The organism is Oceanospirillum sediminis (genome assembly GCF_014164585.1).
GTDB classification, from domain to species: Bacteria; Pseudomonadota; Gammaproteobacteria; order Pseudomonadales; family Halomonadaceae; genus Oceanospirillum; species Oceanospirillum sediminis.
This window is the reverse complement of sequence record NZ_JACJFM010000042.1, coordinates 1-41953: the sequence shown is the minus strand read 5'-3', so window position 1 is coordinate 41953 and position 41953 is coordinate 1. Positions and strand designations below refer to the sequence as shown.

Below are 41953 nucleotides of genomic sequence, written 5' to 3'. Positions count from 1 at the left end.
TGCTCTTCAATGTCTGTTGCTATGCATAAACTGACAGATCTCAACTATTCGTCAAGGTAGCAAATAGTTGAGAGCGGGCTGAATAGTTACCCGCCATCAAACTTTTTAAGATCCCAGCGGTTGCCGGATTTAGGCGAGGTAGAGAAGTCGATGCATTCCGCCACAGCGCGGGTGGCTTCCCCGGCCATAACCAGTTTTTCATCGTGCAGGGCTTTGCCGTCGCCAGCTTTGGCAAACAGCATCATGATAGGACAGGGTCGGTAACGGGCTTCGACCACACGCTTGAAGATGTAGCCGAGAATAAAAAAGGTCCAGCCGATTTGCGCTGCTTTCATCAGATCCACTTCATCAACGTCAGGATCGTCCAGTGCCAGCGCCACGCCCAGAAAGTAAGGCGCGTTGCGAAAATCGTACTCACCAAAGTCTGGCAGTACGTATTCCGCTTCCATAAATTCTTTAGTCGGGTAATGCTTCGCCGGTCGGAACAGCTCCGCTGCCATCTTCAGCAGATGCAATAAGTTTTCCGACAAAGTTTCTGATTCGCTCAGTTGCAGTTCCAGCATGTTTCTCCCTCAGTTCAGGCGAAATCTTAATGCCGTGCTGCTGCTCAATCTCTGTCACCATCTCTTCAACAGACTGAGTAAACTTCCGGTTGGCATAACTGGCCCAGTCGGTTAACAGAGACTGAGCTTCTTCAAGATTGACCAGACTGCCCAGCTTCTCGTGATACTGCAGCCGGTACAGCGCGGTTTTCGCCGTTTTCTCTTCAATGGTGGCTTGCGCCATGTTGTTCTGATGATCTGCGCCACGGCCTGCGGCGACTTCTGATAAATGACCATGCAGCTCTTTCAGCCAGCTATGGTAAGAACCGCCAGAGGTCAGCACGCCGGATTGCACATAACGACTGATGGACTGTTGTGAGCATCCCAGCAAACGGGCAAATCCGGTCTGGCTGGCCTGTGCTGTCAGATCATAATTTTTTGGATCAGTACCGCCTTTCAGCAACTGACCTTTCGCCAGCGCTTCTGATGCCCTGGCCACTTTGCTGTCTAAATCAGCAGGTTCGGACTCAGTCACTGAATCAGTCTTAGCAGACTCCGGTTTGATCTCCGATTGACTCATATTGTCTCTCCTGTTTATCAAAAGAATGGATCAGAGGATTACCACTACACTCCCCCCTACAGGTCGTATAAATAGAAAAAGTTCGCGGATCGTAGCCCCGTATAAAGCGGTAAGCTCTGAAAGGACCCGCGCTTTTCTGGAGAAAGAAAAACAGGGCAGGGACGGTGCCATCGTTCACATTCACCCCTCGGGTGATCATTCTTTGAGACGTTCCACCGTATGCCCAGTGCTGAGATTCCCGCTCAGCCCGGCCTGATCAAGGGTCTTTTCCGGTGAGCACGTTAGCGATCCGGCAGCGTCTGATCTGTTCTGACAGGGATCAGCTCATCAATAGCCTGCTCGACTTTCGTTCTCAGTGTGGATTCTGTTTCACGTATCAGCGCCCGGCCACCCGCTGTGCGGATATGCTCCAGAGCCTTTTTCATTTTTGCTTCACCTTTGAAGCCGGTGTCTTCAGCGATCATCACGCCTTCAAACACTGCTTCACGCAGCTGACGATCCATTGCGGTACGCAGCAGCAGTCGGGCGACAATCACACCCAGAGTTTTCAGCCAGCCCATTGCAGACCTCCCAGTAATTCCCAGAATTGACGACGCTCATCAGCCGAGCGCATCGGGTAGATGTAATCACCGTTGTTCCGCATCCAGACAGTGCGCTTGTCGCGGCAGTCCAGATGCAGCATCGGTTCCGGTTTGCCCGAAGGCCCTGTGATATCCAGATAGATGCCGATGCCACCCCAGAAGCGACAACCCATCGCCACCATAAAGGCATGACGAATATCACACTGAGGGAACACATCACCGCCATCACTCAGGCGGTTGAAGGCATAGTGGCGACTGGTGGGTGAGCCATCTTTACGGAACCAGCCACCGGGCAGAGGGGAAGGGATAACAGGGTACTTCAGAATATCGCGGAAGCCCTCCAGATTGAGGACCAGTTCCGCTTCAATGTGATCCAGCACACCGTCGGGGAATTCATCCGCATCAAAGTGTTCCAGATCATCAAAGTCCAGCAGACTGGCGGCATCCGGTGCGCCCGGTACCCGTGTTCGGATCAGCGTAATGCCGTGATCCTCAGCAGTGGATTCCATCACCATCAGCCGCTCCCCCGCTCTACACGATCCAGACGCTGCTCCACCCGTTGCAGGCGGAAGTTCAGGTTCTGTACCTCAGCCCCGACACCTTTCAGCTGATCCAGACTCTCTTTCATCACCCCCATCCGTTCATCCAGTCGGGTCAGCGTTTCCAGCCCTTCAGAGGCTTTACTGCCTCCCCAACTGAGAAGGGCCACCACTGCCATAACCAGTACGGTTTGCAGATGTCGTTCAAAGCCACTGACTTTGCCCGATTTCTCTTTCACTTCCATTGAGACCACCAAATTGCAGACATAAAAAAACCCGGCACGGGGGCCGGGTTGGAATCGTCATTTGCACAGCAAGTTTTGACTTAGCCAAATTACAGACATAAAAAAACCCGAAGGGTTCCTTCGGGTTTTGTCTCGACGCACGAAAACGACGATGCCTGAACTCTAATGCCTGAGTTTCATTTGTGTCAAACTCTTTTTTAGTGCACAGGGTAAAAAATACACCTGAATCACTCTGTAAGCCCCACGTTAAGCCGTTTGAAGAAAAAATAATATTTTTTCATGGGCTGACCACAAACGTCTGTAAAACGTCACAGCTCCACATCCACACTTGCTGGCCTTCTCCTGTTTTGTTGAAATCTGATCCATGTACTGAACCTCTACCGCCATACGCAGTTTGTCCGGCAGCTTAGATACCGCCTGATCCGTATCGAAGATCTCATCCGGCATACTGCCTGCTGACGGATTGGTGCTGCTGATCAGGTGCCCACCTGTAGACATCATTCTGGCAATCATGGTCGTACCCGCAACCTCAGTGCAGCCCTGTCCATCGTTCGCCATTCGCCACTGTCCCCAGGCATCCAGACGGCGGTCGATGGACGGGATTAACTTAGTTCGCTTGCCTGGTCCCTTTCGATCCTCACTGGCTGACCACGCCCGGCCCTTAATCATTTTTCGATCATCCAGATCACATGCTCCCATGCGTTCCTCCTGTTGATTCCGTTGGACTGGCCTGCTTCATACCCAGCATGGCCTTAAGCTCTGCAATACGTGTCAGAGCGGTTTGTTTCTCTTGTTCGGTGCGGGTTTTCTCACCGCCTTTGTGTTCCAGTGTCCGACTGTTGGGCTTAGGGATTTCCAGCTGAGCACCCGACACCACCTGCCGGAACAAGACCTCATAAGCCGAATCAAACCGGGTACGAACACCACTCAACGTCCGCTGCAGGTCATGCCAGCCTGCCTGCTTACCTGCGAAGTACACCGCCGGATGACTCCAGCGAAAGCCCTGGTTATTCGGATCATGGGATTTCTGGCAGGCTTCCAGATACGCCGCTTCCGGATCGGGCATACCCAGCTCAGCAAAGTCCGGGATGCAACACTCCAGAAACTCCGCCAGATTGGGCGGCATCTTGTACCGGGCTTTACTGCGTTCGACGGCAGCATCCAGCTCCTCATCCGAGTACTTAGCCAGGTCGTTATGCCACTCGTTTTTAGCCACCTGCAATGCCTCCGGCACCGGCCAGCGGCTAGTCCAGATATGGCCGTAAATCCCCTGCATCCGCATGAAGAACGCATCAATTCGCCTCGGGGCCTGCCGGGTAATACTGCTCGTATCCTGCTGAGGTGATGTCATGGCCTGGGGAAAATTCACCGTTCTGACCGTGTTGCACTGGCCCTGAGGTGAACTGGCCGGTAATGAGTTCGCCGCCTCCTGCTGAGGCATCATCCGGGCCAGACCATCCCTGACCGTCATACGGCCCGTGCGGTCCGCTGGTGGCCTGATCTGCGTAGTAGTCCCATGCTCCGGCGCAACTTTCGGCATGGAGCTGGGCCGCTGATTTAGGTTTCTCAGAATGTCCTGATTGTTTCGCATAACCAAACTCCGTGTTATCCGTGTTAAACACACCACGACGTATGCCGCGCTGCAGATGCTGAGCCAGTTTGTTTTCCCACAGGCTCTGGGTAAGAACCGTTTCCGGTCGGGCCATCCAGTAGCAGACAAAATCTCTGACTTCATCGCTCAGAATGTGAGGATCAAGACGGGCCAGAAGCAAACCTCGCTTCTCGCACTTTTCGACAAAAATGGCCTGCAGCTCCCACTCTGCAAACATCACAAAGCGCTGGCGGGTATCTCCTGTTGGGCTGGAAAAAACGTCACTCTGTCTGGACGCGCTGCTGGCTGCGAATGCAGCAGTACTCTCTGAAGTATTCTTTGCTGTAATCTCTGTATATAGATTGCAGGATTCTGCAAACTGGGATGCCGAATCCTGCAAACAAGATGCTGAATCCTGCAAACTGGCGTTTTTATTAGGTTTTTCCGGCAAATCAGGGGGTATTACCGGCTCAGGCTGCGCGATGATTGCTGAATCCTGCAAACTGTTGATTTCACTGGCTTTTTTATCAGGCTCAGCCATGATTGCAGAATCCTGCAAACTGCTGTTTTTACGGGCTTTTTTCTTAGCAGCAACAGGCAGAGAATTACCCTTTGCCAGCTCAAGAATCAGCTCAGACAGACGCTCCAGATTCAGCCGGAAGAACATCTTAGCCGGTCGTCCCTGTCGCTTTTCTTCCAGCAGACCCACGGCCTTTAAATCACGCCGGGCACGATCCTGTTCCGACCGTGACAGACGGGTCTCTTCCGTCCACTGCGCCCCGGTTTTATAGAACCAGCCCGCGCGCTCAGCCGCGATACGACCACCGGTAGACCAGTAGTACGCCTGACTCAGAAACACGCCTCCGACGGTAGAACCCGCCACATCGCGAAAGACCGGATGAAACGCAATAGTGCGCTCTAACAGCGTTGTAATTAATGCAGCACTCATAACCAGAACCCTCCTTTCGGGCACAAAAAAGCTCCCTGCAGCCCGAACGGCACAGTGAAAACAAAAGAAAATGTGAAAAGAAAAAAATGGCCCGTTATGGGCCGGAATGGATATTCATAAAAATCAGCCAGTCAGATTAATCGCCACCTCACCCCATAAACCGTTCAGCCAATGTATTCAGCATCCTCAACTGACGCTGCGCATCATGTACCGCTGCCTTAATCCGCCTGGCCTCCTGCGAATCCACCCGGCCATCCTCTAACGCCTTAACCAGCTCCTGAATCGACTGGTTAGCCGCATCCATCACACTGGCCCCGTGGCCCAGCACATCAATATCACCCGGAGCTTCCCGCACCTCATCCAACCAATGCCAGGTGGCTCCCATCTCGTGACACAGGGCAGACAGAATCCGGGGATCTCGCGTGACCTGCCCAATGGCTGCCGCCTCATCGGCATTTAACAAATGCGTCGTGACATTGGCATTCAGCTTATTGGCCAGCGTGCGGGGATTAATACCAATCGCCTCAGCCACTGCTGCGGCCTTACCTTCAAACTCATACACCGCGTGATAACACGCCTGCGACAGCGACAACGTACCGCCGTCATGCTCCCTGGCTCTGGAACCCATGTGCTCAGTCTCCTATTCTGTTACGTATCAGTGATTATCAGAGGCGCGCATACTCGGCCGATCTGCCATTAAACGACCATTGGTAATGTGCTCGATCTGAAAAGCCCTAAGCGGCGGGATACACTCATCCCATTGAGACACCGCAGACCGGGAGACGCCCAGCGCCTTTGCCAGCTTTGCGGCACTACCGAAGTAATCGATGGCTGTTTTTTTGTTCATGACGCCTCCAATCCATACTTGACTTTTAACGTTAAGTAAAATTGACAACGTTGTCAACATTACTAATCAAGACAATCGTTAAGATTGCTTAACTATGATTAATGAACGTATTAAGCAAAGGCGAAAGGAACTGGGCCTGACCCAGCAAGACATCGCTAACAAGCTGAAAATCACAAAAGCCAGTATCAGCCTTTGGGAAAATGGAAGTACTCAACCCAAGGGAGAGAATCTTTTTGCTCTCAGCAAAGTACTGAACTGCTCTCAGGAATGGTTGCTGTATGGCAAAGGTGATATTAAACCCGCCAGTGAAATTGAATCTAACGTAGCGCCCGGACCTGAGATCAAGAGACGATTACCTCTTGTGAACTGGGTGCAAGCAGGGACATGGACGCCTATTGTGGAAGCTGATCCAAGCGAGATAGAAAGCTACCCTTGCCCGGTAGCCTGTAGCGAACGATCCTATGTGCTAAGAGTACAGGGAGCCAGCATGGAACCTGAATTTCGTGATGGAGACCTGATCTTTGTTGACCCGGAAGCCCAATGGAAACACGGATCGTACATCGTCGTAAGAATGGATGACGACAACTCAGCCACCTTCAAGCAACTGATCATTGAATCCGGTAAGAAATACCTCAAACCTCTGAATCCAAACTGGCCAGAGCAAATCATCTCAATCAACGGCAACTGTACCATTGAGGGCGTAGTTATCTTCTCTGGCCGAACCTTCTGAATCTCTTCTCAAATCAGTCTGTTAAGTTTCAGGCTGATTTCTTAACAAAATAAAATCAAGTTTTCTAAATATTTTGCTTGACTCAAATAATAAAGATAACTTAACTTAATTAGCAGAACACGGCTGCACTGGCAGCTCGCTCTTTAACAATGCAGATTTCAGATGTAAAAACCCCGCCCGGAGTTGGCCGGGCGGGGTTAACTAATATAGCCAATCATAGAATTAGGAGCATCAAAACATAATACGTATCAAGCTACTTACTACGACAGTCCTTACTTTTACGTTCATCGTATAAAGCTGCAAGCTCTATTTTTTTTGTTTTCCACTTATTAAGAGATAAAGAAAAATAATGTATCTCGCCTATAAATTTTTGCTGAAGCCTCTTGTCTTCTTCTCCCTTAATTCTGTCCATATAGAAAGAGTCGCTCTTAGAGTGAATAATATAATAGTAGCAAACAAAATTACCAGTTATATCATACCTATAAATCATTGAAAAATAATCATAAGATTTTTTTATTCTATAAGAATCAAATTCTTCACTTATGATGTAAGACCTATTCCAACTTTCTTTTTTACTAGCTTCTCGAAATTTATTTTCTAAATCTTGGTGATCATTTTTTTTATGTCTTATACTATTACCTTTAACGTATTCTGCTATATTTAAAATATTAGAAGACTCTTTATTCGGCATATGGTATTCAATATAATCTATAAATATATCACCTTTGCTTTTATTTATTATTGTATATGAAAAGTCTTGTCTTAAGTTTTTTATTTCAAATGAGTCATAAGGCATTACATGATACCTTATTTCATCTATATTTGTAATAGCATATATTATGCCGCTTAGCAATAAACCAATACTTGCTCCATGTTTAGATAACATGGAAAAAGCACCAAAAATTCTATTTTGTCTTTTATGGCAAACTTTACATATTTTTGCTTGTTTCGCTATCAACTCACCACACGCTATACATCTCTTAACTTCCATATTTAAATACTCTTTAATCTATAATAAAAAAATTAAAGTAACTATTTAATAATATTAGTAAGCACTTTGAATGCAGAGATAGCTTCCTGCTAGACGGTACTTTTTGAGTATCGAGTGACCCTAAAGCTGGTGTGAGGCCCAGCCAGAGTGCTTACTAATTTTATATTTTAAAAAACTTATCTATTTCTGATAGTTCAAGAATTTTGGATTTACTCAATATACCAGAAAAATCAGAATCAGCTATTTTATCTCTTAGAAGCGCAACAATATATTGTCCATTCATTTCTGATGCATACTCAAAGATACTGAGAATCTGTTTTTTATCAACATCCTCTATACTATCGTGAAAAATGAAAGTTGGCCTTTTCAGCTGGCTTTCATTAATAAAGTCAATATACGCAAAATCAAAGGCGCTTATTTCTCCTTTCTTCTTACCGCCAGTAGAATTAGGTGATTTATTTGCAATATGTATTTTACTTTTTTTATCACTAGGATCAGCCATCTTAAGTTTATAGCTTTCTCCGTAAAAGATATGACTTATCCGTGAGAAATGTTTATTAAACATCTCTAAGTATTTATCAAAAAGAGATGATAAGTCAGTTATCTCCACTGCTATTCTTTTAAGACGTTTTTCAAGCAACTCTTTTTCACTTTTGGTATCTTCTATTTTAGATATTGAAGATTTTACTGATGCAAGTTCATCTTTAATTTTGGCAAGCTCATCCATAGCTGTAACAATCGAATCAAGTACTGCAGGTTCTTTTACTTTTTCAAAGACTTCTTGCTCGCGCTGATATGCAAGTTCTATCAAAGCATTTAAATTATTCAGCTCTTCTCTTTTCTTCACCAAGTCTCTTTCTATAAGATGATGTTTATTTTTAATAAGAGCATCATGAAATATAGTCAGCTCTAGATAGGATCGCTTTAGCTCTGAGCTTAAGGCCGCACCTGCATCAGAATATATTTCAGCCAGCTCTTTTCCTTGAAACTCAACAGAGCTTTTCATTAATCTCGAAATTGATCTTTCTGAGTATGATATTTTAGATTCAACATTCGATATTTTAATTACTAATTCTGATATTTCATCTCGAATACTTTTTAAAGCATTAACATTACCCGCCTCTGTTCCAGAGAAATCAAAGTTCATAATACGCTGCTTAGCCGCTTGTTCTCTTTCTTCTACAGGTCTTAATAGCCTATAAAGAACGTCCTCAGTATGAGGTGTCCTATAAGCGGTAAGATTATTTTTTTTCTGACTAATCTCTTTTTTTACCAAAGAACGCTCTAATAATAAATCAAGATTATTAAACCCATATAAAAAGCGATACATTTCATCATATTCATCTTTTTTAACATACCTGTTTAGCATGTTAACTGTATTCTGCATTTTCCTATTATTATTTCTTACGAATCTATTTGCTAAATGCCTTATTGAAGGCTTAGAGTGAAAGATACCAAATATTTCTGAAGATAGAATATCAGTATACTTTTCTAAAGTAACTTCAGTTTTATCCACATAATAGTTGCACTCTTTAACTTTTACCTCCAAGCTACGAGACAAAGTTCTTCTCTTTTTATTAAAACCCTGAAACTCCAACTCTACTATAATTTTATTAAGAACAATAAACTCGTAAACATCAGGTATAACATTGCCAAATTCCGGTTCAGAATATATATCTTCACCATCAGAAAGAAATATGTAATCGACTAATCTGGAAAGGGTTGACTTACCAACACTATTACCTGTTGAGCTATTACTGTCACCCAAGTCAACTATAATATTAAGCCCTTTTCTAAACTTAACCTGCCTGAGCTGACTACCATTTTTATATACGGTTAGGCTATTCAGTTGCATATTCTAAAAATCCCTCTTCATTCAACACGACAACTCCTGCAAGAAACAGCCAGTCTAATGAGTATACAAATACCTCATAAGATATTTTGAACTTCTTATTTGCTGAGTAAAAAAGCTCTTCAATATCAAAGAACAACTGATCGCCCTGCTTCATTTGTAAAATAATGAAGGCACCTATAGATATAAGGTTAGCCTTTGGATCAGAGTCAATTGTAATCATCTGGGATTTTCCAAAACGACGCATTCAATGATACAGTAACTCACTATTTCATAAACACCTTGCTCTAACTCTTCAATATAATAGCCATCCTGAAGGTTTCCAGACATTTTCACCATATTTAATGTTTGCTGAATTACACTAGTGACAATTTCATCAGAAAATTCTTTCAGTCTATCAATATCAAAAGGTCTTGTCTTAATATTAAATTCTGATAAAGCTTTCTGGTAAAATGTTTTCATTTGCTTTTTTAACTTTTCTCCGCCCTTGTTATAAGAACGATTGAACTCAGAGACAGTGTCATCAATTAGATTGTAGTGATCAACATATAAATCAAAAAGCCAGTCATGATTATTCAAATCATTAAACGTTATCTTTTCATCAATATCAAATGGAGACCGATTTAAATCGGCATCACTATCACCATCAAGAGCAATAATTTCGATGAGTCGCCCTAGCAAAGACCCTCTTTGTCTAGGAGCATTATTTATTTCAACCTTATTTCTGGCATTAGCGATATATACACCTTGAGTCATTGAATATTCCTGTTATCAATACTTATGGGCCCATTGGCATCTTGTATATATTGAGATCTTTCGCCAAGCTTTACTTCATTTGATACATTGCGCTCATCAAAATGTATTTTAATTCTTTTAAAGTCTTGATTGATTTGATTGAAATCCTGCTTAAAAAAAATCAACTCTTTTTTTATTTTATTAACTCTGATGCTTTGCCAAATAGCAATCACTCCAGCAATCAAAGATATTACATAGCCTAATAATTTAATGAACGTATTATCTAAAAAAGCATCAATAAACTGAAAATCCATTACCCCTCCTAAGCAGAATGCTGACAAAACAGCTCTCAGTAATCGCAAGGCTATGCCAAAGCAATATCAGCTTAATATCATAAGAAAGTCTTTAATTATTAACATGTAATAATTTTTAATCAATTTACAATTAATCTGAATAGAACTAAAAATACCTGATATAAAAACTCAGATTTCATATATCACAGAGGCTTCAGGCATTAATGAGACGCTTTTTGTCGCAAGATTTTTTTTTATTAAAAAGAGAGAACTACAGCGTATGGTGGATCACACCCCGAGTGGTCTTTCATGGCCCTGGCTAATCGCCGATCCTTTCGGTCTGATGTCCTTGTTTGCATGACACTGTCCTATCCGTGGTTAGTCATCCCTGCGTTCAGAGTTATGTTTTCTGTCATCTTCTATATCCCATTCCCGCATCAACAGAATGCAGGAGCCTACAAAGGCCGCTGGAATCAGGCTGTCTGTAAACGGCATGTCTATTAACAGATAGAAGAACAGAAACAGGCTTATCATCGTACTGATAATGAAGAGTCGAATTTTCATAACTATTCCTTGTACGTGGGCAAGAGAATCCCTTTTCTCTTGTACCGTTTCAGATTAGCAGGTTTTTCTGATCATCAGTGTAAGACTTTGTCTTGGTCTTTCTGCCGTTTTCCCACCAGCGTATTGCCCCGCCTGCCGTTCCATTTCTCCGGTGGGTTGGGGCCTTTTTAAGGAGCATGTTATGGAACCCAGTCTCGTTAATCTGATTCATCTGAGAGATAAGGAGCAGGCCTATCGGGATAAAGCCTATGCCTCAGACGATAGCTTTGTCCGGGATCACTTGCTGATGCAGGCCGACACCATTAAGGCAAGGCATACAGAGATGCAGCGGGTTATGAGCGATAAGCCAAACCCGGTACTACTGGAGCTAAAACACAGGGAGGAACAGTTGAGTTTGTTTTAACCCCTATCCCCGCCTTTTCTAGCTAACCATTTGTTTTTAAAGCCTCATTTTTATGAGTAAAACCGGAACCATCCATTTACTGTCGCTATTAAGGAGCCGTCTATGCGCCTGATCTGGCTGATCACCACCGCTGTACTCTTTACCGCCAGCAGCTATTTCAGCGTGCGTCTGTTGCTGCAACTAGCGGATGATACCGCTACCGGCATCGCTTATGGTGCCGTAGCCATCGCACTGGCTCTGGTTCAGTATGCCGCCCTGCCTTATGGCATCCGGGGCTGGAGTCAGGGCAGGCACTTCTCTGCAGGCATTTACTTTGTCACCTGGGCATTACTGACTCTGCTCAGCATCGCGGCCAGTGCCGGTGCCCTGATTGGTGATACCCAACAGCAACAACATCTACAGCATACCGGTAGCCTGGAATATCAGCTGCTCACCAGCCAGATTCAGCAACTGCAGGCGCAGGCCAGCAGCATTCAGACCACGGCTAAAACCGATAGCGAGAACGGCTATCGCAGCCGGGCTTTAAAAACACTGGATAAACTCCCGGCCATTCAGGATCAGATCTCAGCATTACGCCTGCAGTTGAGTACTTTACCGGCCAGTAGTAACACGGCGGCATCCGCCCTTTTTGAACGTATCGCCAGACAGCTGAATGCCGATCCGGATCAGGTGATGACCGGTGCTTATCTTCTGGTAGCGGTACTGATTGAGCTGGCGTTAACGGTGTCGGTCTCTGCCCTGTCAGAGGGTATGGCCATAAAAACAAAAGATCATTCACCCAAAAAATTTCGGATACAAAAAAATACCGAACAAATAAGAGCACCCTCCATCCCCACACCAACGATTAACAAAACCGAACCGGGCACTTTTACTGCCCAACTTAAATCACTGATCAGGCCGCCGGATGGTCGGCCCGTTACCAGTTAGAGGAAAATATTAATGAACCACGCTTTCGAAATAGAAGAACTGGCCGCTCTGGCCTGCACCGACACAACAGACGCAGCAGAAAAAGTTGAATGTATTCACACACTTCTGGAAGAGAAATACGGCATCGATCTGGAGCTGTACCAGAGAATTGCAGAAGACCTGCTGCCGTTCACTACCCTGATCAGGACCGCCGTTGACAACCAGTACTATCACGCCTTTGTCAATTACGAAACACAATCAACCATCATCCGCTGCCCACCATCAAAGCAAGCACAGGAGCATATCAAATGACTATAAAACCTGAACCAGTTACCCGAGATGAAGAAGGCTGGTGGACTCACACTGATCTTCCTAACTGGGGTGAAAGCGCCACAAAAGAAGAAATCGAACAATGGGGCAAAGAACAAGACATCATAGTCTGGACAGCATACTTTGAGGACCAGGTCACTCAAGAGCAGAAAGACAGATGGTTCACACAAGGCGATGTATCTGTACTCAAAGAGTGGACCCCAGATATTCCTGAAGGCCATTTCCTGCTTTCAATCTCTGACACAGAAGATCACGGCCCTGTAGCACTAACCGCCCTTCCTCTTGATGTCTTAGAAAAACAGATAGCACAAACACCTCCGGAACAAATCGAAAACCTACCCCCAAGCACTCTGTCCATCGCGCTTCAACAGGAGAAAGATTGCCTCGTAGATTATTACCTTGAAGAAGACTGCCCATATAAAGGATTTAACTACATATGCCTGATAGCACTGATCAATGGAAAGCTAAAGGAAATAGAATGTCTATAAAACCCGTACCCATCAAACGCGATCCCGATGGCCACTGGAAGCACCCCGGTCTTCCAGACTGGTCAGACGATACCCCCAGCCATGAGATGGAAGCCTGGGCCATGAGAAATAATCTGGAATCTCAGGTTATGGCCATTGGCCAACGCATCAAGACAAAAGTTATTGATCAGTGGCTGGCCGGGGATACCTCACACCCAGATGCACAGGCCCTGCAGAAAACAACACAGGGCTATTTCGTTGCAGCGGTCAGCAAGAGCGAAGACCAGGTGTTTCTCTGGCTGCTCAAACCCTCTCAAACCGAACAAGGAGTATCAGCAGATGAAGTTCACACCGCAGCTTGATCAACAGGGCAATTACTTCTGGTTAGTGGAACTGAGATGTTATCAGCGTCTGCTGATGGCAGAAGGCAACACCCTGAAAGAAGCCATTGAGAACAGCATGAAGCTGGTCGAAGAGATGGGTATTCAGGCCGCCCGGAGGAAGTTTCCCGCCTTATGATCTGCCCTGCTACCCCACACTCGTTTCATGACATCTGAAGCCCTGGCACCGACCGGGGCTTTTTAATACAAGGAAGACATTATGACTAAGACATTTAACCCTGCAATCACCCAATCCTCTGCCGCCATTTACGCCCACTCTGACGAAGAACTGGGACAGCATGGCATCCGCATCGGTCGCGCCCAGCTGGATGCCTTCCGTGACAGAAACAACTTTGTTTACTGGCCACTGCCCGGCAGCCGCCGCACTTATGACAAACAGCAGGCCATTCAAGCCGCTAAACGCATCAACCGTATGACAGGAGGCGACACATGAGCCAGCTGTCTGTCGAAGAGGCCGCCAAAAAGCTGCGCTTCCCCGGTGGCCGTAACGCGCTGTTCAAGTTTTTACGGGATCACGCTGGCTTTCAGGGCACGATCCCACCTTATCACCTGTGCTTTCACGGATTCTTTAAAGTGATCGACGGCCAGTACGAACGTGGCCGCCGCACCGTTTACACCCAGACCACCAAAGTGACCACGCAGGGGCTGACCTATATTGCCCAGCTGATGGAAAAGCACCCGCCAGAACCCGGCAAAACAGCCAGAGGAAAAAGAAAAAAGGAGGCCTGATATGGCGCATCAGAAACTGATCCCATTAGCGGAATGGGATGCTATGCACTTCTCACGTACTCACAGCCTTAACACACTGCGCAAGTGGGCCAGAGAAGGATATATTCAGCCGCCGCCTATACTGGTAGGCAGCCGGTATGAAGTCGCCCCGAACGCTCAATATGTGCCTATGAACAATTCACGTATTCAGCGGTTACGGGCAGCCAGACGCCTGCAGGGTGAGAATCTGCTGGAATCACTGACCGCTGCCCAGAATGACCCAGAGATGCTGGAGATATTAGGTCATGGCTGCACCACGTAAACGCAAAATCACATCGGTGCCGAATCTGTATGCCGAGATCGACAAGGTTGATGGTAAGTACAGATTCCGCTACCGGAATATTATGACCCGCAAACTCAGTCGATTAAAAACCCGCAGCCTTGAGGAAGCCGAACGTAAAGCCCAGCAACTGAATGCCATTATTGCTCAGCGTATTATTGATGATGAGGCCCGTCAGATTCTGGCGGGCGATAACAGCAACAGTATCACGATTGGCCGTATGCTGAAGATCTATCTGGAGGCATTAAACAAACGCGTTCAGGCGGGTGAGATTAAGCCCTCTACCGTGAAGGACCGGGAGTGGAAAACCGCTTACCTGAGAGATCACTACAGCAAGCATCGCCTGTCAGCTCTGACCACGCTTGAGATCAATAAGATCCTGAAGCATTACACCGACCGGGGTAAATCCCGTATGGCTCAGAGTGTGCGATCCATTCTGATCGACTTCTTTAACGAAGCGATCTCAGCCGGGCACTTTCCTGCAGATAAACCTAATCCGGCACAGGTGATACGCACCCCTCGGGTTAAGGTCAAACGTGCCCGCCTGACGCTGGAAGTGTTTATGCAGGTACTGGACTGGGCTAAACAGCATCAGCCTGCCCGAGCACACCGGGCCATGTTACTGGCTTTAATCTCTGGCCAGCGACGCGAAGACGTGGCCAATATCCGTTTATACCGGATTAACAGCCCGGATGCGTTAAACGATAAACGCCCCTCAGGCATTGTCACGATTGACGATCAGGACTATCTGGCTCTGATCCAGAAAAAGACGGGGAATAAATTGCTGTTACCACTGGCCCTGCGTCTGAATAGCATTGATATGAGTCTGAAAGAGATTCTGGAGCAATGCCGGGATGGTATCTCCAGTGAATATGCCATCCATCATAACCGGATTGCCGGGCAGGCCAGCCCCGGTGCTAAAGTCAGGCTGACAACCATTTCTCAGGAGTTTGCTAAGGCTGTGCGAGGCACCGGCATTAACTGGGGGAAAAGCGATCCGCCCACCTTCCATGAGATCCGTTCTTTAGCAGAGCGGGAATACAGCAAGCAGGGCGTGAATACTCAGTATCTGTTAGGCCATAAGCATAAGCGAATGACCGAGGTATACCACGATGCCCGTGGTCATGACTGGGTAAAACTGCCCTTGTCGGACACCACAATATAGTCCAGAGTATACCCTCTGGACTGAACAGGGTTTTGACAGAATATTGCCAGAATTTTGACAAAAATTTTAAGCCTTTGATTTTAAAAGATTATTTTTCAGTGAACCGTACAGACCATACAAGGATCAAAGCTTCGTACAATATGCTGAATCATAATATGCTGAGGATCATCATTCAGATTAACACCTTGCAGAGCCTTTTCCAGTGGACCGGGTTGTAACTGGCTATCTCTGGGTGAAAAATTCCAGGTTGTCGGAGCAATAATCTGATAATTTGTCAGCTTACCTTTACGAACACTGATCCAGTGTCCCAGGCTGCCCCTGGCGGCTTCCGTTAATCCGATACCATCACCATCGGGTAATTCAATGTCATGATGAAACGGAGCCTGAGTATCAATCTGCTGTAACCAGGACTGCATCAAAGGAACAACTCTGGCTAATTCCAGCATACGCCCAACCACACGATTGCGGACATTATTACCACTGTTGTTCATCAGGTTTTCTGCCAGAGGGTGTCCATCAATCACCTGACGGGCAAACGCTCCGGTTTCCATGACCATACCCGCCAGGCGAGGGGCTTTACACCATGAATATGCGCCTTCTTTTTCAGCAACAGGCTGAGTCTGTCCTTTAGCAGGAGACCGGGAGATATCCCCGATCAGCCAGCTATGGCTGATCTCTTCCTGAATGGCTGATATTTCCAGCTTCTGATAACCACTGCCTGGCAACCAGATGCCACGGGTAAATTCATTCTGATTGTCCAGAGCGTATGCTCCAAAGCTTAATAAACGATCGTAAGCCCTGCCTTTTCCAGACAAATCCAGTTGCTCGCTCAGCCATAGGAAGTGCTTAAAGTCTGCACGGTCATGTAGCCGCTCATCAGATTTCCAGTAACTTTCCAGAGCCTGTTCACTGTCAAGGGCAGAGAAAACCTCTAAAGGACAACCCAGTAACGTCCGCTCCAGAAAGCGTCGGAAATTTGCCAGAATCAGCTGCATTCTCAGGATCTCCTGAGCCTGCAAAGGCCGGGTGCTGCCACCAGGCTGTACACTCAGTGTATGTGGCCACTTACCAGCCAGATAACCCATCAGATGTAAAAACTCTGCCCTGGCCGGGAGTACATCGTTGACTGCCGATCCTTTTACAGCCATAAAGCGCTGAGCGATTACATCATGCCCGGATAAAAACCTGTAATGCTCCCGGGCAAAGTCTGGCATAAAAAACAGATAGAAGTGACTCAGATGATCGGCCAGGTTTTCAGCCGCCAGTGTCAGGTTACGGCATAATTCACCATTTCTGGGCGGCTTTACTCCGCTCAGTGCTGCAATCGCACCAGCTGAAGCAACGGATTGAGAAACAGAGCAGATACCACAAATACGCGGCACCATAACCAGCGCATCTAATGGCGATTTTCCCAGTAACATCTGTTCAAATCCGCGATATAGCGGAGAATTGACCTGAGCGGAAACGACCCGGTTATTTTCAATATCCAGATGAACTTCCAGATCACCCTCTACCCGGTTAAACGGGCCTAATGTAATACGCTGGCTCATAGTACGGCTAATTTGAGGTTATATTTTTATTTATTATTCTGCGATATAAAGCAGGTCACAAACCTGATTATGCTCAGGTTTTACGTTTTTTAGTATGCACGGTTGGTGCAATAATACGTACTTCTGACACGGCATTATCTTTCAGGCGAGGCGGTGTAGCTGCTTTAGATAAAGAGGCCAGGGCAACAAACCAGGCCTTGGGCATATCGGTTGGTAAACCAATAGGAATGCCTGCCAGTTTAGGCGTTTGCTGGAAATGATGTTTCGGATGTTCAAACTCAGGTGCCGTACAGTTAATACAGGCATACCCTCCTCGGGTACAGGAACCTTCGCCATTCCATAACCGTGTGTTGCAGTCCCCATGTGCCTGTGTGCCCAGGCATCCCAGATGCTCCATCATACATCCCTGATGGCCATGTTCTTCGGCGCTGGCCTTATATTCATAATACTCATTACGAGGGCAGCCATGATGTACCAGTTGTTCAGCATAATGTTTTGGTCTGTGATACAGGTCCAGAGTATCTGCAGATGCCTGCCCGGACACAAGCTGCATCAGTGTTTCTGTGACCCAGGAAGGGTGTACCGGGCATCCTGAAATATTCACCACCGACAGGCCTTCCCTTCCCTGGTAGTTCTCCCCCAGTAATCCGCCTTTATGTTCACCTTCAAACTGCAACCCGGTAGCCTCAGTCAGGTTGTCCTGTCCGGTATCAAAGCCACCAAATGCAGCACAACTGCCAATTGCCAGAGTATGCCCCGCCTTACCAGCCAGTTGACGCACCCAGTCAATCATAGGTAATCCGGTCCCACCCAGCACATGAAAACGCCCACTGCCACTCGGGCCTTGCAACATAGCGCCTTCGATACACAGCAGGTCCAGTGAAATTTTATCCTGCAGGATATCCTGTAATAATTGCTGAAATTCCTGATTGCTGGCTTCACTTAAAGAGGGATGCCAGAGCAGATTTACTCCCATCAACTCCAGGGTCGTCACAATATCCGGAGATTCTGCACACAACAGAGACATTGAGCAGCCCCCACAGCCTCCTGATTGCAGCCAGAGTAAATTTTTACCTTCTGAAAGATCGCCGAAAGATGAGGGCGTGTGAGCAGAAATCAATAATCAGGCCTCAGAGCAAAGGTTCACAGTCAGGATACACTGACCTTCTCATGACGGGGAAGTAACAGAGTGAAAACAGCACCGCCTTCCGGGCGGTTATGCACAGTCAGCTCTCCCTGATGCTCCTGTACAATGCCATAGCTGATGGATAGCCCTAACCCGGTCCCCTGTCCGACAGGTTTAGTGGTAAAAAAAGGTTCAAATACTTTATCCAGGCCGATCTCAGGGATACCTGCCCCATTGTCTGCCACAACGACTTCGATCCAGTCCTCATTATCATCAATCACGGTGACTTCCAGTTTAGCCTGCTCCAGTCCATCCATCGCATCCAGTGCATTCTGAATCAGGTTCATCAGAACCTGCTGTATTTGCCCTGGATGGCCATAAGCCTGTGCCTGATCCGGCAGATTATTGATCAGATGTAACCGATCACCCATCGGCTTTGAGGTCCATTGCAACGCAGTGTGCAGGGTATGTACCAGATCAAATGTCTGCCGTCCACTGGCCTGACCAGTAGAGAAGCGACGCAGGTCCTGAACAATGCTCTGTACCCGCTCCGCACCTTCCAGAGTGCCATCAACCAGAGGATCCAGGTCTTTCATAATTCGATTGATCCTCAACTGTTCTGCCAGAGACTGCAATTCAGCCTGAGTCAGACCAGATTGCGCCTGCTCCAGAAAAGTCAGCAAGCGTTGGGAGTAACTTTTCAGTGCGTGCATATTGCCATAAACAAAACTGATCGGGTTATTCAGTTCATGGGCCACCCCGGCTACCAGGCGCCCCAGAGAGGCCATTTTTTCGGCATGAACCAGCTGTTGTTGTGTGCGTTTCAGTTCCTCATGGGCTTCATTTAATTCCCGATAAGCCCTTTTCAGCTCTCCTAACGGACGACCTACAATCACCAGACCTTCAATACGCTTACGTTCATCAAACAGGGGGGTACAGTTCAGGCTCAGCTCCAGCGTTCTGCTATCCGGTAATGCCAGCATCACTTCGCAGTCCTGCAACATGGTTTTATCCGGGTCGGATAGCATATGCCGGAAGCAGATATGATCACTGATAAAAAGGTCGCTGATACAGGTTTCTGATAGCTGCTCAGCGTCTCTGCCAGACAACTGTTCCAGTGCCGGATTAAATTGCTTAATCAAGCCATGCCGATCCGTGACCAGAAGAATATCACTCATAGCCCGCTGGACACTGGCCATAAACTGCTGAGCCTCTTCCAGAGCCCGGTTTTTCTCTTCAATCTCAACCTGGTATTTCACCAGGTCGGCATACACTTCATCCATTTTCTGGATAACATCAATCCAGGCTTCATCCGTTGCAGTGCCTGGCAGCTTGTGCTCTGGAAACATCTTCAGCTCAGGTTGTTCTTTCATGTTATTGCCGGATTGGTTCCGGATCTCCATTACAGATTAATGCAGCTTTCAGGCCATCAGATAAAGAAATACGTTGATTCCGAAGCTATCATATACCGGGAAGCGCTTATTATTGATAAAGCCCGGAACAGAGTAAACAGCAGGGCAAAGAGGGTTATCAATCTGATCTTGTAGTGGTAAGCCCTTTTCCGCCTCTTGATCGGATCAGAGAGTGCAGATCAAATTACTCTCCTTAAATCATAGTGTTATTTCACATTGGCCATAAAAACACCTCTGGCATGATACTTGCTTTGATAGTCGATCAAAGTCAGGGTGACCGGGACATTCCTTCAGATAGCCGATCACCGGACCAAAAGATTTATTTTCATGTCATCAGTAAAATAAGGAAAAGACATGTTCTATAAAACTCTGTTCGCATTTGGAGCAACGGCTCTGATCAGCGCCCCTGCTATGGCCCATTCCGGCCATGATGTTTCCAGCCTGGTCAGCGGCCTGACTCACCCATTACTGGGCCTTGATCACTTACTGGCATTATTCGCTATTGCAGTCTGGGGCAGTCGTCAGAACCAGATGCCATCAACGCGCCTGATGACGGTATTTCTGGCTGTAATGGCTCTGGGAGGTGTACTGGGTATGATGAATCTGGCACTGCCTGGTGTTGAAAGTATGATACTGGTCAGCGTACTGGCGCTGGGACTCCTGGTTGCCGGTCAGGTGCACCTGTCAATGATTGCAGGTATCACTATGACAGCTGCTATCGCGATGGTGCATGGTATGGCACATGGCACTGAAATTGCTGGTGCGAATGCTTTGCCATATGTTGCAGGTTATCTGATCAGCTGTGCAGCGCTGCTGGCAGCGGGTCGTTTTGCAGGTCAGTGGATTAACACTCGTCCTCGTCTGGCATTAGCAACAGGGTCTGCTGTTACCTTGAGTGGAGCGGGCATTGCTCTGAGCTGAGCCCCTGCATAAAAACAGAAGATATTATCTGATCATTCAGAGTTTACAGTTCCCCGAAAATCTCGCCTCGAAAAAAGCCCGGAAAATAATGAAAGCCGTTCAGAATGGTCATCAGGTCTGATAAGTGTCCGGGCTTTTCTTTTTACTGTTGTCCTGACCGATAAGCTTCTCTGTTTATCCGGGCTTGCCGATAGTTAATCGGTCGGCCAATGACAGAGCAACCCGTAAAACTATATCCTGCTGCTCAATCGTCAGGTAAATGTTTTTCTTATATATGGCAGACTTCTTGCTGTCTTGTGTTAGGGTATGCGTTGCATTTTTTTATGATCTGATCCAGTAAAAATCAGGGCACATTCAGGGTTGATACAGCATTATGAAAGAAGATAAAGCAAGCTCGACAGCTTATACCGTTTTACAGGGCATTTTGTTCAGTGCGTCTAAACCTGAGTATCAGAAGCTGGTATCAGAAGAAACACAAAAAGCAGGTCGGCAGATTCTTTCTGCTTCTGCTGAGGGCAGAAAGCGATTGAGCCAGTTAAATCAGGGATTATTCCGATTTTTTGCACCTTATATGGAGCAGGCCATGATGCCGGGCATTACGCTGCACTATGTACTGCGAAAACGCTATATCCGGGATGCAGCAGAAAAAGCTATCGCTGATGGCTATACCCAGATTGTTAACCTCGGGGCTGGTTTTGATACTCTGGCCTGGGAGCTGCACAATTTGCATCCGGATATTAACTTTATTGAGCTGGATCATCCGGCAACCAGTGCGCAAAAAAACAAAGCCTTATCTGATCAGGCAGATAACTTTCATCTGTTACCTGTTGATTTTAGTCAGATGGATGCCCGTCAGGCGCTGGAGTCAGCGCCCTGCTTTGATGCGACCCGCAGAACATTTTTTATCTGTGAAGGGGTGTTGATGTATCTGTCCCGGCCAGATATTGATCGTTTATTCCAGGGACTAAAAGCATTATGTGGTGCCGGAACACGTATGGTGTTTACCAGCGTAGTCCCGATGGAAAGTAAGGATAGTAACAGTGGCTGGTTATTACGCTGGTATCTGAAGTTTAAGAGTGAGCCGCTGAACTGGATGATTGAACAGAAAGAGCAGGCTGGCTTTGTTCAATCTCAGGGCTATCAGCTTGTGGATCTGGCAGGTACAGATCAATTGAAATCCCGATATTTACAAGGTATTCGTCATGGTGTCCTGCATCAGGGGGAATATATGGTTTCTGTCACTATCCCTGAATAAAGGAACTTGCAAGTATGCCCGTTAAAATTACCATGGCACGAACCCCGGCAGAAACAGATGCGGTACTTAAGTTACGTCATCAGGTATTCAGTGAAGAGGAAGGTTTATTTGATCCCTTGCCGGATAAACGGGTTCTGGATCGGTTCGATGCTTTTTCCACCACCCGTAATCTGATTGCTGTCAGTGAGGGTGAGGTCGTTGGAAGTCTGAGAGTGACTATGGACTCTGATGCAGGCATTCCGGCAGATGAATATTATGACTTCAGACGCTTTCTGCCGGAAGATGCTGCTGTGATGAACTGTAGCCTGTATTGTGTGACTACGCCATTTCGTGGTGCACGCATTGCTCTGGGGCTGATGCTTATGGCCGCTTATTATGCTATGACACGTAACGTGACTCATGTTGTCGCTCCTATTAATCCGGCAATTGCAAAGCTTCTGAAACGGGTTGGCTTTAAAATGCTGGATGAAGAGCAATTTGATGAACATATGGGGGTTACGTTTATTCCTGTCATGCTGGTACAGAAGGATATTAATGACTTCTTTTCCAGCTTTGCTGAAAACAACCGTCTGTATAATTTTATGGACTCTTATGAGTGTATTTTTTATAACAAGGGCGAGTATGTGGTCCGGGAAGGAGATATCGGGGATTCGGCTTTTGTTCTGATTGATGGAGAGGTTGAGGTCCGCAGAAAAGGCTCTGATGAGGTGCTTGCCGTGATGGGGCAGGGTGAAGTTTTTGGTGAACTGGCTTTACTGACCGATGATGTCAGAAGTGCGGATGTGATTGCCCGGTCTGAACTCAGAATTATGTCCTTGCCTAAGGAAGCATTTCTGGACCATCTGATGAATAACCCTGATCATGCTATGTGGATGCTGAAAAGTATCGGTCAGCGTATGAAAAGTATGCTGAACCGGCCAGGGTAATCATCTGATTCTTAGCTTGTATTGTGTTAAGGCTAAGCGAAAGGCCAGAGACAGAAAATATTAAATCAGGCAACAAAGTGAGTATGCCCGAATGCTTTCTGCACTCTGGTCTTTAAGGATACCGGAATATCAGCCGCCGGTCATGTTCATAAAACGCAGCACCTGTACATCACCATCGGTTGTAAAATGGTGGCGCTCTGGTTTTAGATCCATCGCCTGAATTATGGCCTGCTTTAACGGCTCTGTTTCACTAGGGTTTGCTCGCATAACTGCCCTCAGATCCACAGAGTGCTCATTGCCCAGACAAAGTAGTAAACGACCTTCAGCGGTGACTCGAACCCGGTTACAGGTATCGCAAAAGTTATGACTATGGGGGGAAATAAAGCCAACACGGGTTTTAATCCCCGGAATCTGATAATAGCGTGAAGGCCCCGGAGTGTTTTCAGTGGTTGGTACTAAACGGTATTTCTGTGCGATAATCTGTCGGACATCATCACTGGAACAATAGGTTTCCTGCCTCTCATGCTCATTGATCTGCCCCAGAGGCATTTCCTCAATAAAGCTGATATCTACGCCTTTTTCGATGGCAAAATCCAGTAAGGGCAGAATTTCATCATCGTTGCGCCCTTTCAGAATCACTGCATTCAGTTTAACGCGTTTAAATGGTAGCGCAGCAGCCGTTTCAATGCCGTCAATCACCTGGTGTAATGATCCGGTGCGCGTCAGCTGTTTAAAACGATCTTCATACAAAGAATCCAGGCTGATATTAATCCGATCCAGTCCGGCCTCATGCAATGCCAGTGCTTTATGGGTTAACTGTGAACCATTGGTAGTGATTGCAAAATCAGTAACCGAATCAATTGCGCCTATATCCTGAATCAGTGACATTACATTACGTCTGACCAGAGGCTCACCACCCGTCAGGCGAATTTTAGTCACCCCCAGCTCAGCAAATGTACGTGCCAGCAGAGATAACTCCTCCAGCTCCAGTACCTGTGCACGGGGCAGAAAAGTCATATTCTCACTCATGCAATACACACAGCGAAAATCACAACGATCTGTCACTGATATTCTCAGGTAAGTCACTTTGCGGCCAAAGCGATCTACCAGAGTTTCTCCTGCAGAATCGGTACAAGTGTCAGAGGAGTAAGATGTCAGCCCTGCCGTCGGCTCCGGGGTGTAGATTTCAGGATGATTCATGGGAGTTCTCCTTATTATCCAGGCCCCAGCGAGCTGCAGCATTCTGATCAGATTCTCGGGCGCTGACCCAGTAATCTCCATGCAGGGTGTTTTCTTTTTTCCAGAAAGGGGCCTGCGTTTTCAGGTAATCCATGATAAATGCACAGGCATCAAATGCAGCCAGTCGATGAGCTGAGGCCGTGACAACCAGTACAATAGGGTCTCCGGGTTCCAGGCGCCCAACCCGATGAATGACACGTACATCCTGTAATGGCCAGCGGGTTCTGGCCTGGTCGATAATCTGCATAAGGGATGCTTCTGTCATCCCCGGATAGTGTTCCAGCGTCAGAGCAGTCACATCGGGTTTTTCATTAAAATCCCGTACCAGCCCGGTAAAACTGACAATAGCGCCAATATCAGTGCGCTCATGGGTTATTTCGGCAGAAATCGTACCGATATCAAAATTCTCAGCCTGAACTGAAACACTGAATGCAGACATCAATCAACCCCCTGTTACTGGTGGAAAGAATGCAACTTCATCGCCAGGCTGAACCTGAGTATTCCCCCTGCCCATACTCTGATTGACAGACATCAGTACATTTTTGCGATTCAGATAAACGGCCCAGTTCGGGTGCCTTGAAACCAGCCAGTGTTTTACATCGGATAAGGTGCCATCTTTCAACTGATTAAAAGGCACTTCACATACTTCAGTACCGGTTTCTTCTCTGAGCTGAGCAAAAAAGCGAACCTCAATCGGGGGTATTTCATTCACACGGGATTCTGCCTGCATGCGAGCAACATTTTTTTCCAGCGCTGAAAACTGAGGTTCATCTTTAGTCACTGAAATAACAGGCGTTGTAGCTATAGCAGGTTTTTTCGATATTTCCATCATCTGGTCAGTAGAATCACTGTCCATCAACCAGTGGCCGCTTTTACCTCCTTTTTTCTCCAGTACCTTCGTCCCGGAAATCACCATATGCTTATCAACGGCCTTACACATATCGTACAATGTCAGCGCCGCTACCGAAGCAGCTGTCAGTGCTTCCATCTCAACACCGGTTTGTCCTGCCAGTTTACACAGAGACTCAATTCTGACCCGATTGTTCTCCGGCTCAGGTATCAGCTCAACAGCGACTTTGGTCAGCATCAGGGGATGACATAAAGGAATCAGGTCGCTGGTTTTTTTAGCCGCCTGAATACCGGCAATGCGCGCAGTGGCCAGTACATCGCCTTTTTTATGCCCGCCAGAAAGAATCAGATCCAGGGTCTCTGGCTGCATCTGAATATAAGCCTCTGCACGTGCTTCCCGCTGGGTGACGGCTTTTTCGGTTACATCCACCATACTGGCATTCCCCTGGCTATCCAGATGGGTAAAGGATGGTGTCTGCTGATCACTCATAGCTATCTCTCTTATATTTTTATCAGTACTTAGGGTCTGAACCTGATTAAAACAGCCAGTGCGCTGAATGCAATAGCTGAAACAGAAGAGATCTGAACCAGATCTCTTATTTATATTCAGACCCGAGTGATGTCATTGTGTTTGTTAAGCCACTTATAAAAGATCAGCAAAAGGCTGAATCATCACTCGTTCTCCGGGTTGAACGCCCGGCATATCATCCGGTATCTCGATCAGGCAATTTGCTTCTGTCATTGATCGCAAAATACCTGATCCCTGGCTACCTGTTGTGTGCACTTCCAGCTGTCCCTGGTGATTGATACTGAAAATCCCCCGATGAAAATCTGTCCGGCCTGCACGGCTGCGCATTTTCTCTGCTGCCAGAGCAGGCAGACGGCATGGTTCCCAGTTTTTCTCTCCGGACAACTTACGCAGAGCCGGCTGAACCAGTTGCAGAAATGTCACCATGACAGCCACAGGATTACCCGGTAAACCATAAAACAACGCCTGCTTGTCCGGGCAGACAGATGTTGAGTCATCACTACAGCCTAATACACCACAGGCAAAGGGGCGCCCTGGCCTCATATTTAATCGCCAGAAACCGGTTCTTCCGGTCTCATTCAGTGCGGACTTGATATAGTCGGCGTCACCGACAGACACACCGCCAGATGAAATCACAACATCAGTCTGTTCTGCAGCCTGACGTAAGGTGTTTGTCAGTACATCCTTCTGATCCGGTAAAATGCCGAGATCAATCACCTCACAACCCAGTGCTGCCAGCATTCCCTGAATAGAGAAACGGTTGGTATCGTAAATGCTGAATTCAGGTAACGGCTGCCCTTGAGCGACCACTTCATCCCCGGTGGAAAACACCGCTACCCTGGGGCGGCGAATAACCTTCACTTCGGTATAACCCAGAGAGGCAATCAGTCCCTGATGCTGAGCTTTAAGCCGGGTACCCGCTTGCAGGGCAATACAGCCCTTTTTCAGATCTTCTCCAGCCTGACGGATATTTTCACCCGGACGCACAGCATCCGCTCTGTCCAGTAATACTCTGCCATTATCAACCCTGGCTACTTCCTTCATGACAACAGTGGATGTTCCCTTAGGAACCGGTGCTCCAGTTGTAATAAGGACTGCCTGGCCTGTTTCCAGAGCACCATCGTAACCATGGCCTGCGAACGCTTCGCCGACCAGCAGATATTCGTCAGGCCAGTGAGTATGCCCGGTATTTTCTTCCGGCAGACACAGAGCAAAACCATCCATTGCAGAATTTGTCTGAGCCGGTACGTTCACCGGAGAAACCAGGTCTTCTGCCAGAACACGGCCGGTCAGTTGTGCAATCGCACAGTACTCACTATCCGATAACGGATTGACCAGTGCTTCAACTTTTTCTCTGCCCTGCTGAACACTGAATTGTCCGGGCTGATCAAAACAACTGATTACGGATTGAGATTGCTCACTCATATTCTGCTTTTAGCCTTAAGGCTGAACAGGCCCTGTCTGAGCCGCCAGCTTATTTATTCTGTTATTACCATGCTGATACATAGCTTTATTATGTTCAGTACAACGGGCCGCTTACTGAATCATATACATAGCCAAAGCTGTATCTGCCCCGGAGCTGAGGACCTGAATAGTCTTTTTATTCAGGCGCATAACTTATTCAGATGTAAAATGCTCTTTTCTGACGAGTAATCTGTTCGACAACAAAATCAGCCAGCTGATCAGTATTATTCAGATCCAGCAAAGGCAGGATACGTTCTTTACCCGGATTACACAGCACAATTCTGTCGAGGTGTTTGTCTGATAACGACACATCTTCTGGCACCAGACAGCCTTCTGTCGCCAGAGCAATAATATCCGGGTCATGGGGGCAGATCAGAGGTTTTGCTACCGCAGGCCTGTGTAATTCAATTTTAGGGAACGATTCCTGCTTAAAACCTTCGACCAGGACTGCATCAATTTTATGTAATGGCAGATAGTCAATCATGTCTGCCAGCACAGGCTCAGCTTCCTGATCATAATCCAGCATCATCGCCATACGTCTGGAAGACGATATCAGTATAGGAGCTGCCCCGGCTTTTCTCAGCTCGTAGCTATCCTTCCCTGGTATATCTGTCTCAAAGTTATGATGGGCGTGTTTAACCACAGCCAGCCGGATACCTCGTTCTTTCAGAATCGGTAACAGCTTTTTCAGCAATGTTGTTTTACCTGTTCCACTCCAGGCAGTAAAACCCAGTACAGGTCTCTGAAAATCTGACATCTTAAATGCCCCTGTCCTGCTGAACAGCTCCTGGCCACAACCAGCTCCCGGCGTTAGCTACGTACCAGAACCACCAGTGAGATCTGTTCAGAAGTTATCGTTATTAAAGAGTTAAAGGGCAAGCAGTGTACCAGAGGCGATATGAACACGGTCAAAAATGCTCCAAAATGCTCCAAAATACCGTTAGTAAGTGTCCATTTAATTATGAGTGGGTCATTCTGGAACAAAAAAACCTGCCACCAGGGCAGGTTTTCTCATTTCAGAAAAATAAAAGTAGACTAAACAACGCAATATCCAGCTTCTACTTCCTTTAGTTCTTCCGGTGTATTCAGGTTCATAAATACACTCTCGCCATCATCAAAAGGGACAACAACCATTTTATGCTGCATAAACCAGCGATCAATCTTACGCTTACCTTCTTCCAGCCAGGCTTCCAGGCTGGGCAATAAGGATTTATGCAGCAGAGCAATAACCGGCTGCAGGCGTTCGCCGTCATGGGCGACAGCCAGGTCAGCGTTGTTTTTTCTTACCGCCTGGTACAAACGATCAGCCAGATCTGTGGGCAGCAGAGGCGTATCACAAGGTACAAACAGTATCCAGTCTGAAGATGCATGCCTTAATCCTGTCAGCATGCCCATCAGAGGGCCGTGAAAGCCACTGGCACTGTCTTCTATTACCGGATAACCCAGCGACTGGTATCGCTCAAAACTACGGTTAGCATTAATTATAATACCTGAAACCTGGGGTTTTACCTGCTGCAGAACATGGCTGATCATGGGCTTATCACGAAATTCAACCCAGCCTTTGTCCTTTCCACCCATCCTCTGACCCTGGCCTCCGGCCAGTATCACAGCAGTCACCATTTGCTTAGTCATAAGTATTCTCGCTTCGTCATTCCGGCATGTAAGAATGCCGGGCATCCTGATGGCAATAGAATATCCTTAAAGACTTTATACCTTATAGACAGGCACATTTGAATAAAGCTTCAAAATTGATTTGTAATATTATTTATCTTACTTCAATTTCAGACTTCTACTGCATTTTTTATATATCTTTTTACTTCTGTCGATATATCAATTACTACTTTTTCATAAAGCATATACTGTGCCGTTTTTTAGCAGCCATGACTGATTTGTCAGCTGAGTCAGCGCGCAACTCTGGTGAGAGCTGAGCATCACAGCAGTTCCCTGCTGTATTAAGTCTTTCACCATCATGCAGATAAGTTCTACAGAACCATCATCCAGATTCGCTGCGGGCTCATCCAGAAACAGTATATCAGGCTGTAATAGCCAGGCTCTGAGCAGAGCAAGCCGTTGCCGTTCGCCACCAGACAGTGTCGTAGCGACCTGATCGTTCAGATGATGCAGTGCCGCCATTTGTCTGCCTTCAGTCAGTCGTTGTTCAGCTTTACGCCTTCGGGCAAAAGGCAACGAGCGGATCACAAACTGCAAATTCTGCTGCACAGTGCCTGCAAACAGATAAGGTGTCTGATGAAGATAGCATACCCGGCCTCTTCCCGATGAGCGAAACAAAGAAGGCTTAATATCAGAAAAGAACACGCTGCCCTGCTGTACAGGCTCCAGGCCTGCCATAAGACGCATTAAGGTCGACTTGCCCGTTCCATTCTCTCCTTTTAACCAGATTACCTGTTCTTTAAACCAGCTGAGTTCTGGTATCTCAAATAAAACGTAATCCTTGTTCCAGCTATGCTTCAGCCCATTAATCTGCAGCACTCGTTCAGCAGAATGTGAAGGTTTTCCGGAGTGCCAGGGATGGTTATCCGGGCGTGCCGTAACATCATGACAAGAAGCTGGTTCAACAGAACTCAGGTAAAGGTTGCTCTGAATATCACTATTCATACCCTGATCCTCTCAGCGGTGGCTTAACTGCCCACGACCGCGTAATAATGCCATGCCCAGGTTCAGTATCATGGCCAGAATAAAAAGCACCAGCCCCAGAGCAACACCCTGAGCGTATTCACCTTTAAGTGTCTCCAGGGCGATTGCCGTCGTGATGTTACGCGTATAATTCAGAATATTGCCACCAACCATCATGGCACAGCCTACTTCAGCAATAATACGGGCGAAAGCTGCAACCAGGCTGGCAATCAATGCATACCGGACTTCATGCATTAATACCCACAGGCAACGTAATGGATGAGCACCCAGCATTCTGGCTGTTTCCCAGGCTCTCTTATCAGCACTCTGAAAAGCGGTATGAGTCATAGACACCAGAAGTGGTAAGCACAACAGGATCTGGCCTATGATCATGGCATCCTGAGTAAATAGCATACGCCAGTCACCCAGTGGACCACTCCGGGACAAAAGCATAAACAGAAGCAGTCCGACTACTACGGTAGGAACTGCCATCAGAGTATGTGTCATAGAAAGCAAAAACCAGCGACCGGGAAAGCGCCAGTAAGCCAGAATAAATCCAAGAAAAACAGCCGGCACACAGGCCGTCAGCAGCGCCAGAAAAGACACTCGAAAGGATACACCAATGATAGTCCAGAGCTGTTCATCTCCGGACACCAGAAGTTCAACAGCATGAGCAAATGTCTCAGTTAAAGCAGCCAATAAAATCCCCTGCGTTATTTAGTTATATGCTTGTAGTCAGAAGTATAGAAACAAGGTAAGTCACTTTAATTCAGGCTGTTACAGATATAATTTAGTGATTCTGAGCGCATTAAATAACATAATCTGAATAAAAATATCCTGATATTCCCCAGCCTCTGGCTGAAGCGGTAATAATTGCTTACTCAAAAAATTTATTCAGATATTTATCCGCTACCGGGTAGCGGATAAATGATTGACCTGCGAATCCTCTAAGGCAGTACACCTGAGAGGTAGAAGCAATTAGTCTTTTGCATTAGCGACAAATAGTTTTTCACCATGCAGGCGGAAATTATCGATCATATCCTGAGCATTATCAGATACCAGCCACTTACTCAGGCTTTCTGCGCCTTTGGTATTGAGTCCTTCGTGACGTTCCGGGTTAACCTGAATAACCTGATAAGGGTTAAACAGACGGGCATCCCCTTCAGATACAATAGCCAGATCAACTTTTGTTTTATAAGCCAGCCAGGTGCCACGGTCTGTCAGAGTATAACCCTGCAGTTCAGACGTCATCTGCAGAACTTTGCCCATCCCCTGGCCTACCTCACGATAACCATCAAAAGGTAGTTTTACTGCGGCTTGTTTCCACAGGTTCAGCTCTTTTTTATGGGTACCTGAATCATCACCACGGGAAATAAACAGCGCTTTGTTCGCTGAAACCTTTTCCAGAGCCTGAGTAATATCCTGAGTACCTTTCACTTTTGCAGGATCATTGTTTGGCCCTACCAGTACAAAATCGTTGTACATAATACCGCGAGGCTCAATGCCATAGCCTTCGCTGACAAACTTAGCTTCGGCTTTCGGAGCATGAGTCATGACAACATCAACATCGCCATCTCGTCCCATACGCAATGCCTTACCGGTACCAACGGCAATCACCTGAACGGTTGCACCGTGCTCTTTTTCAAACGTTGGTAACAGATAATCCAGCAGCCCTGAGTTATAAGTGCTGGTCGTGGTTGCCAGACGAACAATGCCCAGATCTTCGGCAACAGCCTGTACAGAAACTGTTGCACTGATAACTGCCGCAGCTAATAAATGTGTCAGCTTTTTCATTGTTTACTAAACCCCTCTCTAATATGCCCCAATGTGGATAGTTTGTTATCATGGGCACAGCAAAAGAGCAAAATAAATGCCAGATATACTCAATAGCCGATATAATGGCATCGATAACAATTGAATATATAAATAATTAATTAAAAGCAGAACTCTCCCTATGTAAAAGGGACATTATGACCCATAAATAAAGACGCGATGCGTCGTTGTGACCCATAATGGAAAGGTGAGAGTGCTGTGTTTATTTAAAAACGCCTTTAAGTACCTGAACAAAAGGACTTCTGCTGAACGTTGCCATATTCACCAGCCATTGTCTGAAGAATATCGGAATACTTTTATTCAGGTATGTAATGACCGAACAACAAAAACCGCTTGCATGATAACGAATATAATTATATGACCTCACAGGAAAATAAAGTTCAGAGTTTATCTGGCACCCCAACGACCAGTCTGCCAGCCGTTTCAGTACTTATTGTTGATGATGAGCCCGGCATGAGAAACTTTCTGGTTAAAGCCCTGGCCAAACGCTTTGCCCTGGTTGAATCTGCTGACAGCATTGAAACGGCAGAAGAAATTCGCAAACGCTGCCACTTTGACCTTTTGATCTGCGATATAAAGCTTCCGGGGCGCTCCGGCATTGAATGGCATGAAGCGATTAGAGAAAGTGAGCGCCGTAGCGATATCATTTTCATGACAGCCTATGCTGATCTGGAAACAGCGATTGAAGCACTGCGAGCCGGTGCCAGTGATTTTATTCTTAAGCCATTTCGCCTGGAGCAAATGACCACAGCCATTGACCGCTGTCTGGAAAGGCGTCTGTTGGCGCGAGAGAACTTTGTTCTTCGTCGCGAAGTAAATTCAGTGTTCAGCTCGGGCAGTGCCATGCTGGGAGAAAGTCCGGCGATTAAAGATGTCGACGAGATTATTCGGCGGGTTGCGCCAACACCTTCAGCTGTACTGATTGAAGGTGAGTCCGGTACCGGTAAGGAGCTGGCGGCTCGGGCCTTGCATCAGTACAGCGGTCGTTCGGGGGCATTCGTCCCCGTTAACTGTGGTGCTATTGCTGCAGAAATTCTGGAAAGTGAGCTTTTTGGTCACACGAAAGGGGCTTTTACCGGAGCCCAGAAGGCCCGTGATGGTCTGTTTACCTTCGCCAATGGCGGTACACTTTTCCTGGATGAAATCGGAGAAATGCCTCTGGGGATGCAGGCCAAATTACTACGTGTGCTGGAGCTGAAAGCGGTACGTCCGGTAGGGGGGGAGCAGGAAGTCAGTGTTGATGTACGTATTGTTGCAGCGACAAACCGTAATCTGGAAGAGGAGGTCAAAGAGGGCCGGTTCAGAGAGGATCTTTACTACCGTCTGAACGTGCTGACTCTGACTCTGCCGCCTTTGCGGGATCGCTCTGAAGATATTTCAACGCTGGTGCATAATTTCTCCCGCAAACTATCACAGGAGCTGGGTTTGCCACCAGTCCCGTTTGCCCATGAAGACCTGCAGGCGATGGCGAAATACAGCTGGCCCGGTAATATCCGTGAACTGAAGAACTTTGTCGAACGCTGTATCCTTCTGGGTCGACTGCCCATAGACAGTTTCCCGGAAAGTCACAAGGTAAGAGAAATCTCATCACCCTTGCCATTACAGGAGAGAGGCTTTCCTGATGACTGGCCACTGGATGAGGTTGAAAAACACCATATACTTCAGGTGCTTGCCGCTTATCAGGGTAATAAGTCTGCTGCTGCTCGACAGCTGGGCATTTCTCGGAAAACTCTGGATCGAAAATTGCAGGCATGGGATGAAACCCGTCCGGAATGATCCCGATATTCAACATTCCGGAGCAGAATAATTTTTGACTCAGGGTTCAGATGGTCTGAACCCCGGAATCTGTTGATCTATGCGCACATCTATCCGCTTGAAGATACTGGGGTTAACACTAACCCCTGTTGCCCTTATTCTGGTTACGCTGATTGGTATGACCAGTTATTGGGCAAGCACCTACTCTGCTGACCAGTTGTATCGTAAAGTACAGGCTGACCTCTCTGTAGCTCAGGGTTTTCTGCAAATTCTGGAAGATAAGGACCTGGACAGCCTCAGACAACTTAGCCAGAGCAGGCGTCTTAAAGAGTCCATTAAACAGGGCGATAGTATGCGAGCCCAGCAGCAACTGCTGGACTATAAGGCTCTGTATAAGCTGGATTTTATCCGTCTGATCCCTACCAGTGGTCTGGGTGATCGCTTACTATCAGAGGACAGTCTGGCTAAAATTGCTGCTCAGGTGCTGCGTGGCCAGCCTATGACCGGGTTGCAGCTTCTTGAACCTGAAGAGATCAATCGCATTGATCCTGACCTGAACTCTTCCATGCGTATTCCCTTGCTGGACACGCAGCGAGCTATGCCGACTAAACGCAGTCATGAAAATCGGGGTATGTTTATCCGTGCACTGCATCCGGTCGCCAGTGCTGATGGTGAAGTGATTGCAATTCTGGATAGTGGTCGTTTACTCAACAGAAACAATGCCTTTGTTGATGAAATCCGGGACCTGGTTTACCAGCCTGGTACTTTGCCGGATGGTGGCATAGGCACTGTAACTCTGTTTCTTGATGATGTTCGTATCAGCACAAACGTTCCTCAGGAACCGGGGATCCGGGAGCAGGGTGGTCTGAACCGGGCGCTGGGCACCCGGGTTTCTTATGACGTTAACAAAAAAGTGTTGCAGAAAGGAGAACGCTGGGTCGACAGAGCCTTTGTGGTCAATGACTGGTATATTTCAGCCTACATGCCGGTTGAAGATATGTCCGGCAAGCGCATCGGCATGCTTTATACCGGTTTTCTTGAAAGCCCTTATACCGAAATTTACCATCAGACACTGATAGAACTGATCGGTGCTATTGCTATTGTTACCTTTATATCCTCCATTCTGGTGATGCGCAGTGCAGGTCTGGTAATCCATCCCGTCAGCCGGATTCACGCTGTGGTAAAAGCAGTGAAAGCCGGGCAGAGAAAACGGATCGGCATGATGGATAATAACGATGAATTCAGCGACCTGGCCGAACAGTTCGATACTATGCTGGACTTGCTGGAAGATCGTAATAGACAGATTCAGCAGGCGGCTGAGGTGCTGGAGCAAAAAGTTCAGCAACGTACTCAGTCCTTGCAGGATAAAACCCGGGAGCTGGAGGAACATATCCGTCTTTTGCAGGCCACCCGTGCTCAGCTGGTGACAAAAGAGAAACTGGCTGCTCTGGGTGAGCTGACCGCCGGTATCGCTCACGAAATCAATAATCCGGCAGCGGTTATTCTGGGGAATATGGATCTGCTTCAGGCGGTACTGGGTAATGAAGCTGAGCCTGTCGAAGAAGAGATTGAGCTGATTATTCAACAGGTTTATCGCATCAGAGCCTTGATTAATAACCTGCTACAGTACAGCCGTCCGGGTGAATACACTCAATCTCTGGCACCTCTGGATATTAATCAGGTTGTGCAGGATATGCTGGTTCTGGTCCGTCATACTCTGGAAAAACAGGCTATCAGCGTGAATCTGGAACTTAAAGCCAGTCACCTGGCGCAAGCCAACGTCCAGCAGTTGCAACAGGTGCTGGTGAATCTGGTTATGAATGCCGCTCACGCCAGCCCACACCAGAGCAGCATTCAGGTCTGTACCAATAACTGGTACGAAGCTGGTGTATGCAAAGGCGTGGTGATACAGGTAAAAGATGAAGGTAAAGGAATTGCAGCCGAGATCCTGCCTCATATCTTTGATCCTTTTTTCACCACTCGCGATAATGGCACCGGACTGGGCCTTTCCGTGTCATACGGTATCATTCGCCGCTATGGAGGCGATATTCAGGTGGAATCGGAGTTGGGTAAAGGCAGTGCTTTCAGTGTTTATCTCAGAGAAGAAGCTGAATTTACCAACAGCGATGAATCCACAACAGAACAATTGCTGGCCAGCCTGGCCGAAGTTCAGCGCAGTCAGTAATTTTAATCGGAATCACGATATTCCTGACTTCTCGTATATTCATGCTAAGTATCCGGGATTACCTGCAATGAAATCAGCTAAATGCTCTTTTTATTTCTGAAGATTCAGTTACTTACCGATGCCAGATTTTGACTATAGTAATAACAGTGCAATAGAGTGAAATACTATAGGCCAACGATCGATACGGCTATGTGTAAAATAAAGCCAGAGACAGAAACCATGTCTGCCTCTGGTTTGATTCAGAGCCCCCCTCTGTACCAGGTCAGTCTGCTCCGTTCCAGATCAGTTTGCCGCAATCCGATAAATCATAACCACCCAGGTTGCGGGCCAGCTCCAGGCCTTCCTGGCTCTGCATATAATCGAATAACTGCTGGAATAAACCGCGGAAGTACACACTGCGTGGCACTACCAGATCAAACGCTTCCTGGCAGACGGACACAAACTCCAACCCGTATTCCCGTGCTGCACTCTGGCTACCGGGACCCACATCTGCTTCACCACGACAGATCATCGAAGCCATTTCTCGTTCACTGAACGCCTGAGCCGCCACATTCAGTTCATCCAGCTGCCTTTTAGACTCAGATAGCCATTCCTGCAAAAAGCGTTGTGATCCGGCTCCTTCCTGCCTGACAGCCCAACGCAAGCGGTTGACAGCAATATTGTCCGGGTCCTTGTAATCGTAATGATCCGGGTGAATGATCAACCCCTGGGTCCGCTTAAATGCATGTACCAGCACCCACTGACGATAATGTGAGAACTGACGGATAAGGCCAGGATGACGCAGATGACTCTCTTCTGCGCGTCCCCAGTGAATAGCCGCCACATCCGCGTGCCCCTGGGATAACAGACTCAGTCCCATCCGGGAACCTGTTACGCTGTAGCTGTATAACGCTTTGTTGCCAACAACACCGGGTAAGCGCAGCATAATAGCCTGCAAAAAAGGGTCGTCACTTCCGGTCAGCAGCAAGCGGTCTGCCATCAATCCGCTATGACAGGACTCCAGTAGCCAGCGATCAACCAGTTTTTTAGGAAACAGCCACTTCCCTGTTACTTTAGTGGCCGGAATTTGTCCTTCACTGGCCAGAGCATAGACTTTCTTTTCGTTCAGATGCAGGTAATCTGCCACCTGTTTAACATTCATAAACAGGGTATCGGCTATTATTTCTGTCATGGGATTGGCACTTTCTCTAATAGATAAAAATAAGGTGTTATCAGATATCAGGAGGCAGATTTAGCTTTGTGTCGTTTGACGGCATCCGCTGATGGCTTTTTCTCTGGCACCGCATCCCATTTGAAGCGGTCTGCACCGTGATAAAGCAGGAAATGTTTACCTTTGGCGCGAGCGATCAGCATAATGCCAAGCTGTCGTGCCAGCTCCAGTCCCATAGCCGTGACACCTGAACGGGATAGCAGCACAGAAATTCCCATGCGTGCCACTTTAATCACCATCTCAGATGTCAGGCGCCCCGTGGTATAGAACACCAGTTGTTCTCCCTGTAGATTATGCAGCCACTGCTTTCCTGCCAGTGTATCCACGGCATTGTGGCGTCCGACATCCTCGGAAAAGGCCAATACGGAAGCATTTATGCCCTTATGATCCTGATCCAGACTACACAGTGCACAACCATGCACGGCTCCGGCAGAACGATAGGTTTCGTTGTAATCGTTTAATGCGGTGAGTAACTGATAGACTGCACTTTGCTGCATCGTCTTTTCAGATAGCTGTAATTGCTGAAGATCATCCATCATGGCGCCATACTGAGTGCCCTGACCGCATCCTGTCGTTACGGTTTTATGAGCCAGCTTCTGTTCCAGAGCGTCATCATCACTCTCTGCAACGACAACTGCCGCTCCAACCTCCCAGTCCACCTGTACCGCCTGAACCTGATCCAGAGACTGAATCATTCCCTGGTTGCGTAAATAGCCCAGCACCAGAGCCTCTGGCTCTGCACCCAGCGTCATCAGAGTGACAATCTCACGTTTATTCAGATATAGCGTCAAAGGCCTTTCCCCGGCAATAGAAATCTCTCGGGTCTGACCGTATTCGTCATACACCAGGGTGTTGTCTGTTAAGGATATTTCTGCCTGAGTTAACTCTGGATTCCCCGCATGTCTGACCATCGCCTTTTGTCCCGTAATTACTGAATACAACAGCGATTAAGCAATAAGTGTTCCTGATTTTTAGTGTTATTTTTTCAGCCACTATCTGACAAGTAAACAAGGTCTCATAACAGAATTCGTAGCGGGAAAAGAAACGAACAAAAACGCTACAAGAGGGATTTAAAGTCATTAAAAATGAAAAAACGGGAGTGGTACGGACAAAAATACGCACCAGAGGACAAAATGTCTCAATCCCGCTTTTTAGTACTCAGCAGATTAATATCAAGTCATCGCGATATTCTTGCAGGCTTATAATTCCGGGATAGTCATATGAAGTCTGGCTTCCAGGCAAGCTTGCCGAATATTGCAGCCCTCAATATGATCATTGACCAGTCCCATCGCCTGCATAAAAGCGTAACAAGTGGTAGGGCCTACAAACTTCCAGCCTCTTTTTTTCAGATCTTTGCTCATCTGCAGAGAGATTTCAGTCTGCCCCAGTTGACTCAGAGTCTCATAGTCACACACAGCAGGCCGTTGAGACGAAGCAGGTTCATATTGCCAGAACCAGGCAGCCAGAGAACCATACTCTTCCTGCATTTCTATCGCACGTGCCGCATTGTTGATTGTTGCACTTATTTTCCCCCGATGGCGAACAATACCTTCATCCTGTAACAAGCGTTCGATGTCATCATCCGTAAATGTCGCAACCTTATGGAAGTCAAAACCCTCAAATGCTTTGCGAAAGCCTTCTCGTTTACGCAGAATAGTGATCCAGCTCAGGCCTGACTGAAACCCTTCCAGACATATTTTTTCAAACAAACGGATATCATCCGTTATCGGGTAACCCCATTCATTGTCATGATAATTACGGTAAAGCTCATCATCTTCACCACACCACCAGCAACGTGTTTTCTGATCTGTACCGGTTAATAAGCCTTTCACTTCAGCCATGAGGAGGTTGTCCTTTGATTTATTCAGAATTACTCTCATAATACTGTATAAAAACACATAATCCAGTGTCGCTATGTATATAAGGAAGTGTCGATAGATGAAATTTCTGTAACAGGTATACTGCTGACATCTGATTGACTACTCGGGAAATAGTATGAATACCACTGTTGAAACAATTCTGTCCCATCGCTCTATTCGTAAATTCACTGATCAGCCAATTACCGCTGAGCAGTTGAGCACTCTGATTGATTGCGCCCGCGCGGCATCATCATCCAGTAATATCCAGTGCGTCAGCATAATTCGGGTTACCCGTACGGAAAATCGGGAGTTGCTGGCTGAGTATGCCGGTAACCAGGCATATGTATCATCAGCCGCTGAGTTTCTGGTGTTTTGTGCCGACTTTAATCGTCACCAGCAGATTAAAGCCGATGCTAAACTGGGTTTCACAGAACAGACTCTGATTGGTGCTGTGGATTCTGCTCTGATGGCTCAGAACTGCCTGCTGGCTGCAGAATCTATGGGGCTGGGTGGTGTCTATATCGGCGGGTTAAGAAATAATCCGGATAAAGTCTGCTCACTGCTGAATCTACCAGAAAATGTCTTTCCTATGTTTGGGCTCTGTCTTGGGTATCCGGATCAGGATCCGGGTAAAAAACCTCGTTTGCCTGCCTCTCTGGTACTGCATGAAGATAGCTATCAGCCAATTGATCAGACTGAACTGGCGGACTATGACGAAACTATGCGCAACTATTATCGAGAGCGTACTCAGGGTCAGAATGAGCAATCCTGGTCTGAGCAGATCAGTGCAATCCTGAGTAAAGAAGCGCGCCCATTTATGAAAGATATACTGAACAAACAGGGCTTTAGCCAGAAATAAGCCAGACACCTTCCGTGACACTTATGAGACTGAGGCGTATGATCATAAGTAGTCCTGAATACAGGCTGAAGCAGGCGAATCCTGTTTCAGCCTTTCTTTTATGTCACTCAAAAGGAGACCAGAATGAAGGAGCGAATTCAGCTTATCCGCGAAGAACTGCTGCGTGTTGACGGTCAGGTACCAGAAGCAAACCTGCCGAAACACAGAAAGATGGCATCTAATCCCTTTGTCTTTCTGCGAGGATCAGCCCAGCTGTTCTATGCAGATCTGGCTTCCGGTTTTCTCAACCTGCCAAAAAGCCTGAACAAACTGCCTCTGACAACAGTAATGGGTGACTGCCATACCTCAAACTTTGGTTTTCTGAGTGAAGAAGGTTCACACGGCGACAGTATTATTTTCTCGCCTAATGATTTTGATGATGCCTGTACAGGTCATGCCAGCTGGGATCTGAGTCGTTTTGCAACCAGTCTTGCACTATGTGCAGATTATGCTCAGGGCGTTGCTGACGGACGTTACACTTCAGAAAGTGATATGTCAGGTAAAGCCGTTATCAGTTCTGAAGATATCCGTCCGGCCATAGAACAGTTTCTCCGCGCTTATCTGGAAGTGTGTGAAGCGGGTATCGATCAGCCTGATAACAGAAGAAAAACCATTACCGGTTTTAAAAAATCACATGTTCTGCATAAGCGCTATCAGAAAGCCCTGAACAGAGCCTGTGGTGGCACTGAATTTGAGACTCGCAGCTCTCTGGCTAAAGCTGTTGATACTGAGCGTTCTGTTTTGCGTTTTCGTAACATCCCGGCCCGATTCAGGCGTGTAGGAAAGCAGAGCTATCAGAAGCTGGAACAGGCATTCGCCCCATATATGGACGATTGCATTCTGGATATCACTGAACGTCTGAACGCTGGTACCGGCTCGGTCAATATGGGGCGTTACTATTTCCTGATTGGCCCTGCCGGATACCGGGGCAAAAAAGATCTGGGCTTGTGCCATATTGTTGAGGTCAAGCAACAGCGTCATGCGGCACCACTGTATCATTTTCCTGATCTCAGCCCGGTCAACCGGCTGAACCCTGCGCATCTGACGGTCAACTGTCAGTACAGAATGCAAAGACGGCCTGATCTCGTACTGGATGAAGCGATCTGGCAGGGTAACCACTGGCTGATTCGCTCCCGTCACCATGCCAGAGTCGGTATAGATCCTGAACACATCACTTTTGGTAAAAAAGCAGTAAACGGTGGCTTTATCCAGTACGCCGCGACCTGTGGTGAAGCTCTGGCACTGGCGCATTGTCGTGGAGATCGTCGTTCAATTCAGTTTGAAAAAGCCGTAGCTAAATATTTACCCGATGCGATTGAAGGGCTGATCGAAGCAACACTGAACTATGCAGACGTTGTCAAAAAAGACTGTGAAACCCTTAATAAACTACTGACGCATTAGTCCCCTCCCTCGCTGAATCAGGCTGGCTGATTCAGCGGGAAATTCCTGCTGGCACAGAAGCTATCAGAACAAGGTTTTTAAAGAACATTTTGCCAAAGGTATTCTTCATCCCCTGTCAGCGTGATCCTCCATCACTCAGCCTGCTTCAAAACACCCCGCCAGACCATCATGACTGATTGTGCACAAAACCAGGCCATGTTCAGAACCCTCAGCACTGAACATTTGCTTCCCTGACTGATCCCACATCGCGCTTTTACCACATCCGGTCAGCCCACCGGATTCACAAACATAATTCGATAACAACACCGGGAATTGATGCCGTGAGGCAATCCCGGACAGCACTTCGCCATCAGGAGCATAGCCATTACCGGTAATCAGCGCGCTGACCAGATAAATATCGGAGCCTGCAGTTGCAGCATCTTCAGAGTGCATCGGATTCTGGAAGTCAGCACAGACAGCCAGAGCAACCTTATACCCGTTAACATCAAACTGATAATTCTGGTCTGCGGCTGAGCAGTACTGATCTTCTCCTTCATGCAGATATTGCTTCAGATAAAACTCTGTTCGACCATTGGGAAAGCAGATAACGGCTCCGATAAATGGCTTATCCCCATCATTCTGTATCGGACAGCCTGCGACCACTACCAGGTTATGTTCCGTTGCAGCCTGAGATAAAGTGCGGAACACCTGATCCTCGGAGTTTTTAACCAGAGCCAGCCTGCTGGCATCAGGTAACTCATACCCGGTGAGCGACAGTTCAGGGAATACAACTACATCTGCTTTATGTTCAGCCGAGGCTTTAATACCCTCCAGATGAATCTGCAGATTTCTGCTGTAATCTGCTTTCTCAATACGGCTCTGAACCAGGCTGAATGTCACTGTACGGTTTTGCATAATACTCCCTGTCTCAAGGCTGACGTCTGAATGGAATAAACCCGGCTTACCAAAACATCATGATATGAGAGTATCAGCATTATAGCTCCCATTTATGCCCGCATATATACGGGCATAAATGAGACTGAACGGATACAGATAAGCCTACCGGTATAACAGCTCAGGTAAGAACAGAGAAATCGAAGAGATAAAGGTGATCAGTGCCAGGCGGATAATGTCTGCACACCAGAAGGGCGTTACCCCCTTGAAAATGG

The 41953-nt window shown here is 47.1% G+C and carries 50 protein-coding genes; 18 read left to right on the top strand and 32 right to left on the bottom strand.

Going from position 1 to position 41953, the window contains the following annotated elements; all coding sequences use genetic code 11:
* Window positions 1-86: 86 nt before the first annotated feature.
* The 10 genes from H4O21_RS20970 to H4O21_RS20925 form a co-directional block, all read right to left on the bottom strand.
* The gene (locus H4O21_RS20970) at window positions 87-530 is read right to left on the bottom strand and encodes a phage terminase large subunit family protein (RefSeq protein ID WP_182810855.1); all 444 of its coding nucleotides are present in this window, start codon (window positions 528-530) and stop codon (window positions 87-89) included.
* On the bottom strand, window positions 457-1122 hold the full coding sequence (locus tag H4O21_RS20965) for a hypothetical protein (protein ID WP_182810854.1): 666 nt from the start codon (window positions 1120-1122) through the stop codon (window positions 457-459). The genes H4O21_RS20970 and H4O21_RS20965 overlap by 74 nt, the downstream gene beginning before the upstream one ends.
* Before the next feature lie 281 nt (window positions 1123-1403).
* The gene (locus tag H4O21_RS20960; RefSeq protein WP_182810853.1) at window positions 1404-1682 is read right to left on the bottom strand and encodes a hypothetical protein; all 279 of its coding nucleotides are present in this window, start codon (window positions 1680-1682) and stop codon (window positions 1404-1406) included.
* Window positions 1670-2218, bottom strand: coding sequence for a hypothetical protein (locus tag H4O21_RS20955; protein WP_182810852.1), 549 nt, complete (start codon window positions 2216-2218; stop codon window positions 1670-1672). The genes H4O21_RS20960 and H4O21_RS20955 overlap by 13 nt, the downstream gene beginning before the upstream one ends.
* Window positions 2218-2487 (bottom strand): hypothetical protein, encoded by a 270-nt coding sequence (locus H4O21_RS20950; RefSeq protein WP_182810851.1) that lies wholly within the window; start codon window positions 2485-2487, stop codon window positions 2218-2220. The genes H4O21_RS20955 and H4O21_RS20950 overlap by 1 nt, the downstream gene beginning before the upstream one ends.
* Before the next feature lie 246 nt (window positions 2488-2733).
* On the bottom strand, window positions 2734-3186 hold the full coding sequence (locus H4O21_RS20945) for a hypothetical protein (protein WP_182810850.1): 453 nt from the start codon (window positions 3184-3186) through the stop codon (window positions 2734-2736).
* Complete coding sequence (locus H4O21_RS20940; RefSeq protein ID WP_255487403.1) at window positions 3173-3763, bottom strand: replication protein P; 591 nt, start codon at window positions 3761-3763, stop codon at window positions 3173-3175. The genes H4O21_RS20945 and H4O21_RS20940 overlap by 14 nt, the downstream gene beginning before the upstream one ends.
* A gap of 16 nt (window positions 3764-3779) precedes the next feature.
* Window positions 3780-5027, bottom strand: coding sequence for a DnaT-like ssDNA-binding domain-containing protein (locus H4O21_RS20935; RefSeq protein ID WP_182810848.1), 1248 nt, complete (start codon window positions 5025-5027; stop codon window positions 3780-3782).
* Window positions 5028-5175: 148 nt separating this feature from the next.
* The gene (locus tag H4O21_RS20930; RefSeq protein ID WP_182810847.1) at window positions 5176-5655 is read right to left on the bottom strand and encodes a phage regulatory CII family protein; all 480 of its coding nucleotides are present in this window, start codon (window positions 5653-5655) and stop codon (window positions 5176-5178) included.
* A gap of 27 nt (window positions 5656-5682) precedes the next feature.
* Window positions 5683-5874, bottom strand: a complete 192-nt coding sequence (locus tag H4O21_RS20925) for a Cro/CI family transcriptional regulator (protein ID WP_182810846.1) — start codon at window positions 5872-5874, stop codon at window positions 5683-5685.
* 94 nt (window positions 5875-5968) lie between these two features.
* Between H4O21_RS20925 and H4O21_RS20920 the strand changes: the two genes are divergently transcribed.
* Window positions 5969-6604 carry a LexA family protein gene (locus H4O21_RS20920; RefSeq protein ID WP_182810845.1) on the top strand — a complete coding sequence of 212 codons (636 nt, stop codon included), beginning with the start codon at window positions 5969-5971 and terminating at the stop codon, window positions 6602-6604.
* 253 nt (window positions 6605-6857) lie between these two features.
* Here the strand turns inward: H4O21_RS20920 and H4O21_RS20915 are convergent, their stop codons facing one another.
* The 6 genes from H4O21_RS20915 to H4O21_RS20890 form a co-directional block, all read right to left on the bottom strand.
* Window positions 6858-7595, bottom strand: coding sequence for a hypothetical protein (locus tag H4O21_RS20915; RefSeq protein WP_182810844.1), 738 nt, complete (start codon window positions 7593-7595; stop codon window positions 6858-6860).
* Window positions 7596-7755: 160 nt separating this feature from the next.
* Window positions 7756-9450 (bottom strand): DUF2326 domain-containing protein, encoded by a 1695-nt coding sequence (locus H4O21_RS20910; protein WP_182810843.1) that lies wholly within the window; start codon window positions 9448-9450, stop codon window positions 7756-7758.
* A complete protein-coding gene (locus H4O21_RS20905; protein ID WP_182810842.1) occupies window positions 9437-9670 on the bottom strand; it encodes an ABC-three component system middle component 6 in 234 nt (77 codons plus the stop codon). Before H4O21_RS20905 ends, H4O21_RS20910 begins: the two co-directional genes overlap by 14 nt.
* On the bottom strand, window positions 9667-10203 hold the full coding sequence (locus H4O21_RS20900) for a hypothetical protein (protein ID WP_182810841.1): 537 nt from the start codon (window positions 10201-10203) through the stop codon (window positions 9667-9669). Before H4O21_RS20900 ends, H4O21_RS20905 begins: the two co-directional genes overlap by 4 nt.
* Window positions 10200-10496 (bottom strand): hypothetical protein, encoded by a 297-nt coding sequence (locus tag H4O21_RS20895; protein WP_182810840.1) that lies wholly within the window; start codon window positions 10494-10496, stop codon window positions 10200-10202. Before H4O21_RS20895 ends, H4O21_RS20900 begins: the two co-directional genes overlap by 4 nt.
* A gap of 357 nt (window positions 10497-10853) precedes the next feature.
* The gene (locus H4O21_RS20890; protein ID WP_182810839.1) at window positions 10854-11039 is read right to left on the bottom strand and encodes a hypothetical protein; all 186 of its coding nucleotides are present in this window, start codon (window positions 11037-11039) and stop codon (window positions 10854-10856) included.
* 181 nt (window positions 11040-11220) lie between these two features.
* Between H4O21_RS20890 and H4O21_RS20885 the strand changes: the two genes are divergently transcribed.
* The 10 genes from H4O21_RS20885 (at window position 11221) to H4O21_RS20840 (ending at window position 15759) form a co-directional block, all read left to right on the top strand.
* Window positions 11221-11442 carry a hypothetical protein gene (locus H4O21_RS20885; RefSeq protein WP_182810838.1) on the top strand — a complete coding sequence of 74 codons (222 nt, stop codon included), beginning with the start codon at window positions 11221-11223 and terminating at the stop codon, window positions 11440-11442.
* Window positions 11443-11544: 102 nt separating this feature from the next.
* Complete coding sequence (locus tag H4O21_RS20880) at window positions 11545-12369, top strand: hypothetical protein (RefSeq protein ID WP_182810837.1); 825 nt, start codon at window positions 11545-11547, stop codon at window positions 12367-12369.
* A gap of 12 nt (window positions 12370-12381) precedes the next feature.
* The gene (locus tag H4O21_RS20875; RefSeq protein WP_182810836.1) at window positions 12382-12660 is read left to right on the top strand and encodes a hypothetical protein; all 279 of its coding nucleotides are present in this window, start codon (window positions 12382-12384) and stop codon (window positions 12658-12660) included.
* Window positions 12657-13166, top strand: coding sequence for a hypothetical protein (locus H4O21_RS20870; RefSeq protein WP_182810835.1), 510 nt, complete (start codon window positions 12657-12659; stop codon window positions 13164-13166). The genes H4O21_RS20875 and H4O21_RS20870 overlap by 4 nt, the downstream gene beginning before the upstream one ends.
* Complete coding sequence (locus tag H4O21_RS20865; RefSeq protein ID WP_182810834.1) at window positions 13157-13507, top strand: hypothetical protein; 351 nt, start codon at window positions 13157-13159, stop codon at window positions 13505-13507. Before H4O21_RS20870 ends, H4O21_RS20865 begins: the two co-directional genes overlap by 10 nt.
* Entirely contained in the window at window positions 13485-13664 is a 180-nt protein-coding gene (locus H4O21_RS20860; RefSeq protein WP_182808868.1) for a hypothetical protein, read from the top strand. The genes H4O21_RS20865 and H4O21_RS20860 overlap by 23 nt, the downstream gene beginning before the upstream one ends.
* An 81-nt stretch (window positions 13665-13745) precedes the next feature.
* Window positions 13746-13979: a hypothetical protein gene (locus H4O21_RS20855; RefSeq protein WP_182810833.1), complete on the top strand. Its 234-nt coding sequence runs from the start codon at window positions 13746-13748 to the stop codon at window positions 13977-13979.
* Window positions 13976-14275, top strand: coding sequence for a phage antirepressor KilAC domain-containing protein (locus tag H4O21_RS20850; protein ID WP_182810832.1), 300 nt, complete (start codon window positions 13976-13978; stop codon window positions 14273-14275). The genes H4O21_RS20855 and H4O21_RS20850 overlap by 4 nt, the downstream gene beginning before the upstream one ends.
* Window position 14276: 1 nt before the next feature.
* Window positions 14277-14576, top strand: a complete 300-nt coding sequence (locus tag H4O21_RS20845) for an excisionase (RefSeq protein ID WP_182810831.1) — start codon at window positions 14277-14279, stop codon at window positions 14574-14576.
* Window positions 14560-15759: a tyrosine-type recombinase/integrase gene (locus H4O21_RS20840; protein ID WP_182810830.1), complete on the top strand. Its 1200-nt coding sequence runs from the start codon at window positions 14560-14562 to the stop codon at window positions 15757-15759. Before H4O21_RS20845 ends, H4O21_RS20840 begins: the two co-directional genes overlap by 17 nt.
* 95 nt (window positions 15760-15854) lie before the next feature.
* Here the strand turns inward: H4O21_RS20840 and H4O21_RS20835 are convergent, their stop codons facing one another.
* From H4O21_RS20835 to H4O21_RS20825, 3 genes are all read right to left on the bottom strand, one after another.
* Window positions 15855-17309: a nickel-dependent hydrogenase large subunit gene (locus H4O21_RS20835; protein WP_182810829.1), complete on the bottom strand. Its 1455-nt coding sequence runs from the start codon at window positions 17307-17309 to the stop codon at window positions 15855-15857.
* Window positions 17310-17382: 73 nt separating this feature from the next.
* Window positions 17383-18429, bottom strand: coding sequence for an NADH-quinone oxidoreductase subunit B family protein (locus H4O21_RS20830; protein ID WP_255487402.1), 1047 nt, complete (start codon window positions 18427-18429; stop codon window positions 17383-17385).
* A gap of 29 nt (window positions 18430-18458) precedes the next feature.
* Window positions 18459-19808, bottom strand: a complete 1350-nt coding sequence (locus H4O21_RS20825) for a sensor histidine kinase (protein WP_255487401.1) — start codon at window positions 19806-19808, stop codon at window positions 18459-18461.
* A gap of 393 nt (window positions 19809-20201) precedes the next feature.
* On the opposite strand from H4O21_RS20825, the gene H4O21_RS20820 reads away from it, so the two are divergent.
* The 3 genes from H4O21_RS20820 (at window position 20202) to H4O21_RS20810 (ending at window position 22949) form a co-directional block, all read left to right on the top strand.
* Window positions 20202-20768: a HupE/UreJ family protein gene (locus H4O21_RS20820; RefSeq protein WP_182810827.1), complete on the top strand. Its 567-nt coding sequence runs from the start codon at window positions 20202-20204 to the stop codon at window positions 20766-20768.
* 373 nt (window positions 20769-21141) lie between these two features.
* On the top strand, window positions 21142-22023 hold the full coding sequence (locus H4O21_RS20815; protein ID WP_182810826.1) for a class I SAM-dependent methyltransferase: 882 nt from the start codon (window positions 21142-21144) through the stop codon (window positions 22021-22023).
* Between the two features lie 14 nt (window positions 22024-22037).
* On the top strand, window positions 22038-22949 hold the full coding sequence (locus tag H4O21_RS20810) for an N-acyl amino acid synthase FeeM domain-containing protein (RefSeq protein ID WP_182810825.1): 912 nt from the start codon (window positions 22038-22040) through the stop codon (window positions 22947-22949).
* Between the two features lie 129 nt (window positions 22950-23078).
* Here H4O21_RS20810 and moaA read toward each other — a convergent pair whose 3' ends face one another.
* From moaA to H4O21_RS20765, 9 genes are all read right to left on the bottom strand, one after another.
* Window positions 23079-24149 carry a GTP 3',8-cyclase MoaA gene (gene moaA, locus H4O21_RS20805; protein ID WP_182810824.1) on the bottom strand — a complete coding sequence of 357 codons (1071 nt, stop codon included), beginning with the start codon at window positions 24147-24149 and terminating at the stop codon, window positions 23079-23081.
* Entirely contained in the window at window positions 24136-24627 is a 492-nt protein-coding gene (gene moaE, locus H4O21_RS20800) for a molybdopterin synthase catalytic subunit MoaE (protein ID WP_182810823.1), read from the bottom strand. The genes moaA and moaE overlap by 14 nt, the downstream gene beginning before the upstream one ends.
* A gap of 3 nt (window positions 24628-24630) precedes the next feature.
* Window positions 24631-25527, bottom strand: coding sequence for a cyclic pyranopterin monophosphate synthase MoaC (gene moaC, locus H4O21_RS20795; protein WP_182810822.1), 897 nt, complete (start codon window positions 25525-25527; stop codon window positions 24631-24633).
* A 153-nt stretch (window positions 25528-25680) separates the two neighbouring features.
* Window positions 25681-26991 (bottom strand): bifunctional molybdopterin-guanine dinucleotide biosynthesis adaptor protein MobB/molybdopterin molybdotransferase MoeA, encoded by a 1311-nt coding sequence (locus H4O21_RS20790; protein ID WP_182810821.1) that lies wholly within the window; start codon window positions 26989-26991, stop codon window positions 25681-25683.
* A 196-nt stretch (window positions 26992-27187) separates the two neighbouring features.
* On the bottom strand, window positions 27188-27787 hold the full coding sequence (gene mobB, locus H4O21_RS20785) for a molybdopterin-guanine dinucleotide biosynthesis protein B (RefSeq protein ID WP_182810820.1): 600 nt from the start codon (window positions 27785-27787) through the stop codon (window positions 27188-27190).
* 278 nt (window positions 27788-28065) lie between these two features.
* Window positions 28066-28662 carry a molybdenum cofactor guanylyltransferase MobA gene (gene mobA, locus H4O21_RS20780; RefSeq protein WP_182810819.1) on the bottom strand — a complete coding sequence of 199 codons (597 nt, stop codon included), beginning with the start codon at window positions 28660-28662 and terminating at the stop codon, window positions 28066-28068.
* A 213-nt stretch (window positions 28663-28875) separates the two neighbouring features.
* Window positions 28876-29646, bottom strand: coding sequence for an ATP-binding cassette domain-containing protein (locus tag H4O21_RS20775; protein WP_182810818.1), 771 nt, complete (start codon window positions 29644-29646; stop codon window positions 28876-28878).
* A gap of 12 nt (window positions 29647-29658) precedes the next feature.
* Window positions 29659-30363, bottom strand: coding sequence for an ABC transporter permease (locus H4O21_RS20770; protein WP_182810817.1), 705 nt, complete (start codon window positions 30361-30363; stop codon window positions 29659-29661).
* A 279-nt stretch (window positions 30364-30642) separates the two neighbouring features.
* A complete protein-coding gene (locus H4O21_RS20765) occupies window positions 30643-31458 on the bottom strand; it encodes an ABC transporter substrate-binding protein (protein ID WP_182810816.1) in 816 nt (271 codons plus the stop codon).
* 396 nt (window positions 31459-31854) lie between these two features.
* Between H4O21_RS20765 and H4O21_RS20760 the strand changes: the two genes are divergently transcribed.
* Together H4O21_RS20760 and H4O21_RS20755 are read left to right on the top strand one after the other, a co-directional pair.
* Window positions 31855-33273, top strand: a complete 1419-nt coding sequence (locus H4O21_RS20760) for a sigma-54-dependent transcriptional regulator (RefSeq protein WP_182810815.1) — start codon at window positions 31855-31857, stop codon at window positions 33271-33273.
* A 79-nt stretch (window positions 33274-33352) separates the two neighbouring features.
* Window positions 33353-35437, top strand: a complete 2085-nt coding sequence (locus tag H4O21_RS20755) for a cache domain-containing protein (RefSeq protein ID WP_182810814.1) — start codon at window positions 33353-33355, stop codon at window positions 35435-35437.
* 262 nt (window positions 35438-35699) lie between these two features.
* On the opposite strand, the gene H4O21_RS20750 is transcribed toward H4O21_RS20755, so the two are convergent.
* From H4O21_RS20750 to H4O21_RS20740, 3 genes are all read right to left on the bottom strand, one after another.
* Complete coding sequence (locus tag H4O21_RS20750; protein ID WP_220495776.1) at window positions 35700-36608, bottom strand: substrate-binding domain-containing protein; 909 nt, start codon at window positions 36606-36608, stop codon at window positions 35700-35702.
* A gap of 47 nt (window positions 36609-36655) precedes the next feature.
* The gene (locus H4O21_RS20745; RefSeq protein WP_182810813.1) at window positions 36656-37558 is read right to left on the bottom strand and encodes a formate dehydrogenase accessory sulfurtransferase FdhD; all 903 of its coding nucleotides are present in this window, start codon (window positions 37556-37558) and stop codon (window positions 36656-36658) included.
* Between the two features lie 288 nt (window positions 37559-37846).
* Entirely contained in the window at window positions 37847-38488 is a 642-nt protein-coding gene (locus H4O21_RS20740) for a DNA-3-methyladenine glycosylase I (RefSeq protein WP_182810812.1), read from the bottom strand.
* A gap of 154 nt (window positions 38489-38642) precedes the next feature.
* Between H4O21_RS20740 and nfsA the strand changes: the two genes are divergently transcribed.
* Together nfsA and H4O21_RS20730 are read left to right on the top strand one after the other, a co-directional pair.
* Window positions 38643-39365, top strand: a complete 723-nt coding sequence (gene nfsA, locus H4O21_RS20735; protein WP_182810811.1) for an oxygen-insensitive NADPH nitroreductase — start codon at window positions 38643-38645, stop codon at window positions 39363-39365.
* A gap of 123 nt (window positions 39366-39488) precedes the next feature.
* On the top strand, window positions 39489-40805 hold the full coding sequence (locus H4O21_RS20730; protein ID WP_182810810.1) for a DUF2252 family protein: 1317 nt from the start codon (window positions 39489-39491) through the stop codon (window positions 40803-40805).
* Window positions 40806-40940: 135 nt separating this feature from the next.
* Here H4O21_RS20730 and H4O21_RS20725 read toward each other — a convergent pair whose 3' ends face one another.
* On the bottom strand, window positions 40941-41699 hold the full coding sequence (locus H4O21_RS20725) for a carbon-nitrogen hydrolase family protein (protein ID WP_182810809.1): 759 nt from the start codon (window positions 41697-41699) through the stop codon (window positions 40941-40943).
* Window positions 41700-41953: the final 254 nt, after the last annotated feature.

Bases quoted from the DNA above. Each gene is read 5' to 3' on its own strand.
- H4O21_RS20965 (WP_182810854.1), bottom strand. From the start codon at position 1,122: ATGAGTCAATCGGAGATCAAACCGGAGTCTGCTAAGACTGATTCAGTG.
- H4O21_RS20960 (WP_182810853.1), bottom strand. From the start codon at position 1,682: ATGGGCTGGCTGAAAACTCTGGGTGTGATTGTCGCCCGACTGCTGCTG.
- H4O21_RS20955 (WP_182810852.1), bottom strand. From the start codon at position 2,218: ATGGTGATGGAATCCACTGCTGAGGATCACGGCATTACGCTGATCCGA.
- H4O21_RS20950 (WP_182810851.1), bottom strand. From the start codon at position 2,487: ATGGAAGTGAAAGAGAAATCGGGCAAAGTCAGTGGCTTTGAACGACAT.
- H4O21_RS20945 (WP_182810850.1), bottom strand. From the start codon at position 3,186: ATGGGAGCATGTGATCTGGATGATCGAAAAATGATTAAGGGCCGGGCG.
- H4O21_RS20940 (WP_255487403.1), bottom strand. From the start codon at position 3,763: ATGCAGGGGATTTACGGCCATATCTGGACTAGCCGCTGGCCGGTGCCG.
- H4O21_RS20935 (WP_182810848.1), bottom strand. From the start codon at position 5,027: ATGAGTGCTGCATTAATTACAACGCTGTTAGAGCGCACTATTGCGTTT.
- H4O21_RS20930 (WP_182810847.1), bottom strand. From the start codon at position 5,655: ATGGGTTCCAGAGCCAGGGAGCATGACGGCGGTACGTTGTCGCTGTCG.
- H4O21_RS20925 (WP_182810846.1), bottom strand. From the start codon at position 5,874: ATGAACAAAAAAACAGCCATCGATTACTTCGGTAGTGCCGCAAAGCTG.
- H4O21_RS20920 (WP_182810845.1), top strand. From the start codon at position 5,969: ATGATTAATGAACGTATTAAGCAAAGGCGAAAGGAACTGGGCCTGACC.
- H4O21_RS20915 (WP_182810844.1), bottom strand. From the start codon at position 7,595: ATGGAAGTTAAGAGATGTATAGCGTGTGGTGAGTTGATAGCGAAACAA.
- H4O21_RS20910 (WP_182810843.1), bottom strand. From the start codon at position 9,450: ATGCAACTGAATAGCCTAACCGTATATAAAAATGGTAGTCAGCTCAGG.
- H4O21_RS20905 (WP_182810842.1), bottom strand. From the start codon at position 9,670: ATGATTACAATTGACTCTGATCCAAAGGCTAACCTTATATCTATAGGT.
- H4O21_RS20900 (WP_182810841.1), bottom strand. From the start codon at position 10,203: ATGACTCAAGGTGTATATATCGCTAATGCCAGAAATAAGGTTGAAATA.
- H4O21_RS20895 (WP_182810840.1), bottom strand. From the start codon at position 10,496: ATGGATTTTCAGTTTATTGATGCTTTTTTAGATAATACGTTCATTAAA.
- H4O21_RS20890 (WP_182810839.1), bottom strand. From the start codon at position 11,039: ATGAAAATTCGACTCTTCATTATCAGTACGATGATAAGCCTGTTTCTG.
- H4O21_RS20885 (WP_182810838.1), top strand. From the start codon at position 11,221: ATGGAACCCAGTCTCGTTAATCTGATTCATCTGAGAGATAAGGAGCAG.
- H4O21_RS20880 (WP_182810837.1), top strand. From the start codon at position 11,545: ATGCGCCTGATCTGGCTGATCACCACCGCTGTACTCTTTACCGCCAGC.
- H4O21_RS20875 (WP_182810836.1), top strand. From the start codon at position 12,382: ATGAACCACGCTTTCGAAATAGAAGAACTGGCCGCTCTGGCCTGCACC.
- H4O21_RS20870 (WP_182810835.1), top strand. From the start codon at position 12,657: ATGACTATAAAACCTGAACCAGTTACCCGAGATGAAGAAGGCTGGTGG.
- H4O21_RS20865 (WP_182810834.1), top strand. From the start codon at position 13,157: ATGTCTATAAAACCCGTACCCATCAAACGCGATCCCGATGGCCACTGG.
- H4O21_RS20860 (WP_182808868.1), top strand. From the start codon at position 13,485: ATGAAGTTCACACCGCAGCTTGATCAACAGGGCAATTACTTCTGGTTA.
- H4O21_RS20855 (WP_182810833.1), top strand. From the start codon at position 13,746: ATGACTAAGACATTTAACCCTGCAATCACCCAATCCTCTGCCGCCATT.
- H4O21_RS20850 (WP_182810832.1), top strand. From the start codon at position 13,976: ATGAGCCAGCTGTCTGTCGAAGAGGCCGCCAAAAAGCTGCGCTTCCCC.
- H4O21_RS20845 (WP_182810831.1), top strand. From the start codon at position 14,277: ATGGCGCATCAGAAACTGATCCCATTAGCGGAATGGGATGCTATGCAC.
- H4O21_RS20840 (WP_182810830.1), top strand. From the start codon at position 14,560: ATGGCTGCACCACGTAAACGCAAAATCACATCGGTGCCGAATCTGTAT.
- H4O21_RS20835 (WP_182810829.1), bottom strand. From the start codon at position 17,309: ATGAGCCAGCGTATTACATTAGGCCCGTTTAACCGGGTAGAGGGTGAT.
- H4O21_RS20825 (WP_255487401.1), bottom strand. From the start codon at position 19,808: ATGAAAGAACAACCTGAGCTGAAGATGTTTCCAGAGCACAAGCTGCCA.
- H4O21_RS20820 (WP_182810827.1), top strand. From the start codon at position 20,202: ATGTTCTATAAAACTCTGTTCGCATTTGGAGCAACGGCTCTGATCAGC.
- H4O21_RS20815 (WP_182810826.1), top strand. From the start codon at position 21,142: ATGAAAGAAGATAAAGCAAGCTCGACAGCTTATACCGTTTTACAGGGC.
- H4O21_RS20810 (WP_182810825.1), top strand. From the start codon at position 22,038: ATGCCCGTTAAAATTACCATGGCACGAACCCCGGCAGAAACAGATGCG.
- moaA (WP_182810824.1), bottom strand. From the start codon at position 24,149: ATGAATCATCCTGAAATCTACACCCCGGAGCCGACGGCAGGGCTGACA.
- moaE (WP_182810823.1), bottom strand. From the start codon at position 24,627: ATGTCTGCATTCAGTGTTTCAGTTCAGGCTGAGAATTTTGATATCGGT.
- moaC (WP_182810822.1), bottom strand. From the start codon at position 25,527: ATGAGTGATCAGCAGACACCATCCTTTACCCATCTGGATAGCCAGGGG.
- H4O21_RS20790 (WP_182810821.1), bottom strand. From the start codon at position 26,991: ATGAGTGAGCAATCTCAATCCGTAATCAGTTGTTTTGATCAGCCCGGA.
- mobB (WP_182810820.1), bottom strand. From the start codon at position 27,787: ATGTCAGATTTTCAGAGACCTGTACTGGGTTTTACTGCCTGGAGTGGA.
- mobA (WP_182810819.1), bottom strand. From the start codon at position 28,662: ATGACTAAGCAAATGGTGACTGCTGTGATACTGGCCGGAGGCCAGGGT.
- H4O21_RS20775 (WP_182810818.1), bottom strand. From the start codon at position 29,646: ATGAATAGTGATATTCAGAGCAACCTTTACCTGAGTTCTGTTGAACCA.
- H4O21_RS20765 (WP_182810816.1), bottom strand. From the start codon at position 31,458: ATGAAAAAGCTGACACATTTATTAGCTGCGGCAGTTATCAGTGCAACA.
- H4O21_RS20760 (WP_182810815.1), top strand. From the start codon at position 31,855: ATGACCTCACAGGAAAATAAAGTTCAGAGTTTATCTGGCACCCCAACG.
- H4O21_RS20755 (WP_182810814.1), top strand. From the start codon at position 33,353: ATGCGCACATCTATCCGCTTGAAGATACTGGGGTTAACACTAACCCCT.
- H4O21_RS20750 (WP_220495776.1), bottom strand. From the start codon at position 36,608: ATGACAGAAATAATAGCCGATACCCTGTTTATGAATGTTAAACAGGTG.
- H4O21_RS20745 (WP_182810813.1), bottom strand. From the start codon at position 37,558: ATGGTCAGACATGCGGGGAATCCAGAGTTAACTCAGGCAGAAATATCC.
- H4O21_RS20740 (WP_182810812.1), bottom strand. From the start codon at position 38,488: ATGGCTGAAGTGAAAGGCTTATTAACCGGTACAGATCAGAAAACACGT.
- nfsA (WP_182810811.1), top strand. From the start codon at position 38,643: ATGAATACCACTGTTGAAACAATTCTGTCCCATCGCTCTATTCGTAAA.
- H4O21_RS20730 (WP_182810810.1), top strand. From the start codon at position 39,489: ATGAAGGAGCGAATTCAGCTTATCCGCGAAGAACTGCTGCGTGTTGAC.
- H4O21_RS20725 (WP_182810809.1), bottom strand. From the start codon at position 41,699: ATGCAAAACCGTACAGTGACATTCAGCCTGGTTCAGAGCCGTATTGAG.